Source organism: Mixta hanseatica (genome assembly GCF_023517775.1).
GTDB classification, from domain to species: Bacteria; Pseudomonadota; Gammaproteobacteria; order Enterobacterales; family Enterobacteriaceae; genus Mixta; species Mixta hanseatica.
Map to the genome: position 1 here is coordinate 3,430,501 of NZ_CP082904.1, position 57,671 is coordinate 3,488,171.

Genomic DNA, 57,671 nt, shown 5'->3' on the forward strand with positions numbered 1-57,671 from the left:
GCAGCTTTGGCGCTTGCCAGAGAAACGGCCAGAATCGCGTTAGCACCGAAGTTAGATTTGTTTTCGGTACCGTCCAGATCGATCATGATCTTGTCGATGTTCGCCTGATCTTTTGCATCTTTACCCAGGATGGCTTCAGCAATCGGGCCGTTAACGGCAGCCACTGCTTTGGTCACGCCTTTACCCAGGAAACGAGACTTGTCGCCGTCACGCAGTTCCAGTGCTTCACGAGAGCCGGTAGAAGCCCCTGACGGCGCGGCAGCCATACCTACAAAACCGCCTTCCAGATGAACTTCAGCTTCAACAGTCGGGTTACCACGTGAGTCGATGATTTCACGACCGATGACTTTAACGATTTTGGACATTAGTTTTTCCTCAGTACAAGTTAAGCTAAAACTCTGACAAACAATGCGCGAAAAGTTCGCGCATTGTTATAAAAATGCTTACTTCACTTGATGCTTCTGGTACTCGCTGGCGGCTTTGACAAAGCCGGCAAACAGCGGGTGACCATCGCGGGGCGTTGAGGTAAATTCCGGGTGGAACTGACACGCAACAAACCACGGGTGGTTCGGGTTTTCGATAATCTCAACCAGCTGATTGTCACCTGAACGGCCTGCAATACGCAGACCCGCCGCTTCGATAGGTTTCAACAGCATATTGTTGACTTCATAGCGGTGGCGATGACGCTCAACGATAGTGTCGGAGCCGTACAGCTGGCGCACCAGGCTATTTTCGGTCAGCTGGCACTGCTGGCTGCCGAGGCGCATGGTGCCGCCGAGATCGCTCTGCTCGCTGCGCACTTCAACGTTACCGTTTTCATCGCGCCATTCGGTAATCAACGCCACCACCGGATATTTACAGTCTGGCACAAATTCCGTTGAGTTGGCATCAGCCATACCCGCAACGTTACGAGCGAATTCCATCAGCGCAACCTGCATACCCAGGCAGATGCCCAGATAAGGAATATTGTTTTCACGCGCATACTGAGCGGTGAGAATTTTGCCTTCGATACCGCGCGGACCAAAGCCGCCCGGCACCAGAATCGCATCCAGACCTTTCAGCACTTCAACGCCGCGTGATTCCACATCCTGTGAATCGATCAGCTTGATGTTAACCGTGACGCGGTTTTTCAGGCCGCCATGCTTCAGCGCTTCAATCACGGATTTATAGGCATCCGGCAGTTCGACATATTTGCCGACCATGCCGATGGTCACTTCACCGCCCGGATTAGATTCTTCGTAAATCACCTGCTCCCATTCAGAGAGGTTAGCTTCCGGCACGTTCAGGCTGAATCGTTTACAAATATAATCGTCCAACCCCTGTGATTTCAACAGGCCAGGAATCTTATAAATGGAATCAACGTCTTTTAGCGAGATAACCGCTTTTTCCGGCACGTTACAGAACAGCGCGATTTTTGCGCGTTCGTTGGCCGGTACGGCGCGATCGGAACGGCAGATCAGCACGTCAGGCTGGATACCAATAGAGAGCAACTCTTTAACGGAGTGCTGAGTCGGCTTGGTTTTGACTTCACCCGCCGCGGCCATATAAGGCACTAACGTCAGGTGCATATAAAGGGTATGTTCGCGGCCGACATCCACCGCCATCTGACGGATAGCTTCCAGGAAAGGCAGCGATTCGATATCGCCGACGGTACCGCCGATTTCCACCAGCACCACGTCGTGGCCTTCGCCGCCTTCGATAATGCGCTCTTTGATAGCATTAGTGATATGCGGAATAACCTGGATGGTAGCGCCAAGATAATCACCGCGGCGCTCTTTGCGCAGCACCTCAGAATAGATGCGGCCAGTGGTAAAGTTATTGCGACGCGTCATCCGAGTGCGGATAAAGCGTTCATAGTGACCTAAATCGAGATCGGTTTCGGCGCCGTCGTCGGTAACAAATACCTCACCGTGCTGCGTCGGGCTCATGGTACCCGGATCCACGTTGATGTACGGGTCCAGCTTCATGATGGTCACGTTCAGGCCACGCGCCTCGAGAATGGCTGCGAGGGAGGCTGCGGCAATGCCTTTACCCAGAGAGGATACGACCCCGCCGGTCACAAAAATATAGTTCGTTGTCATGCTGAACCTGAGAGTTGAGGTTTAAAGACGGTGGAATAACCAGGACGGGAAAACAGTATACCGGATTCGCCCTTCAGCCACAATTGATCATTGCCGCCGTCGCCATACCTGATGACGGCCTACCTTAACCGGGTAAGGCGCCGCAAGGGTTGATTTGAGTCATGATGCGCCGACATTTTTCGCCAAAAGCTGAAACGAGTAAGCTAAAGCGCTTTCTCACCCGCTTTTACCTGCTGCCAGGCGGATTCCATCTGCTCCAGCGAGGCGTCGCTCATGCTCATGCCCTGCGCCGCGATAATCTGTTCGACCTGACGAAAACGACGCTCAAATTTCACATTGGCTTTTTGCAGCGCGGTCTCCGCTTTTGTGCCGAGATGACGCGCCAGATTCACGGTCGCGAACAGCAGATCGCCGACCTCTTCTTCCAGCTTCGCCTCATCCACCACCGCCTGCTGCGCTTCGTGCATGACCTCATCGATCTCTTCATGCACTTTATCAACTACCGGGCCTAACGAATGCCAGTCAAAGCCTACGCTGCGACAGCGCTTTTGTATTTTTTGCGCGCGCATCAGCGCCGGCAGCGCCTGCGGAATATCATCCAGCGCCGAATGCTGCGCTTTCTCTGCCCGCTCCTGCTGCTTAATCTGTTCCCAGTTATGCAGCACCTCGGCGCTATCCTTTACCTGCGCGTCGGCAAAAATATGGGGATGACGGCGCTCCAGCTTATCGGCTATGCCATGACAAATATCATCGAAGGTAAAACGCCCCTCTTCACGCGCCATCTGGGCATAAAAGACCACCTGAAACAGCAGATCGCCCAGCTCGCCGCGCAGATCCTCGTAATCTTCGCGCTGAATGGCGTCGATCACCTCATAGGTCTCTTCCAGCGTATAAGGGGCGATGGTGGCGTAAGTTTGCTGACGATCCCATGGGCAGCCGTGCTGCGGATCGCGCAGGGTCTGCATAATAGTCAGCAGACGATCAAGAGCAGTCATAGTAAAACCTTAATATCAGGAAGCGGGACCGGCATACCGCAACAGCGCGGCATGCCGGATGATTAATGCAGACGTCGGGCGTCGATGATGTCGGGAACCTGATTAAGGCGCGCCAGCACGCGTCCCAGCACCTGCTGATTATAAATCTCGATATCCATATCAATGGTTGCCAGCTGTTTACGCGTATCGCTGCGGCTGGATACGCCCAGCACGTTCACCTTCTCGTTGGCGAGAATGGTGGTGATATCACGCAGCAGCCCGCTGCGATCGTTGGCGGTTACGCGCACCACCAGCGAATAACCGCTGGAATAGCTTTCGCCCCACACCGCATCGACGATGCGCTCCGGCGCGTGCGACATCAGCTCCGCCAACTGATCGCAGTCGGCGCGGTGAATGGAAATCCCCCGCCCCTGCGTAATAAAGCCGACGATATCATCACCCGGAATCGGCTGACAGCAGCGGGCGATATGGTGCATCAGATTACCCACGCCCTCCACCACCACGCGGCCGCTCTCTTTCCCGGAGCGCTGCGGCGTATGGGTTTTCTGCGTCAGCTGGCGCAGCGCCTCACGGTCTTCCTCTTCCGCGCTCGGCTTATTCAGCTTCGCCTGCAGGAAATTAACCATCTGATTCAGGCGAATATCACCGCCGCCGATCGCCGCCAGTAATTCATCCAGCGTGCCGACGTTATAGCGCGGCAGCAGCAGCTTCTCCGCCTCTTTCAGGCTGATATCCAGCTGATTCAGCTCGTTATCCAGAATCTGACGGCCGGCCACGATATTCTTATCGCGATCCTGCTTGCGGAACCAGGCATGAATTTTGGAACGCCCACGGCTGGTAGTGACATAGCCGAGATTAGGGTTGAGCCAATCGCGGCTTGGGTTAGGCTGTTTTTGCGTGATGATTTCAATCTGATCGCCCATCTGCAGCTGATAGGTAAAGGGCACGATACGGCCGCCAATCTTGGCGCCGATGCAGCGATGTCCGATATCGCTGTGAATATGATAGGCGAAATCCAGCGGTGTCGAACCCGCCGGCAGATCGACCACGTCGCCCTTCGGCGTAAACACATACACGCGATCGTCGAATACCTGACTGCGCACCTCTTCCAGCAGCTCGCCGGTATCCGCCATCTCTTCCTGCCAGGCGATCAATTTACGCAGCCAGGCGATACGTTCCTCATGGCCATGTGCGCCGCGCGCCTGACCGCCGGAACCCTCTTTATATTTCCAGTGGGCGGCCACCCCCAGCTCGGCGTCTTCATGCATCTGACGGGTGCGGATCTGTATTTCGACCGTTTTGCCGCCGGGGCCGAGCACCACGGTATGAATCGATTGATAGCCGTTTGGTTTCGGGTTAGCCACGTAGTCATCAAACTCATCCGGCAGATGACGATACAGCGTATGCACAATCCCCAGCGCGCCGTAACAATCCTGCAGACGCTCGGCGACAATGCGCACTGCGCGCACGTCAAACAGTTCGTCAAACGCCAGCGACTTTTTCTGCATCTTGCGCCAGATGCTGTAGATATGTTTGGGGCGGCCGTAAACCTCCGCCTTTACGCCTTCGCGCGTCATTTCGGTGCGCAGGCTTTCGACAAAGGTCTCGATATACTGCTCGCGGTCGATACGGCGCTCATGCAGCAGCTTAGCGATACGTTTATATTCGTCAGGATGAAGATAGCGGAAGCAGAAATCTTCCAGCTCCCACTTAAGTTGCCCGATGCCGAGACGGTTGGCCAACGGGGCGTAGATGTTGGTACACTCTTTCGCCGCCAGCACGCGCTCATCTTCCGGCGCATCCTTCATTTCACGCAGATGGGCGATACGCTCGGCCAGCTTGATTACCACGCAGCGGAAATCTTCCACCATCGCCAGCAGCATGCGGCGTACGTTATCCACCTGCTCGGAAGCCATTGAATCGTTATGGATCGCTTTCAGCTGGCGAATCGCATCCATATCGCGCACGCCATGCACCAGCGACACGATCGCTTTGCCGAAGGTCTCTTCCAGCTTCTCTTCCGACACCACGTCGGCATCTGCCAGCGGGAAAACCAGCGCAGCGCGCAGCGTATCGTTGTCCATGCTCAGCATCGACAGGATTTCGACCATCTCGATGCCGCGCCACAGCAGCAAAGCCTGATCGGGATGCGCCTGGGTTACGGCCTCACAGTAGCGCCAGGTATCGGCCAGTCGTTCACTTGATTGCGGGTTAACGATCCCCAAACTGGTGATCCATTCATCGAGCGCGAACTCACCCGCCGTATTCAAATGTGCGCTTCTTACCGCAACCATAACCTCTCCTGGCAACCTGTAAAGATACTTATGTTTTACTGAATAGCACCATGGATTCAAGATGACCGGTATGAGGAAACATATCGAGCATCGCCACCCTTTCCAAACGGTAACCGGACGACAGCAGTACCTGGCTGTCGCGGGCAAGTGTAGTCGGGTTACAGGAAACGTAAACAATACGTTGTGGCGCAAGTTTAGCAATATGCTGCATTACGCCGCCTGCGCCCGCCCGGGCCGGATCCAGTAATACCTTGTCAAAACCGTGCGCCGCCCAGGGCTGACGCGTCACATCTTCTTCCAGGTTCTCATGAAAAAAGGTGATGTTTTCGAGACAATTCTGGCTGGCATTATACGCACCTTGCGTGGTTAAAGCTGCTACGCCCTCCACACCCACAACATTTTGTGCGAACTTTCCCAGCGGTAAGGTGAAATTTCCCATGCCGCAAAACAGATCTACTATGCGATCGCCTGGCCGGGGATCGAGCCACTCCAGCGCCTTTGCCACCATTTTTTGATTTACCGCGTCATTAACCTGAATAAAATCGCGCGGACTAAAGCTCAGCTTCAGTTGATGTGACATATAGTATGGCGCTTCGCCGCTCACCTGCTCCAGCTGTTCGCTATCCGGTGCCAAAAACAGCGCCAGCCGGTGTTCATGCGAAAAACGTTCCAGCTTTTGCCGATCGTCGGCGCTTAATGGATCAAGATGGCGCAACACCAGCACCGGACCATTATCCGCCTGCACCAGCTCGACATGCCCCAGACGCCGTACCGCCTGCAGCGAAGAGAGACACGCTTTGAGCGGCACCAGCAACGCCTCAAGTTCGGGCTTCAAAATGGGGCAACAATCAACTGAAACCAGCTCATTGGAAGCGGTTTTACGAAAGCCCATCGTGAGCGTCTGCGTTTTTGCCTGATATTGCAGCCCGAGGCGCGCGCGGCGGCGATAACCATAAGCGCTGTCGCCGATAATCTCATCCACTGCGGTGGGTTGCCCGGTTTCCCGCGTCAACAGATGGGCCAGCGCCCCGGCCTTGCTCTGCTGCTGCAGAGCCTGCGAGGCGTGCTGCTGCTGACAACCGCCGCAAACGGTAAAATAAGGGCAGCGCGGCGTAACGCGTTGCTCGCTGGGCTGTAAAATCCGCCGTGCGCGCCCGCGTGCGTACTGGCGCTTATCCTCCTGTAGCTCAACCTCAACCTGCTCGCCCGGCAGCGCGCCGCTGACAAACAGCGTTTTGCCCTGATGGCGAGCCACCCCCTGACCGAAGGCATCAAGATCGTGAATAGTGACCGTAATTGTTTGTCGGGTCGTCACACGTCGTTTTGCGGAGTAGAATTGCGCCATAGTGGAATCGAATCTCTGAATAATTGCTATGCGAAGTAACGCCAGTTGGATGGCGTTATTGCCCGGCATAATTGTCTCATACCGGACTACCATGACCAAATACAGCCTGCGGGCAAGGATGATGATTTTAATACTGGCGCCGACCTTAATGATTGGCCTGCTGCTCAGTACGTTTTTTGTGGTGCATCGCTATAACGAGCTGCAGCGTCAGTTAGTAGATGCCGGAGCTAATATTATCGAGCCGCTGGCGGTTTCCAGTGAATATGGCATGACGTTTCACAGCCGCGAATCGGTGCGCCAGCTGGTTAGCCTGCTGCATCGCCGCCACTCCGATATTGTGCGCGCCATTACGGTCTTTGATGATAAAAACCAGGTATTTGTCACCTCTAACTATCATCTGAACCAGGAACTGCTACGCCTGGCGGATGGCGCTAAGCTGCCCAATCTGACGGCGATTGAGCGCCGCGGCAATCTCATGGTGCTGCGTACGCCGGTGGTCTCGGAAAGTTATTATCCCGATGAGTCGCCAGGACAGGATGCCAAGCCCACCGGCAATCCGCTGGGCTACGTGGCGATTGAGCTGGATCTGCAATCGGTCAGGCTTCAGCAATATAAAGAGGTGTTTGTCTCTACGCTGCTGCTGCTGTTTTGCCTCTGTATCGCCATGATGTTCGCCTATCGTCTGATGCGCGACGTGACCGGGCCAATTCGCAATATGGTCAGCACGGTGGATCGCATTCGTCGCGGCCAGCTCGACAGCCGCGTTGAAGGCTATATGCTCGGCGAGCTGGATATGCTGAAAAACGGCATTAACGCCATGGCGATGTCGTTAACCGCCTACCATGAAGAGATGCAGCAGAATATCGATCAGGCGACATCCGACCTGCGCGAAACGCTGGAGCAGATGGAGATTCAGAACGTCGAACTGGATCTGGCCAAGCGCCGGGCGCAGGAGGCCGCGCGCATTAAGTCGGAATTCCTTGCCAATATGTCGCACGAACTGCGCACGCCGCTAAATGGCGTGATCGGCTTTACGCGCCAGACCTTAAAAACCCCGCTCACCTCTACCCAGCGCGATTACCTGCTTACCATCGAGCGATCGGCGAATAATCTGCTTAGCATCATTAACGATGTGCTGGATTTTTCGAAGCTGGAAGCCGGCAAGCTGGTGCTGGAATCTATTCCGTTCCCGCTGCGCGCCACGCTGGATGAAACGCTGGTGCTGCTGGCACCCTCTGCCCATGATAAAGGGCTGGAGCTAACGATTAATGTTCAGGGCGAGGTACCGGATAATGTGATCGGCGATCCGCTGCGTCTGCAGCAGATCTTAACCAACCTGATAGGCAACGCGGTGAAGTTTACCGAGCGTGGCAATATCGATATTCGGGTGGAAAAGCGCGGCCTGAGCAACAGCAGCGTCGAGCTGGAAGTGCAGGTGCACGATAGCGGAATCGGCATCGCCGAAAAGCAGCAGTCGCAGCTGTTTGAGGCTTTTCGCCAGGCCGACGCCAGTATTTCCCGGCGTCATGGCGGCACCGGGCTTGGGCTGGTCATTACGCAGAAGCTGGTAAAAGAGATGGGCGGCGATATCGCATTTCATAGCCGCCTTGGTCAGGGGTCAACCTTCTGGTTCCATGTCAGCCTGGCGTTGAATCCGAACGCCGCCAGCGATCCCCGAGCGTTGGATGGGTTGCGCGGCAAGCACATTGCCTATGTGGAGGCGAATCCGGCCGCAGCGCAGGCGGCGCTGGATATCCTGAGCTCCATGCCGCTTAGCGTCAGCTATAGCCTGACGCTCGAAGGGCTAACCGAGGCGCGTTACGATATGCTGCTGGTGAGTTTGCCGGTAAGCCAAAGTACCGACAGCGTGCTGTCGCAGGCGTTTATTAACAGCCTGAAGGCGCGCGCCGACTGCGTCATTATGGCGATGCCCAGCCAGATGCTGTTACAGGCGGAGCTGTTAAAAACGCGCGGAATTGATGCCTGTTTATGTAAGCCGGTGACCCGCACGCGGCTACTGCCGATTATGCTCGATCTGCATGCGCGCAAACTCTATGATTTGCCCGCTCGCGCCCGACTGCCGCTGGCGGTCATGGCGGTAGATGATAATCCGGCGAACCTGAAGCTAATTGGCGCGCTGCTGGAGGAGCAGGTAGAAAATATCGTGCTATGCGACAGTGGCGAAAAAGCGATTGAGGTCGCCCGACAGCAGGCGCTGGATATTATTCTGATGGATATTCAGATGCCGGAAATCGATGGCATTCGCGCCAGCGAGCTGATTAGGGAACTGCCTCAGCATGCCAATACGCCGATTATCGCGGTGACCGCCCATGCCATTGATGGCGAGCGCGAACACCTTATTAAAGCGGGCATGAACGATTATCTTGCCAAGCCGATTGATGAGGTGAAACTGAGTCACCTGCTGGCGCGTTACTCTCCCACCCTGCTGCCGGGCACCCCGGAAGCACCCGCCGTTTCGCCTTCGCTGGACTGGCAGCTGGCGCTGCGTCAGGCGGCGAACAAGCCCGATCTGGCGCGCGATCTGCTGCGCATGCTACTGGATTTTCTGCCGGAGGTGCAGGCGAAAGTGGAACTGAGCCTGGCGGAAAATCGTCAAAACGGGCTACGGGAAATTATTCATAAGCTGCACGGCAGCGCCAGCTACAGCGGGGTGCCGCGCATGAAACAGCTGTGTCGGCAGATTGAGCATAGCCTACGGCTGGATGGCGATGTCATGGCGCTAGAGCCTGAATTGCTGGAGCTGCTGGATGAGATGGAAAATGTGGCGCAGGCGGCGCGCCACATTCTGAGTCAGTCCTGAGTATCATCCTGACCGATTTTCAGGGTCGCGGCGATATTGCGTGCCGTCATGCGCACGTTTTGCGCCGCGTTATCCAGCGCCTCTTCCAGCGTACAGATGGAATAGATCACGCTGTATACCGCATCCAGCCCGTGTTGATGAACTACGCCGACATCCGCCGTCAGGCTGCCGGCAATACCGATCACCGGCTTGTTATAACGTTTTGCCACTTTCGCCACGCCAATCGGCACTTTGCCGTGCACGGTCTGGCTGTCGATACGCCCTTCGCCGGTGATCACCAGCGTGGCATCCTTCACTAACGCATCAAGGCCTAACGCTTCGGTGACAATTTCAATACCGCGCCGCAGTTCCGCCTGGCAAAAAGCGTGCAAGGCGGCGCCCATGCCCCCCGCCGCGCCGCCACCGGGAATATGCAGTACGTCGATATCCAGATCGCGTTGAATAATCTTCGCATAGTGCGCCAGCGCGTTATCAAGCTGGGTCACTAGCGCCGGCGTCGCTCCTTTTTGCGGGCCAAAAATCGCCGAGGCGCCCTCATCGCCCGTCAGGGGATTGGTCACATCGCAGGCCACCTCGAAGCGACACTGACGCAGACGCGGATCGAGCTGGCTGATATCAATGCGCGCCAGCTGCGGCAGCGCGCCGCCGCCGTAGCCGATCTGCTCATCCTGAGCGTTAAGCAGCCTGGCGCCCAGTGCCTGTACCATTCCGGCGCCGCCATCGTTGGTCGCGCTGCCGCCGATGCCGATAATAAAATGCTGTACGCCGCGATCCAGCGCGTTAGCGATAAGCTCCCCGGTTCCCCAGGAGGTGGTCACCAGCGGATCGCGGCGCGCAGGCGGCACCAGCTCCAGGCCGCTGGCGGCCGCCATCTCAATAAACGCGCAGCTTTCATCGCCAGACAAGCCATAAAAAGCCTCCACCGGCTCGCCCAGGGGACCGGTGACCCGTAACCTGACGATTTTACCCTGCGTCGCCGCGACCATCGCCTCTACGGTGCCTTCACCGCCATCCGCAACCGGCAGCTTGACATATTCAGCATCGGGAAAGATTGCACGAAAGCCGTTTTCAATCTCCGAAGCGACCTGCAGGGCGGATAAACTCTCTTTGTACGAATCCGGTGCAATAACGATTTTCATAAATAGTCCGAGCGCTGTTGAGCTGGCCGCAGCCAGAGAACGAAGCCGGTCAGCCTGACCGGCTCTGTAACCGGTGCGGATGGCTAGCGTGAAATTTCAACCTTCGCTAACTTCTCATAATAGCAGGCCAGCGCACTGTGGTCGGAGGTGCCCATGCCATCCGCTTTCAACGCCTGCATCATTTCCATAACGGTGGCGGTTAGCGGCAGCTGTGCGCCAATGCCGTGTGAGGTATCCAGCGCATTGCTCAAATCTTTAATATGCAGATCGATACGGAAGCCCGGCTTGAAGTTGCGATCCATCACCATCGGTGCTTTAGCGTCCAGCACCGTGCTGCCCGCCAGCCCGCCGCGGATAGCCTGATAGACCAGATCCGGGTTGACGCCCGCTTTTGTCGCCAGGGTTAACGCCTCGGACATTGCGGCAATGTTCAGCGCGACAATCACCTGGTTCGCCAGTTTGGTGACGTTGCCTGCGCCGATATCGCCGGTATGCACCACCGAGCCGGCCATCGCTTTCATCAGATCGTAATAACGGTCGAAAATCGCTTTATCGCCGCCTACCATTACCGACAGCGTGCCGTCGATCGCTTTGGGCTCGCCGCCGCTTACCGGCGCGTCCAGCATGTTGATGCCCTTTTCCGTCAGCGCCTGATGGATTTCACGGCTGGCCAGCGGCGCGATAGAGCTCATATCAATCAGTACCGTGCCGGGTTTCGCCCCCTCAATGATGCCGTTTTCGCCCAGCGCTACCTCTTTGACATGCGGCGAGTTCGGCAGCATGGTAATGATGACGTCGCACTGTTCGGCCACCTCTTTCGGCGTTTTCGCCGTGGTGGCGCCCAGTTCAACCAGCTCTGCCTCGTTTTGCGTATTGGAATCACGAACCACCAGCGTATAACCCGCTTTCACCAGGTTTTTGCTCATCGGTTTGCCCATGATGCCCAGGCCAATAAATCCAACTTTCATTGTTATTCCCCTTGTTAAGCTATTTTTTAAAACGATCGCAAAGCGCCTGCGTGGCATTACGGAAGACGCCCAGATCGCTTCCCACGGCGACAAAGGTTGCTCCCCATTCAAGATAACGGCGTGCGTCAGCCTCGACCGGCGCCAGAATGCCGCTCGGTTTGCCGGCGGCTTTCGCCCGCGCAAAAATATGCTGAATGACTTTTAACACTTCTGGATGGGCGGGCTGCCCAAGATAGCCAAGCGCGGCGGAGAGGTCGCCTGGGCCGACAAAAATGCCGTCCACGCCCTCTACCCTGGCGATGCTGTCAAGATTGTCCACGCCCTGCTGACTTTCAATTTGCACCAGCACGCTGACATTACTGTTGATATCGAGGTTGTAGTCCGGCAGCGTACCGTACATGTTGCTGCGATGCGAAACCGAGACGCCGCGAATCCCGGCGGGCGGATAGCGTGTCGAAGCAACGGCCAGCGTCGCCTCCTCTTCGCTTTCAACGAACGGAATTAAAAAGTTATAAAAACCGATATCCAGCAGACGCTTGATAATCACCGGCTCATTGCTGGGTGGGCGCACCACCGCCGCGCTGGGGCTGCCTTTCAGCGCCATCAACTGCGGCACAAAGGTGGTGATATCGTTCGGCGCATGTTCGCCATCCAGCACCAGCCAGTCAAAACCCGCCAGGCCGAGAACTTCCGTAGTAATAGGGTTCGCCAGCGAACACCAACTGCCGATCAGCGTTTCACCGCTCAGAAGACGCTGACGAAAACGGTTAGGATAAGACATTCTGTTTCCTCTCGGTTAAGCGCGCTTAGCGCACCAGGCACGGACGTTTGTTATTAAAGCTCCAGTTAGGCACCAGGAATTGCATCGCCTGCGCATCATCGCGCGCGCCCAGCCCGTGCTTCTGATAAAGTTCATGCGCCTTCATCACCTGATCCATATCCAGCTCGACGCCCAGGCCCGGCTTCTGCGGCACCTGCACCATGCCGCCTTTGATCTCCAGCGGCTGCTTCGTCAGGCGCTGGTTGCCTTCCTGCCAGATCCAGTGCGTATCAATGGCGGTAATATTGCCCGGCGCGGCGGCGGCGACATGGGTAAACATCGCCAGCGAAATATCGAAGTGGTTATTGGAGTGGGAACCCCAGGTCAGGCCGAACTCATGACACATTTGCGCCACGCGCACCGAACCTTGCATGGTCCAGAAATGCGGGTCGGCCAGAGGAATATCGACCGATTGCAGCGACAGGGTATGTCCCATCTGACGCCAGTCGGTGGCGATCATATTGGTGGCGGTGGGCAGGCCAGTGGCGCGGCGGAACTCCGCCATCACTTCACGTCCGGAATAGCCCTGCTCGGTGCCGCACGGGTCCTCTGCGTAGGCCAGCACGTTGCGCAACTGTTTGCCCAGCTTAATCGCCTCTTCCAGCGACCAAGCGCCGTTGGGATCAAGCGTAATGCGCGCCTGCGGAAAACGCTGCGCCAACGCGGTTACCGCTTCCGCCTCTTCGCTGCCAGCCAGCACGCCGCCCTTCAGTTTGAAATCGTTAAAACCATATTTCTCATACGCTGCCTCAGCCAGCCTGACCACCGTTTCCGGCGTCAGTGCCTCTTCGTGACGCAGGCGATACCAGTCGCAGCGGGCCGATGGCTCGCTCTGATAGGGCAGCGTGGTTTTGCGGCGATCGCCCACGTAGAACAGATAGCCCAGCATTTCAACCCGATCGCGTTGCTGCCCTTCGCCCAACAGGCTGGCGACGTTAACGCCCAGAAACTGCCCCAGCAGATCAAGCAGCGCCGCTTCAATGCCGGTCACCACGTGGATGGTAGTGCGCAGGTCAAAGGTTTGCGTGCCGCGCCCGCTGGCGTCGCGATCGGCAAAGGTAGTACGCACCTGGCTGAGCAGGTTTTTATATTCGCCCAGCGTATGGCCGACCAGTAGCGCCGCTGCCTCTTCCAGCGTCTGGCGGATTTTCTCGCCGCCGGGAATTTCACCCACGCCGGTATGGCCTGCGTTATCTTTGATGATCACAATATTACGGGTGAAGAAAGGCGCATGCGCCCCGCTCAAATTGAGCAGCATACTGTCGTAGCCGGCAACCGGGATGACCTGCATAGCGGTAATTTTCGGCGTGGCGTTCTGTTGGCTCATGGTCGATTCCTTATGCTTTGCTGCGCCCGAACGCCGGGCGCTTGCGATCAAATGTCCAGCCGGGAATGAGGTACTGCATCGCGGTCGCGTCGTTACGCGCGCCGCCCGGCAACGTTTTGTACAGCTCATGCGCCTGCTGCAGGCGTGCCCAGTCCAGTTCAATTCCCAGGCCGGGCTTATCGGGAACGGCAATTTTGCCGTTACGGATCTGCAAAGGCGCTTTGGTGAGATGCTGCTCGCCCTCCTGCCAGATCCAGTGCGTATCGATGGCGGTGGGCTTACCCGGCGCAGCCGCGCCGACGTGGGTAAACATCGCTAAAGAGATATCGAAATGGTTATTGGAATGGCAGCCCCAGGTCAGGCCCCAGTCGTCACACAGCTGCGCAACGCGCACTGCGCCGCTTAAGGTCCAGAAGTGCGGATCGGCCAGCGGAATATCGACCGCATTCAGCATTACCGCGTGCTGCATTTCACGCCAGTTAGTGGCGATCATATTGGTGGCGACCGGCAGGCCGGTGGCGCGGCGGAACTCCGCCATCACTTCGCGCCCGGAGTAGCCCTGCTCGGCGCCGCACGGATCTTCCGCATAGCTGAGCACATCCTGCAGCCCTTTACAGAGGGCGATCGCCTCATCCAGCATCCAGGCGCCGTTAGGGTCAACGGTGATGCGCGCCTCCGGAAACCGTTTTTTCAGCGCGCGCGCGGCCTCTATTTCATCCTCGCCCGGCAGCACGCCGCCTTTTAATTTAAAGTCTTTAAAGCCGTAGCGATCCTGGGCAGCCTCTGCCAATCGCACCACCGCCGCGCTATCCAGCGCCTGCTGATGGCGCAGGTGATACCAGTCGTGCGTCGCCTGCTCGCCACTCAGATAAGGCAGATCCGTTTTTTCCCGATCGCCGATATAAAACAGATAGCCCAGCACGGTAACTTCATCACGCTGTTTACCCGGCCCCAGCAGCTCAGCGACCGGCACATTCAGGCACTGGCCCAGCAGGTCGAGCAGGGCGGCTTCCAGCGCGGCCACCGCATTCACCCGCAGTTCAAATGTCCAGGCGCCTTTGCCGAACGTATCGAAATCAGCGTGCTGGTTACCCTGGTGCACCTGCTGCACCAGCCGATTCATGCGGCCGACTTCATGCCCCACCACCTGCGGGATCGCCGCGCTCAGCGTCTGGAAGATGGTTTCACCGCCCGGCGCCTCTCCCAGGCCGGTATGCCCGGCGCTGTCGGTCAACACCACGATGTTGCGGGTAAAGTAAGCGTTATGCGCGCCGCCGATATTAAGCAGCATGCTGTCATGACCGGCGACCGGAATAACCTTCATATCGGTAATCACGGGCGTGCTTTGCGTATTCATCGCCTCTCCTTACGCTACTTTATTCAGTTCGATACGTTTGATATCGCCCACCAGCACCAGGTAGCTCAGCACCGCGACGAAGGCGTGAATGCCGACGTAGATCAGCGCGCCGTTATACGAACCGGTGGAGGCGATGATGTAGCCGATAGCGATAGGGGTAATGATGCCGGAGATATTGCCGAACATGTTGAACAGGCCGCCGCTAAGCCCGCTGATCTCTTTGGGCGCGGTATCCGCCATCACCGCCCAGCCGAGCGCGCCGATGCCTTTACCGAAGAAGGCGGTCGCCATAAAGAACACCACCACCCATTCCGTATCGACGTAGTTACAGGTGACCATCGAAATGGAAAGCAGCATGCCGAGAACGATAGGCGTTTTACGGGCGATATTCAGCGAGCCGGTTTTACGCATCAGCCAGTCGGAAATCACGCCGCCGAGCACGCCGCCAAGGAACCCGCAGATGGCCGGAATAGAGGCGATAAACCCTGCCTTCAGAATCGACATACCGCGCGCCTGTACCAGGTAAACCGGGAACCAGGTAATAAAAAAGTAGGTCAGCGCATTAATGCAGTACTGCCCGAGATAGATACCGATCATCATCCGTGAGGTAATCAGCTGGCGAATCTGGCCCCATTTTTCACGTCCGCTGATTTTCTGCTGCGCTTTCTTCGCATCCATATTAATCAGCGCACCGCCCTGCTCCATATACTCCAGCTCGGCCTTATTCACCCCGGGATGATCGTTGGGATCGTGGATCACTTTTAGCCAGATAAAGCTGATGATGATGCCCAGCCCGCCCATAAACCAGAAGACGTGCGCCCAGCCAACCTGAGCGGTCAGCCAGCCCATAATCGGGGCGAAAATAACGGTAGCGAAATATTGCGCCGAGTTAAAAATCGCGACCGCGGTTCCACGCTCCTGCGCCGGAAACCAGGCGGCGACGATGCGGCTGTTGCCGGGGAAAGAAGGCGCTTCCGCCAGCCCGACCAGAAAGCGCAGCATAAACAGCGCGACGATAACCGTGAAGCCTTCAAAAATATCCACGAAGCCCTGTAACAGGGTAAACAGCGACCAGATAAAGATGCTCCAGAAATAGACGCGCTTCGAGCCGAAACGGTCAAGTAGCCAGCCGCCGGGGATTTGGCCAATCACATAGGCCCATGAGAATGCCGAAAAGATGTAGCCCATGCCGACCGGATCGAGACCGATATCTTTCGCCATCTCGGAACCGGCAATGGAAAGCGTGGCACGGCCGCCATAGTTAAAGGACGTCACGATAAACAACATCACGACGATCCAGTATCGTGCGTTAGTTCTTTTTTCTACGGCGCTTTCCGCCTGGCTGAATGAATTCATGATGCACTCCTGAAATATAGCGTTACGCTACTTTCCACTCTGACTGCATACACATTTTGTTGAGTATCAGAATGAGGTTGGGTTAAACATGGCGATGATTATTTGTTAGCAAAAACATCTACTACGCGGCTCAGCTGTCTCAACCATTGTCAAACCTGGGGAAAAGTATATGGAGCGCACCGGGGCAATTCATTGGAATAAAGCCCGATATTTTGTGTTGAAAAACGGTTATTTTATGGCTTTTGCCTAATTCGCTGCGGCCCGGCTCACGGAATCGTTTTTTTCAGGCCGATCGGCTGCGGGCCACGCACAGTGCGGATGGGGTTTGTGAGCCTCTTCACTTGCATTTGTTCTAAAGCCTGAAAATGAAGTGAACGGAAAACATAAACCAGGTCATTTGCATAATGCTCACACCATTGCCGCTTCTTATACTTTTCACAGCAAAAACATAAGACGCGGTTTTCACCGACGCCATCCCGCTTTCCAAGCTTTTCCATTTACTGGATACCAAAGCAATGAAAATATTCGAAGAGACGCCGCGCTATATTCGGGTACACGCAGACGATAACGTCGCTATCGTAGTGAATGACAACGGACTGCCTGCCGGCAGCGTATTTCCCTGCGGGCTGCGCCTTACGGAACATGTTCCCCAGGGGCATAAGGTCGCGCTTAGCGCCATTGCGCGCGGCGAAACCATTCGCCGTTACGGCGAAGTGATTGGCTACGCGCTGCGGGATATCGCCCAGGGCAGCTGGATTGAAGAGTCGCTGGTGGCGCTGCCCGAAGCGCCGCCGCTGGAAAGCCTGCCGTTGGCGACGCGCGTACCGGAATCATTGCCGCCGCTGGAAGGTTACACCTTTGAAGGCTACCGCAACGCCGACGGCAGCGTCGGCACGCGTAATCTGCTGGGGATTACCACCAGCGTACACTGTGTGGCCGGCGTAGTGGATTATGTGGTCGGCATCATTGAACGCGAACTGCTGCCGCGTTACCCCAACGTCGATGGCGTGGTGGCGCTTAACCATCTTTACGGCTGCGGCGTGGCGATCAACGCGCCGGCGGCCATTATTCCCATCCGCACTATTCATAACCTGGCGCTGAATGCCAACTTTGGCGGCGAGGTAATGGTGGTGAGCCTTGGCTGTGAAAAGCTGCAGCCGGAGCGGCTGTTAGCCGCTAACGGCGATGATGTGCAGGCAATTTCTCTTGGCGACGAGGATATTGTACGTTTGCAGGATGAACGCCATGTCGGCTTCGAGGCGATGGTGCAGGCGATCCTGCGCGTAGCAGATCGGCACCTGCAGCGCCTGAACCAGCGTCAACGTGAAACCTGCCCCGCGTCCGAACTGGTTGTCGGCATGCAGTGCGGCGGCAGCGATGCTTTCTCCGGCGTGACGGCGAATCCGGCGGTGGGCTACGCCTCTGACCTGCTGGTGCGCTGCGGCGCCACGGTAATGTTTTCCGAAGTAACTGAAGTGCGCGATGCGATCCATCTGTTAACGCCGCGGGCGGTAGATGAGGCAACCGGTAAACGTCTGCTGGAAGAGATGGCCTGGTATGATGAGTATCTGCGTCAGGGGCAAACCGATCGTAGTGCCAACCCTTCCCCGGGCAACAAAAAAGGCGGACTGGCAAACGTGGTGGAAAAAGCGCTGGGCTCGATTGCGAAATCAGGACGCAGCGCCATCGTTGAAGTGCTGTCGCCCGGCCAGCGTCCAACGAAGCGCGGGCTCATTTACGCCGCCACGCCCGCCAGCGATTTTGTCTGCGGCACGCAGCAGATGGCCTCCGGTATTACGCTGCAGGTTTTCACCACCGGACGCGGCACACCGTATGGCCTCGCCGCCATTCCGGTAATCAAAATGGCGACGCGCACCGCGTTAGCCAACCGCTGGCATGATTTAATGGATATTAATGCCGGCACCATCGCTACTGGCGAAGAAACTATTGAACAGGTGGGCTGGCGCTTATTTACTTTAATACTGGATATCGCCAGCGGCCGACAGCAAACCTGGTCCGATCGCTGGGGCATTCGCAATGCGCTGGCGGTGTTTAATCCGGCTCCGGTTACCTGATGGCCGACGGAGCCGGAAGCATTACAGCAGCTTGCCCCAGCTTTCAACCCAGGGTGAGCTGACACTTTCCGGCTCTGGCGATTCCATCGCATCCACCAGCAGCATATCGCCGATGCGCGTTGCTTGCTGCTCCTGTAGCAGCGCGTCAAAGGTTTTCCCCGCGCCGCAGAAGTGATCGTAGCTGCTGTCTCCCAGCGCGATCACGCCATAGCGCAGCTGCGGCTGATGGCCCAGCTTATCTTTTACGTCGTGATAGAGCCCGGCGATGCTGTCGGGAAAATTGCCCTGACCGGTAGTCGAGGTAACAATCAGCGCAACCTTATCGCCGTACTGCTGCCAGTCGCTAAAGCTGGGATCTTCAAAGATCTGCACCTGATGACCTTGCTCTTGCAGGATCGGCTCGGCCTCTTCCGCAACCAGCAACGCGTTGCCGTAAACCGTTCCGACGAAAATACCTATCTGCGCCATAAACTTCTCCCTTATTGTGTGTCTCTATCCTGGCCTGGCGACTGTGCAAACTCAACCCTGGGAATATCAGGGAGATGATGCTGCCAGCCAAACTGCTGCATCAGGCGTTGCCAGTCATGATCGAGCCCGGCCCGCAGAGTAAGCAGCTCGCCGGTGACCGGATGGCTCAGCGCCAGGCAGCTGGCGTGCAGCATCAAGCGATCGCAGCCGAAATGCTGCGCTACGCCGCGGTTCTGACGTAAATCGCCATGCGTGGTATCGCCAATAATCGGATGGCGCAGATGGGAAAGATGACGACGCAGCTGATGTTTGCGGCCCGTCGCCGGCTGCAGCTCCATCAGGCTGTAACGGGCGGTGGGATAACGGCCGATAGCCACCGGCTGTTCCGTGATCGCCACCCCGCGCCAGTCGGTTACCGCCGGCTGCGGCCCTTTATCCGCCGAGGCATATTTATCAGCGATTTTATCCAGCTCTTCGGTCAGCGGATAATCGAGCCGCTCCGCGCCCTGCAGCCAGCCACGCACCACGGCATGGTAGGTTTTCGTCATTTGATGCTGCTCAAACTGCTGCGACAGCAGGCGGCCGACTTCACTGGAAAGTCCCATTAGCAGCACGCCGGAGGTAGGCCGATCGAGCCGATGAGCGGTAAAGACGTGCTGGCCGATTTGATCGCGCACCGTCTGCATCACAAACACTTTTTCTTTACGATCCAGCCAGCTGCGATGCACCAGCCAACCAGCGGGTTTATTGACTGCCACCAGCCATTCGTCTTGATAAATAATTTCCAGCATCAGCGATCCGGGACAATAAATAGCGCATCAAGCGCGCTCAGGTGAACCAGCAGCTCGCGGCGTGCGGGAATTTCCGCTTCCAGCGCCATTTCATAATAGGGTGCGATAGCAAAATTTTGCGGCAGCTCCGCCTCAGCGTCGAGCAAGGCGTGCATACGCGGGATCAACACCCACTGCAACCACTCCAGCGGCCGCATAGTATCGAGGAAAAACGGCTGCGTGCTGTTGAACGCTGCCGACTCAGGCGCTTCGCTCTGCCATAGCGCATGCGCTTTCAGTAATGCTTCGACCGCCAGCAACCCCTGGCGAACCTGATGTTCACGGTGCATGGGCATCCTCACAACGGGTGTAATTTTAAGGGCGGCAAGCATAGCACCGGTGGGCCGATGGGAAAACGCGCAGCATAAAAAAAGGGGCACTGTATTAACAGTGCCCCCGGTTCGTTTGCAGCAATCCAGCTACTTTATTGCTCCCTGCTCATCCATGAAAACTTTTCCCTGCTGTCATCCTGACAAACTCGCCTTCATGGCGGTACTCCATCGGCTTTCCTGGCCCACCAGACATCCTGTCTGGCTCTCATTCTCCGTCCTGGAGGTGTCCTTTTATTCCAGCCTGGAATGTTCGGCTTCATCCTGAAGCTATCCGTTAACGCCTCTCCCTGTGCGACGCATCATCCTGATGTACGCCTTCCCTGACGTTATCCATTCCACGGATTTCCTTTCCGATAATTTGCAGTTTGCCTTAGCCAGAAAAGGAAACAAGCTACCTTTTCCGTTAATCATTTAACCTGGCAAAAATCTTAAAAGACAGATTTCACTAAGTTTATGATTTACATTATTTTCACAAAAAAAGTTTTCATTTCCTGATGATTTATTCTGGCGATCTCTCACAGTCCATGTAAGAGATCTCCTACAACATTACGGGCGAATCACTTAAGCAAGCTCAGTAACCGGTTGTAATGACTTAAGAAAAATCCTAAGATCCGGCGCCAGTTTTTCGCGGCGCGGCGTTCCTAAGGTTTCACAAATCACTTCCCCGGTTAAGTTGCACACGGATATAACCTCTGAATCAGAAGCGGTGGTGGCAATAAATAATGTCGGAGTTTGTTTTAAACGCCTTTTCATTACTAAGTGCCCAATCAGGTTTTCCTGCACTCGCACAAAATCGGCTTCGCTCCATACCTGAAGTAAAGTGATCGGCTGCTGTTCGAACGTCGCCTGCATATCGCCAGCGTATTGCGTTGTATAATAGCTCACCACCGCAGGCTGCAACTGAAGCTCCAGCGCCCGTTCTACCGCTGCGAGATGCGGCTCGGCACTAAAAGGCTGCGGCTGCCAAAGCACGCGCTCGCCACGGTTTTCTACCGCACAGGGTGAAGGAACCGCATATAGCTCTGCACTGGCAGGCGGATGCCCATAGCGCTGCTGCCATTGCTGACAGTAATACTGAGTGAAGTCACGCAACGCGGCGGCAATAAGATCATTCATCTTTTTTTACTCCAGGCTGAGTGAGTTACACTTACAGCCTTATTTACCGTTTCTTTATCACAGGAAAAGACACTGCTCGTCATTCCCGACGGGCGTGAGGTTACGTTATGTCTTCTTATGAACAACATCAGTCGCTTGCCAACCTGACTTTGGGCAAGCCGACCGCTTGGCAGGATCGCTACGAGCCAGCCTTGCTACAGGCGGTACCGCGTTCGCTTAACCGTGAGCCTTTAGGCCTTTATCCCACCAATCTGCCCTTTCACGGCGCCGATATCTGGACATTGTATGAACTCTCTTGGCTGAATGCCAAAGGTGTTCCTCAGGTCGCCGTGGGCGAGGTGGTGTTACAGGCGGATAGCCTTAATCTGATCGAGTCAAAGAGCTTTAAGCTTTATCTTAACAGCTTTAACCAGACGCGCTTTGCCGACTGGGGCGAGGTGCGCCAGACGCTGGAACGTGATTTGCGCGCCTGCGCGCAGGGCGATGTTAGCGTAGCGCTGTTCCGCCTGCAGGAAATAGAAGGACAGCCGATTGGTCAGTTCGACGGTTTCTGTATTGATGAGCAGGATATCAGCATTGATGAGTATCAGTTCAATGCCGATTATCTGGCCGATGCCGCAGGTGACGAAATCGTTGAAGAAACGCTGGTTAGCCATCTGCTGAAATCGAACTGTCTGATTACCCATCAGCCTGACTGGGGTTCGGTACAAATTCGCTATCGCGGGCCGCGCATCAAGCGCGAGGCACTGCTACGCTACCTGGTCTCGTTTCGTCATCACAATGAGTTTCACGAGCAATGTGTAGAACGTATCTTTAACGATCTGCTGCGCTTCTGTCGGCCGGAAATGCTGTCGGTTTATGCTCGCTATACGCGACGCGGCGGACTGGATATTAATCCGTGGCGCAGCAATACTGATTTTTCGCCCAGCCATTCACGCCTGGTGCGCCAGTAAACTGCGGAGCTCCTCGCAGGACTACGTTCTGTTACAGGAATCGGTTGAGGAACTTCAGCACAGAAGGCTACTCTGAGAAGCAGCGGTGGCGATATACCACCGCTCAGGGATTTTCTCGTCACCGTGCAGTTGCCGTAACGACACGGTGTCATTTATCACCCTGGCGGGTGTAAAGGAGTTCACTTGATTACACATATCAGCCCACTTGGCTCGATGGATTTGCTTTCGCAGTTAGAAGTCGACATGCTGAAGCGTACGGCCAGCAGCGATCTCTATCAGCTGTTTCGCAACTGCTCTCTCGCCGTGCTTAATTCCGGTAGCCAGACCGACAGCAGCCATGAACTGCTCTCCCGCTTTGAAAACTTCGATATTAATGTGCTGCGCCGCGAGCGTGGCGTAAAGCTGGAACTGATTAATCCGCCGGAAGAAGCCTTTGTTGATGGGCGCATTATCCGTTCTTTGCAGGCTAACCTGTTTGCCGTACTGCGCGACATTCTGTTTGTTACCGGTCAGTTTGAGACAGTTGGCCGTTTTCAGCAGCGCGACCTGGATAATTCCGCGCATATCACCAATCTGGTTTTCTCTATTTTGCGTAACGCGCGCGCGCTGCACGTCGGCGAATATCCTAATATGGTGGTTTGCTGGGGCGGCCACTCAATTAACGCGACCGAATATCAATATTGCCGCAACGTCGGCACTCAGCTGGGCCTGCGTGAACTGAATATCTGTACCGGCTGCGGGCCGGGCGTGATGGAAGCGCCGATGAAAGGCGCCGCCGTGGGTCATGCGCAGCAGCGCTACCGCGAAGGACGTTTTATCGGCCTGACCGAGCCATCGATTATTGCCGCAGAGCCGCCGAATCCGCTGGTTAACGAACTGATTATCATGCCGGATATTGAAAAACGTCTGGAAGCGTTTGTGCGCATTGCGCATGGCATTATCATTTTCCCGGGCGGCGTCGGTACCGCAGAAGAGCTGCTTTATCTGCTGGGTATTCTGATGAATCCAGAGAATAATGATCAGGTGCTGCCTTTGATCCTGACCGGGCCGAAAGAGAGCGCCGATTATTTCCGCGTGCTGGATGAGTTTATCGTGAATACCGTCGGCGAGCAGGCGCGTCGTTATTACACCATCATTATTGACGATGCAGCCGAAGTGGCGCGTCAGATGAAAAAAGCGATGCCGCAGGTTAAAGAGAACCGTCGTGAAAGCGGCGATGCCTACAGCTTTAACTGGTCGCTGCGCATTGAACCCGATTTACAGGTTCCCTTCCTGCCAACGCATGAGAATATGGCGAACCTCAATCTCTATCCCAATCAGCCGCCGGAAAAACTGGCCGCCGCCTTGCGTCGCGCCTTCTCCGGCATTGTTGCTGGTAACGTGAAAGAGATGGGCATCCGCGAGATTCGGCAGAGAGGACCGTATAAACTGCATGGCGATCCGGCCATTATGCGCCGCATGGACGATCTGCTGCAGGGCTTCGTGGCTCAGCACCGCATGAAGCTACCGGGTACGGCCTATATTCCGTGCTACGAAATCATCAAATAATCGTAAACGGGCGGCATCATGCTGCCCGTCATTAACCATGACTATTCATTTATTAATTGTTGATGCGCTGAATCTTATTCGCCGTATTCATGCGGTACAGGGAACACCTTGTCAGGATCGCTGCGTCGCGGCTTTGCAGCAGCTATTGGGCCATACACAGCCTACTCATGCCGTTGCGGTATTTGACGATGAGCTGCGTCGTGAAGGCTGGCGGCATCAGCTGCTGCCTGACTATAAGGCGGGACGTCCGCCGATGCCGGAAGATTTGCAGCGGGAAATGCCCCTGTTGCAGGCGGCGTTTCGTCAGGCTGGCGTGCCCTGCTGGTCCGCAGAAGGCGATGAGGCGGACGATCTGGCCGCTACGCTGGCGGTGAAAGTAGCGCAGAGCGGCCATCAGGCGACCATTGTCTCAACGGATAAAGGCTATTGTCAGCTGCTGGCGCCTGAAATCCGCATTCGCGATTATTTTCAGAAGCGATGGCTGGATCTACCGTTTATTGAGCAAGAGTTTGGCGTCGCGCCAGAGCGGCTGCCTGATTTCTGGGGGTTGGCCGGCATCGGCAGCAGCAAGATACCCGGCGTGGCGGGAATTGGTGCTAAAAGCGCCAGCCAGTTATTACAGCAGTTCGGTTCGCTGGAAGTATTGTATCAGCAACTTGATGCGGTGCCGGATAAGTGGCGCAAGAAGCTAATTGAACAGCGCGAGATGGCATTTATTAGTCAGCGCGTCGCAACGCTGCGCACCGATCTCCATCTTAACGGCAATCTGAAAGATTTACGGCTACAGGGAAATTAGCCTGTTTCAGTTTTATACCCATCAGACATTAAATTGCCGGCGCGTTGGCTTTCTTCAAATTAAAAATGCTGGTCAATTCAGACCAGCATTGAGCGCTATAACAAAACCGTTATTATTTTGCTGTTGGGCCACAGCCGCCAATGATCTTAGAAACAGAGATGGCCGGGTGCAGCAAATAATCATAATCACAGTTTTTTTCTTTATTATAAACGCTACCGGTACAGCCGGTAAGTGTCGCTAAAAAAGCGCCCAAAATGGCGATTTTGCATGCCTTTTTCATTGTAATTTCCTTTTGAATTAAACGTTCCTTTTAATACAGAGCGATACCATGCGAATGGTATCGGATCTAATACAACCCTAAATATAAAAAGCTGTCAATAAAAACGAATATTGCTCAATAGCTAATGTTAGCGGGTCTTATATTTTATTTGATAAAAGTAGATTGCGATAATTATGCAACGCTGTTTATAACGCTATCCGTGGCAATTATCATTCTCCAGCTAAAAAGGAATATTTAATAAATAGCTTTATACCGATGCGGTTGTCTGATTAGCGGACCTCAGAAAACCCAATCTGATTGGCAAGCCGGCAGCTCAGCAATCTGGGAAGCTGCGTGCAGACAATCCAGCGCCCAGGGAAGCGGCAGGCGGAGCGAGGAGTAAAACGTCCCGCGGCCGGGGATGGCGCGGGACAGGCTGTCAGGGATGACATTTTTGTGTCTTTACGGAAAGGCCACCAGCCGCTGACAACTCAGTAAACAGCCAGACCACACCAACCCGCCGCTGACAACACTCAACAATGACCTCGCCGACTTTATCGCTCGTCGCGGCGGCCCGGCGTCGCGCCCCAAATACGGCGGATATGCACCGTCACTTCTTCACGATCGTGGTAAAGCTGGCGCGCCTGAATTTGCGCGTTAATACCATTTTCCTGCAGCTTCTCCTGAATCATCGCCAGATTCTGCGATACCTCTTCATAACGCTTCTTCATCGGCAACTTAAGATTGAAAATCGCCTCACGACACCAGCCGTTAATCAGCCACTCCGCCATCAGGTTAGCCACGCGCACCGGTTTCTCCACCATATCGCATACCACCCAGCTGATATTGCTGCGCGTCGGCCGATACTTAAAACCATCCTCACGATGATGCATCACCTGCCCGGTATCCATCAAAGAGGGCGCCATCGGACCATTATCCACCGCATGCACCATCATGCTGCGTTTCACCAGCTGATATGTCCAGCCGCCGGGACAGGCGCCAAGATCCACTGCATACATTCCGCTTGCCAGACGCTCATCCCACTCATCGGCCGGAATAAACACGTGAAACGCCTCCTCCAGCTTCAGCGTAGAGCGGCTCGGCGCGTCGGCAGGAAACTTAAGGCGCGGAATACCCATAAAAAACGGCGAATTATTACCAGGATATGAATACCCCACATAACAGTGGCCAGAGGCGATAAAAAAGACATGGATCACCGGCCGGCTGGCGCTCTCATAATTCAGTAAACTCTTCTGCTGACGCAGCGCCGCACGCAACGGAACGGTAAACTTACGGCAAAACTTCAGCAGCTCCTTCGCTTCGTTGGTATCCGGCACCTCAACCCTTAAGTCACCGCCCTTCTCTACCACGCCGTTCAGCATGCCGGCCACCGGAGAGATACGATCCTCCGGCGGCAAATCGCGCAGCAGCTCCCCCACAACCACCATCTGACGAGCAAAAATCAGCTCGCTAAAAGGCAGCTCGCGCGCCAGCTTATCGGCATCGGCGGCTTCATAACACTCAAACAGCACATAGCCCGAGTTCTCTTTTACCCGTGCGAAGCCATAGACTTCACGCTGCGCCGCCTTATCCGTAATCTCTGCCGCACACTCTTTCTCAAAACCGGAACGGCAATACAACAACACTTTATTCATGGCGATCTGCCTTTCTCTTCAGACGCAGCGCGCCGATTAACATTAAAACCCAACCAATCAGAAAACAGGTGCCGCCCACTGGCGTAATAAACACCCACATCTTCAAATGCGACAGCGCCAGACAATAAAGACTGCCGCTAAACAGCACCACGCCCAGCGCTAAAAACGCGCTGCTCCAGTAAAACCAGATATTGGCGCGACGCAGCATCGCCGCAGCCAGACCAATAATGGTCAGCGTATGCCAGGCCTGATAATCCAGCCCGGTATGAATCCAGGCCATTTCCGTCGGCCCCAGAGACTGACTCAGGACGTGCGCACCAAATGCGCCAAAAGCGACAAAGAAAAAGCCGCTGATGGCAGAAAAAATTAACATTGCACGACTGGACATCGAACGATCCTCGTAACATAACGCGCCGGGTCACTCCGTCGCGGATAAATAGGTTAATTGGCGTAGCGGAAACGGAACTTCTCTTGCTCGCTTGCGGCTTTTGCCAGAATCCAGTGTCGAAAGGCGGCTATTTTACCCAGTTCTGCCTGGCTGTCATGACAAACCAGATAAAAAGCGTTCTTACTGACCAACACATCATTAAACGGGCAAACCAGGCGGCCTGCCTCAATCTCGCTTTGCGCCATAACATTATTCGCCAGCGCCACGCCCTGGCCATGAATCGCCGCCTGCAGCACCATCGCGCTGTGGCTGAAAATAGGGCCCTGCTGCACATTGATATGCTGCAAGCCTAACTGGCGCGTATAGGATTGCCAGTCACGGCGCGAAGCGTCATGCAACAGCGTCATATGTTCTAAATCGGCAGGCATTTTTAACGGCTTATCGCCGGTAAGCAGCAACGGCGAGCAAACCGGCAATAAATATTCAGCGTACAGTTTTTCAACGCGCAGCCCCGGCCAGTTGCCGCGTCCATAAAAAATCGCCACGTCGACATCGTCGGCCAGTTTCTCTTCTTCACGGTCCACCGCCTGGATACGCACATCAATTCCCGGATAAGCTGAGTTAAAGCTGGAAAGGCGCGGCACCAGCCACTGAATCGCGAAGCTCGGCAGCAGGCTAACCGTCAACGCCCCTTTGGCGCTGCGCGCCTGCAGCTTACGCGTCGCATCATTGAGCGCTGAAAAAATCTCCTTAATATCCAAATAGTAGCTTTGACCTTCCTCGGTTAATAATAGCGAACGATTACGCCGCCGAAACAGCTTCAGACCGAGAAAATCCTCCAGAGATTTAATCTGATGGCTTACAGCCGCCTGGGTAACAAATAACTCTTCAGCCGCTTTGGTAAAGCTGAGATGACGCGCTGCTGCATCAAAAACGCGCAGAGCATTCAGTGGTGGAAGACGTTTTGACATGGTATCCAAATCTTGGCTGAAACACTTTGACGCAACCCGACAGTAGCGCGTTACGTATTAGATTTTTTTATCCGAGACATTATAAATTGTCCGTTGAGGAAGCTCCAGCAAATACCTATAGTTGCCGCACTTCCTGAGCCGGAACGAAAAGTTTTTCAGAATAAGTGGGAAACTACTGATTTCAGGGGAGCTTTTGGCTTGTGGTCGTGATGTTGTGTTTGCAATTTGATCTGACGCTTTTCAGATCGGGTAGCTCAGCTACCGTTTATTCCTGTAGATTTACCCTGTCTGTCCATAGTGATTTTAATAGCACCGCAAAAAGCGGTGCTTTTTTTTGCCTGAAATTACTGGCCCATCTCTACCATCTCTTTTACATCAGAGCGGTTGATCTGCTGCTCGTTGCCCTGAGCATCTTTATAGCTGATCATACCGGTATCATCGTCTACCATAGGCTTACCGTCGGTAACAATGGTGCGGCCGTCATTGGTATGCATGACATAATTGCTGGAACAAGCGGCTAAAGTAAAAGTCATGGCACAGGCGGCCAATACTGCGGCGAGTTTTTTCATTTTCTATCTCCTTGCAGATGAAATGCGATAAACCAACCGTCGCGGTCAGCCAGCATCAAGGGTGCTGAATAACAACATCCAGCCGGATAAGCCGACGGTAAACAGTTTAAACCTTGCCTTTTCAGCATAACGCGGATTTGCTGCTTCGCCAGTGGCTTAGGAGATTTTCAACCTGTTCCTGGCCCTGGAGGCTAAACCTTTATTGTAATGAGAACCGCATGACCCTATTTAATCCCGCCCAGTTCCGTCAGCAGTTTCCGGCGCTGGCAAACGCGGGCGTTTATCTGGACAGCGCCGCCACGGCGTTAAAGCCGCAGGCGGTAATTGAGGCCACTGAGCACTATTACAGCCTGAGCGCCGGAACCGTTCATCGCAGCCAGTATGCCGCAGCGCGCAAGCTCACCGAGCGTTATGAAAGCGCGCGCGCGCAGGTGGCCAGCCTGATTAATGCGCCACGGCCGCAGACGATTATCTGGACGCGCGGCACTACCGAAGCGATCAACCTGGTGGCGCAGAGCGCATTTCGCCCTACCCTGAAGCCCGGCGATGAAATTATTGTCAGCGAAGCAGAACACCATGCCAATCTGGTGCCGTGGCTAATGGTGGCCGAGCAGACCGGCGCCCGGATAGTGAAATGGCCGCTGGGTCCGAATCATCTGCCGGATATGGCGCTGTTGCCCACGCTCCTGAACGGTAAAACGCGCCTGCTGGCGCTGGGGCAGATGTCCAACGTTACCGGCGGCTGCCCCGATTTGGCGCAGGCGATCCAGCTGGCGCATGCCGCCGGTGCACTGGTAATGGTCGATGGCGCGCAGGGCGTGGTGCATTGCCCGCCCGACGTTCAGGCGCTGGATATCGATTTTTATGCCTTTTCCGGTCACAAACTTTACGGGCCGATGGGCATCGGCGCGCTGTATGGCAAACCGGCGTTGCTGGAGGCGATGCCCGCCTGGCAGGGCGGCGGCAAAATGCTTAGCCATGTTGATTTTAATGGCTTTACCCCGCAGCCGGTGCCCTGGCGCTTTGAGGCGGGCACGCCAAACGTTGCAGGCGTAATCGGCCTGAGCGCGGCGCTGGAATGGCTGGAAACGGTTGATATCGACGCGGCGGAACGCTGGAGCTGCAGCCTGGCGACGCTGGCGGAAGAGCAGCTACAGGCGATTCCCGGTTTTCGCAGCTTCCGCAGCGGCGAATCCAGCCTGCTCTCTTTTGATATCGCCGGCATTCATCACAGCGATGTGGTAACGCTGCTGGCGGAAAGCGGCGTGGCGGTACGCGCCGGTCAGCACTGCGCTCAACCGCTAATGGCGGCGCTGGGCGTCAGCGGTACGCTGCGCGCCTCATTTGCGCCTTATAATAGCCTGCAGGATGTCGATGCGCTGGTGCGCGCCATCCATAACGCCATCACTTTACTGGCCGAGTAACAACTATGACGCTTATCGCCCCACATCCTTTTGCGGAACTGATTACCGTTGCATCATTAAAAGAAAAGTTTGCCGCCTGCCCCGGCTGGGAAGAACGCTATCGTCAGCTGATCATGCTGGGCAAACAGCTGCCACCGCTGCCGGAGGCGCTGAAAAGCACGGATATTGAGCTGAGCGGCTGTGAGAACCGCGTCTGGCTGGGACATCAGCGCTTACATGATGGATCGCTGCACTTTTATGGCGACAGCGAAGGCAGGATCGTTCGTGGGCTGCTGGCGGTACTGCTGACCGCCGTAGAGCGACAGCAGCCGGAAATATTGCTGCAGCAGGATCCGCTGCAGCTATTTGATGAACTGGGCCTGCGCGAACAGCTGAGCGCCTCACGCAGCAGCGGGCTGGATGCGCTGGCGCAAGCAGTACGCGCAGCGGCGGCTAACCCTGACGCGCCGCCTTCGCCAATATTTTCTTAAGCACGTGTGAGACGGCGACAAAGCCGAAGGTGGCCGTGACCATGGTAGCGGCGCCGAAACCGGAGGCGCAATCCATCCGCTTCGGCCCTTCCGCCGTGCTGCGTGAAGCGCAAACGCTGCCGTCCGGCTGCGGATAAACCAACGCTTCGGTAGAGAACACACAATCAATACCCAGCTTGCCTTTGCTGTTCTTCACCACGCCAAAATCGTGCTTTAACCGCTCGCGCAGCTTGGCCGCCAGCGGATCCTGAATGGTCTTCGCCAGATCGCTAACCTGGATCTGCGTGGGATCGATTTGGCCGCCGGCGCCGCCGGTAGTCACCAACGGGATCTTATTGCGTCGACACCAGGCAATCAGCGCCGCCTTTGGCCGCACGCTATCGATCGCATCGATCACATAGCTGTAGCCTGCGCCCATTAGCTCGGCGGTATTATCAGGCGTAATAAAGTCATCTACGCAATTAACCGTACACTCCGAATTAATTGCCAGAATGCGTTCGGCCATCACTTCCGTTTTCGCCTTGCCAACATTGCCCTGCAGGGCATGAATTTGACGGTTGGTGTTAGTAATGCAAACGTCATCCATATCGATCAGCGTAATGGTGCCGATGCCGGTACGCGCCAGCGCTTCCGCCGCCCACGAGCCGACGCCGCCGATACCGATCACACAGACATGCGCATCGGCGAACAACTGAAGTGCGTCCTGACCATAGAGACGCGCCGTGCCGCCAAAGCGCTGCCGCCAGGCGTCAGAGAGAACTCTCATGAAATAACCTTTGTTGATAGTCGATAGCGAACCAGAACGGTCCGCCATCCGCTAGTTTACTGACTGGCGCTGACCAGCATTGAACCATTCTGGTTGTTTTGCGCGTTGCTGAACAGCGTGGTGCCGGTGCCCGGCGCGCTCTTCAGCACCCAAACGCGGCCATAGTGGTTAAAGAAGCCGGCCATATGCCCCGCTTCCGGCCCGATGCCCTGGTAAATATCAAAGTGCTGGCCTTTGATCGCGCCGCCGACATCCAGCGCCACCATCAAACGCATCTCATACTTGCCGGTAAATTTGCCGTCGTTATTTAACAGCGGCACTTCAGCCAGCAATACCGTTCCCGGCGGGATCAGCGAACGGTCCGCCGCTACCGACGCCTTCGCGATCAGCGGCACCGCGCTGGCGCCGCGCACCGGCGTAAAATCTTCCGGCTTAAAGAATACGAAAGAGTTATTGGTTTCCAGCAGCGCGCGCACCTCTTCCGGGCTGTGCTCATCGGCCCACTTGCGGATCGCCTGCATTGACATCTCTTCGCGTTTCACCTCACCGCGATCGATCAGCTCTTTGCCGACGCTGTGGTAGGCCCAGCCGTTCTTACCGGCATAGCCAAAGAACATCAGCGGGCGCCCATCGCCGTAATCGACGTAGCCGCTGCCCTGCACGTCCATAATAAAGTTATCCATCAGCGAATTGCTGTAGCCAATCACATAGCGCTCATCCAGCGCGCCGCTGTAAATCTGCGCCCGACTCGGCAATTTACGGCCTTTACTGCGCGGCGGCATGCGGTATAGCGGATACTGGAATTCGCCCTGGCGCGTATAGCGTGCATGGATAACCGGCGTGTAATAACCGGTAAACTGGACGTTGCCGTAATTATCCACGCCTTCCATCTGGTACGCATCCAGACCAAACAGCCTTAGCTGGCGCGTATCGCCCCCCGCCAACAGCCAGTTTTCAATAGCGCTATAGGTGTTATTTTGACGTGCATATAAAGAAGAAGAGGCGAAGCGGATTTCGCTAACCTGATCGCCAAAGTCTTTACCATTAACCGGACGCCCTTTGGCATTCGGCTGATTCACCAGCGTCAGAGGCTGTTCAATTTTGCCATCTTTATATTGCTGACCGCGATCGGTCGGCTTAGAGGAACATCCCGCCAGCAGCGCTAGCAGCGCGCCCGTTACCCAATACTTTGTCCAACGTCCGTTCATTGTATTCTCACCTCAGCTGCTTGCAGGGCAAGATAGCAAAGGGGTTATAAGAATGAAATGCGTTACCGGAAAAAGAGTCGCGTGCTTTGTTTAATAAATCATCATAGCGCGGAGATATTCAACAACCGGCGCGGTTATCCCAATTAATTTTCAAAAAGGGGTTGCATCAAAATCCGGTAAGAGTATAGTGCGCTTCCACGGACGCGGGATGGAGCAGCCTGGTAGCTCGTCGGGCTCATAACCCGAAGGTCGTCGGTTCAAATCCGGCTCCCGCAACCAATTAAGCAGTACGCAATAGATTGTCGTGACGGAAGCGACAACATCCGGACGCGGGATGGAGCAGCCTGGTAGCTCGTCGGGCTCATAACCCGAAGGTCGTCGGTTCAAATCCGGCTCCCGCAACCAATCATTAAAACACCCTCAAGGGTGTTTTTTTGTATCTGGCGTTTAACAAACCGGTTCGCCCGCCAGCGCGCGCTCCCCGGTTCCCGCATTATTTATGGTGCGCCAGCGCCGCCCCTTTTGAAAAATAGGCTTTGATGCCGCCCAGAATCGCTTCAGCCACCTGCTGTTGATAGCGCGCGGTACGCAGCTTGCGCTCCTCCGCTGGGTTACTGATAAACGCCGTTTCCACCAGAATCGAGGGAATGTCGGGCGCCTTGAGCACCGCGAACCCCGCCTGATCCACGCTGCGTTTATGCAGGTGGTTAATCTTGCCGATGCGCGTCAGCACTTCCTTGCCAAACTTCAGGCTATCGGTGATGGTCTGGCTTTGCAGCATATCGAACATGGTATGGTCGAGATAACGATCGCCGCTTTTGCTCACACCACCAATTAAATCCGATTCATTCTGCGTTTGGGCGAGAAAGCGCGCCGCCGCCGAGGTTGCGCCTTTGGTAGAGAGTGCAAACACTGAAGAACCGCGCGCCGCCCGGCTGGTAAACGCATCGGCATGAATAGAAACAAACAGATCGGCTCGCTGCTTACGCGCCTTCGCTACGCGCACCTTTAGCGGAATAAAGACATCTTCATTGCGCGTCATATAAGCGCGCATATTCGGCTCCTTATCAATCAGCGCTTTCAGACGGCGGCCGATTTTCAGCACGATATCTTTTTCACGAGTCTTATGCAGGCCGTGCGCGCCGGGATCTTCGCCGCCGTGTCCCGGATCGATCATGATAACAATCGGGCGGTCGCGCCCTGCTTTGCCAGGCAGCGGCGCCTCGGCGGGCTGCGTACGCTCCAGATCCCCCTGGTTATAATCTTTCAGCAACGCCAGCAGCGGATCATCCTGCGTGTCGTGCGCCGAATAGAGATCGACCACCAAACGGTGTTTAAAACCAGCAACCGGCGTCAGGGTAAACAGGCGCGGCGCGACATTCTGTTTTAGCTCCAGCACGATGCGCACGGTGTTTTTATCAAACTGGCCCACGCGCGCCGTTTTGATATAGGGATCGTTTTTTTGTACCAGCTGCCCTACCCCTTTCAGCACCCGATTCAGGTGCAAATTTTCAATATCGATCACCACACGCTCGGGATGACTCAGGGCAAACTGTTTATATTTCAGGGCCACGCTTGATTCAATGGTCAGGCGGGAATAGCTGGAAGAAGGCCAGATGCGCACCGCAACAATATGGCTGTTGGCCGCCAGCCCAACCCGGCTAACGCTCAGTAACCATAGTGCTCCAGCGCCCTGTAACAGCCGACGACGGCTGATGACGGGATGAGATTCGGACATGCCGCTCCAGATACTGTGTTGTGTCTAAAAAAAAGCCAGAAAAAAATGTGGCGAAAACTTTAACCCAATCGCTTTTATGCTGTCATCCGGAAAAAACCATTAAATGCAGCCTGTTAAGCTTATTAAACGATTGTGAAAAATGATAAGCGATGATAAAAGCCGCTTGCACTTCAGGCAACAAAAGAATAAAAATACACAAAAACCGAATATTCATGCAAAAGAGGGTTTGCCGTGAAGGAACGTAGCACCGCACTGGTTCAGGGGTTTCGCCATTCCGTGCCCTATATCAACGCCCACCGAGGTAAGACTTTTGTCATTATGCTCAGCGGCGAGGCGATTGAGCATGATAACTTTTCCAGCATAGTTAACGATATCGGTCTGCTGCATAGTCTCGGCATTCGGCTGGTTGTGGTGTATGGCGCCCGTCCGCAGATTGACGCCAGCCTGGCGGAACATCAGCTGGAGCCAATTTATCACAAGCATACCCGCGTAACCGATGCGCAATCTCTTGAGCTGGTCAAACAGGCCGCCGGACGTTTACAGCTGGATATCACCGCTCGCCTGTCGATGAGCCTGAGCAATACGCCGCTGCAGGGCGCGCATATTAACGTTGTCAGCGGTAACTTTATTATTTCTCAGCCGCTGGGCGTGGATGATGGCATCGACTATTGCCATAGCGGACGCATTCGCCGCATTGATGAAGAGGCGATTCACCGCCAGCTCGATAGTGACGCGATTGTTTTGATTGGTCCGGTGGCGGTATCGGTGACGGGCGAAAGTTTTAACCTGACGTCGGAAGAGGTTGCTACCCAGTTGGCGATCAAGCTGCGGGCGGAAAAGATGATCGGCTTCTGCTCTGAGCAGGGCGCGACGGACGATGAAGGCAATATTATTTCCGAACTGTTCCCCAACGATGCGCAGGCGCGCATTGAAACGTTGGAGCAGCGCGGTGACTACCTCTCCGGGACGGTGCGCTTTCTGCGCGGCGCCGTAAAGGCCTGCCGCAGCGGCGTGCGGCGCAGCCACCTGATCAGCTATCAGGAAGATGGCGCGCTGTTACAGGAGCTCTTCTCCCGTGATGGCATCGGTACGCAAATCGTGATGGAATCCGCTGAGCAAATCCGCCGCGCCACCATTAATGATATCGGCGGGATTCTGGAGCTGATCCGTCCGCTGGAACAGCAGGGCATTCTGGTGCGCCGCTCGCGCGAGCAGCTGGAGATGGAGATTGATAAATTCACTATTATTGAGCGCGATAACCTGACTATCGCCTGCGCGGCACTCTATCCCTTTCCGGATGAGCAGATCGGCGAAATGGCCTGCGTCGCGGTTCACCCTGACTATCGCAGCTCTTCACGCGGCGAAATGCTGCTGCAGCGTGTCGCGTTACAGGCGCGTCAGCTGGGACTGAAAAAGCTGTTCGTGTTAACCACCCGCAGCATTCACTGGTTCCAGGAACGCGGCTTTACGCCGGTAGATATAGAACTGCTGCCGGAAAGCAAAAAGCAGATGTATAACTACCAGCGCCGCTCTAAAGTGCTGATGGCGGACTTGACCTGATCTTAAAAGTCTATTTCCTGATGCGGCGCGCTCAGGCGCTCCACCAACCCGCTGCGCCGCTGGGTACGCACGGCGACCGCGCGCGCAAAGATTTGCCGATCGGTATAGAGCGTTAACTGGCTGCGTGCGCGGGTAATGGCGGTATAGACCAGCTCCCGCGTCAGCACCGGCAAATAGTGATTCGGCAGCACCAGCGCCGTATGCTCGAACTCCGAGCCCTGCGATTTATGCACCGTCATCGCCCAGGCAGTATCGTGCGGCGGCAAGCGGCTTGGCTGTACTGCTTTAATCGAGCCATCCGGCAGCGGGAAAAACACCTTCAATGCCCCGCTGGCGTCGTTCATCGCGACCCCGATATCACCATTAAACAGCCCCAGCGCGCTGTCGTTGCGCGCAATCATTACCGGTCGACCAACATACCAGCGGCTTTGCGCCTGCGGCCGCCGGATTCGGCGCTGCTTCAGCAGCTGACGTTCGATACGCTCATTCAACCCCGCCACGCCAAACGGCCCTTCGCGCAGCGCGCACAGCAGCCGATAACGGGCAAAGGCCGCCAACACCTCCTGCGCATCCGCATTGCGCTGCAACAGCGTCAAATACTCTTCATAGCCGGCAATGCCCTGCTCTAACAGCTGCTGGTAATGCTCGGCGCTGCTTAGCTCGCTGCGGCAAATATCATCAAAGCCCGCGCCAAATACCTTCTCCGCCGCTTTGGCGTCGCCAGCGTTTACCGCCTGCGCCAGCTGACCGATGCCGGAGCGGGCATCGAAACGGTAGCTCTTGCGCAACAGGCAAATGCTGTCGCGCACGTTGGGCATCTCCTCGCCGTCCGCGCCATCCAGCTGACAGCCGGTCAGCTGCGCCAGTTGCCGGGCGCGCGCCGAGCTATAGCCCGCTTCGGCGCAGCGGCAAATATCGCCCAGCACCGCGCCCGCTTCGACCGAAGCCAGTTGATCGCGATCGCCAAGAAAAATCACCCGCGCCTGCTTCGGCAGAGCGGCAATCAGGTTGGCCATCATCGGCAAATCCACCATTGAGGCTTCATCCACCACCAGCACATCAAGATGCAGCGGGTTACCCGCATGGTAACGCAGGCGCTGGCTGTTGGGCTGAGCGCCCAGTAAACGGTGCAGCGTAGTCGCCTCTTCCGGAAAGGCGTTGCGCTCTGTATCGCTGAGCGTCAGCGCCTGCAGCGCTTTGCCCAACGATTCGGTTAAGCGCGCCGCGGCTTTACCGGTGGGCGCCGCCAGGCGAATACGCAGCTTCTGTGGAGAAAGGCGAATCAGCGCCGCCAGTAGTTTCGCCACGGTGGTAGTTTTGCCGGTGCCGGGACCGCCGGAAATTACTGAAATGTGACGGGTAATCGCCACGGCTGCAGCAATTTTCTGCCAGTCATCAGGGCGATCGCCGAACAACTCATTTAATATCTGTTGTAAATCGGCGTCGTTAAAAGCGGGTACGGCCTGCTCGGTAGCGATAAAGCGCGCCACATGACCTTCTCCGCGCCACATGCGATGCAGATAGAGCCGCTGCTGCGCCACCACCAGCGGCGTCGGTTTTGAGCCATCGCTTACCGCGTGGCTTTGCAGCAGCAAACGCTGCCAGTCTTCCGGCTGCCCTATTGTCTGCCAGATTTCGGCCGCCAGCTCCGGCTGACGTCCGGCAAACAGCTGGCCGTCACGAAAATGATCAAGCGGCAGGCAAACGTGCCCTTCTCCCGCCTCGGCGCTGACGCAGGCCGCAGCCAGCATCAGCGCGGGTTGTTCATCATCCGCCAGCATATGGGCGAACTGCAGATCCAGCGCGCGTATCAGGCGTTTATCCACCGCCTCGCGCAGCAACTCGCTCATTTTTCTCATTCCGCTTCCACCTTGTCTCCGGTAAACAGGCGATCCAGCGCCATGACAAAATCTGCAGACGGACGGTGATGAAACACGCCATTTTCACTGGCGCTGCCGTCCATTCCGCGCAAAAACAGGTAAAACACGCCGCCGAAGTGGCGCTGATAATCGTAATCCGCTACACGATGACGCAAATAGCGATGCAGCGCCAGCGTATAAAGCTGATACTGCAGATCGTAGCGGTGGCTAATCATCGCCTCCGCCATCGCCTGCGGCGTATAGGCTGCGCTCTCTTCGCCCAGCCAGTTAGATTTGTAATCCAGCAGGTAATATTTTCCCTGCCAGCAAAACACCAAATCGATAAAGCCTTTCAGCATCCCCTGCACCTGCTGAAAGTTCAGCTCTGGCGCCCGAGCCGACAAGCTATCGTGCTGACGCATAACCGCATCCAGCGCCGGTGCGGTCAGCAGCTGATGCATCGGCAGATAAAACTCCAGCTCCACCAGATAGCGGCCCGGCGTTAGCCCTGCCAGGTGGATGCCTTCCTGATTCAGCGGCGTTTGCAATACCCGGCTAATCCAGTCGGAAAGCATCGGCAGCCACTGTTCGCCAAAGCCGGCCAACTGCAGCTGTTCCGCCAGCCACGCTTCATCCGGCGGCTGGTTAAAATCCAGCGTTTCAAACAGGCCATGCAGAAAAGTGCCCGGCGAAGCGCCGCGCGGAAAGGTATGCGGCGTTAGCGCCGGCGCGGCAACCTCAGCGGTTTCGCCCGCCGCATCAATATCAAAACGCGGCGCCAGATCGATGGCCACCGTCGGGCCGTGCTGCTGCAGGCCAGAGTAGCTGGTCACGCGCCAGTGATCCTGCAGCGGACGGGAAATCACCGGGCTATCCAGCTCCGGCATACGATCGCCCTCCGGCTGCCAGCGCCCTTCCGGGGCCTCATCCGGCATCACTACCTCTACCGCGTCGTTGCTTAAGCTATGCAGCGCTTCCTGCAATCCGCTGGCGTTTAGCGCCTCGCCCCGCTGGACCAGGTAACCCACCGCGCTTTTATGCAGGTCGCTGTTACCCTCTTTTTTACGGTTGCCCTTAATCAGCGGCGCAATGCCGATGCTGCAATGATAAACCGAGCGGGTCAGCGCGACATACAGCAGACGTAGGTCCTCCGCCAACCGCTCCTGCTCCGCCAGCGCCAGGCTCTCTTCGTCGTCGCTCAAATCGAGCAGCGCCTGAAATGTCTCGCGATCGTGATAAAGCCCCTGCGCTGCTTCACGGAAGTTAGCGGCAAATGGCAACCAGACCAGCGGATATTCCAGCCCTTTGGATTTGTGGATTGTGACAATCTGCACCAGATGGCGGTCGCTTTCCAGACGCAGCTGCTGGCTGGCGGACTGATGGTTAGGCTGCGCGATTTGCTGCGCCAGCCAGCGCACCAACGCATGTTCGCTATCCAGCTGCGCGGCTGCTTCCTGCAACAGCTCGCCAAGATGCAGCAGATCGGTCAAACGCCGTTCGCCGCTTTCGGAAGCCAGCAGATTTTCGGCGATATTGCGCCGGGTCATCAGCTCACGCAGCATCGGCAATACGCCGCGCTGTTGCCAGCGCTGACGATAGGCGGCGAACTCTTCCACCAGCGCATCCCAGCGCTCTTCATCCTGACTCATAGCATCGATAGTGACCGCATCCAGTCCTAAAATACTGGTAGCCAGCGCGCTGCGCAGGGTGCGCTCCAGCTCCGGGGCCAGCACCGCCTGCAGCAGCCACAGCAGCTCGCGCGCTTCCGGCGTGGTAAATACGCTGTCGCGGTTGGATAAATAGACCGAGGGAATATTCAGGCTTTCCAGCGCATCGCGAATTACCGCCGCCTCGCTGCGGCTACGCACCAGCACGGTAATGTCTGAGGCTCTGACCGCGCGCTGGGCGCCCTGCTTGCCCACCTGCGCCTCGCCGCGCAGGCCGGCCTGCAGCCAGTGCAGTATCTCCGCCGCGCACTGGCGCGCCATCCACTGCTGGTATTCGCTCACGCCAACGCCTTCACCGGGCTGCAGCCAGAAGCGCAGCGCTGGCTGCTCTGCGCCGTCCAGCTGAAAACCGCGCGTTTCGTTAGGCGGCGCGGCGTTAACCTCAATAAAAGGGATCTGGCTGAACAGAAAAGGATTTTCCAGCCGGGAAAACAGCTGGTTGACGCTGGCAACCATCGCTGGCGATGAACGCCAGTTAGTGTCCAGCGTGTAGTGAGCGCTAATTTCGCTACGGGCGCGCATATAGGTAAAAATATCCGCGCCGCGAAAGGCGTAAATCGCCTGTTTGGGATCGCCAATCAGCAGCAGCGCGTTTTCCGGCTGCGCAATATAAAGCCGCCGGAAGATACGATACTGCTGCGGGTCGGTATCCTGGAATTCATCGATCAGCGCTACCGGGTAACGGGCGCGAATAGCCTCCGCCAGCAGATCGCCACCAGGCTGCTGCAGCGCCTCATCCAGGCGGCTAAGCAGATCATCAAAGCCGAGCAGCGCCCGCAGCTTTTTCTCTCTACGGGTCGCCAGGCGGATCTCGTCCAGCGCCCGGGCAATAATCAGATCGCGCAGTGACAGCGGCTCGGCGAAAAAGTCATCTACCGCGACAAACAGCGGATGGCGTGGTGGCTCGCCCTTTTTGGTTTTTTCCAGCAGCACGCTCTGCCGAAAGCGCACCAGATCTTTCGGCACCGCGTAGCTTTGCGTCTCTTCGTCAACCCAGGCCGCAACGTTATTCAGCCAGGCAGGTAAATGCTTACTGCTGTAGCTTCGCTTATCGACGCCGGATTTTTCAATCAGCTCACGCAGTTCCGCCGCCGCCGCGCGCCACTGAGCCTTGAGGTTATCAATGCGCGCCACGATCTTCTCATGGCGCTGCGCCAGGGTTTCTTCGCCATCCGGCGCATATTTTAACGCGGGCGATTCGCCGTGTAGCCACGGCGTTAAGGTGCCAAGCAGTTGCTCCGGCCCGGTCCATTCCTGCGCAATCACCTTAGCGATGGTCAGCGGCAGCGGATAACAGTGGCGACGCCAGAAGTCTGCGGCCGCCTGACGGCGCAGCGCAGACTCATCCTCAATCAGCTGCTGTTCAAACAGCATGCCGGACTCAAAGGCGTTGAGATTCAGCATGCGCTGGCAAAAACCGTGGATAGTGAATATCGCCGCCTCATCCATTTGCCGCTCGGCGGCCAACAGCAGCGCGGCGGCATCGGCAGGGTCGTTAATTTCCTGCATCAGCGCCGCCAGCATCGGGTTAGCGCTGCTACCGCGCACGCAGGCCAGCCGCAGCTCGTGGATATTCTGCCGAATACGTCCCCGCAGTTCAGCGGTGGCCGCCTCGGTAAAGGTCACCACCAGGATCTCTTCAACCGATAGCGGACGGTGGAAAGCATTATCCCGCCCGAGGCCGAGTAATAGCCTCAGGTAGAGTATGCCGATAGTAAAGGTTTTTCCGGTTCCCGCTGACGCCTCGATAAGCCGCTCCCCATGGAGCGGCAGTGTTAGCGGATCGAGCCGCTGCGGATTGTTGTCACTCATTTCTTCTCGCTTGTTACCGGCAGCGATTGCTGCAGGCTGCTGACGTTTGGCCAGGTTTTCCAGCCTTGCGGTGCGGCATAGTCAGCTTTTCCATGCTGGCTGCCGGAGATTTGCGACAGCATAGCCAGGCCCTGCTTCGCGATCACCGCCCGGTGGAAGAAATCCGCCAGGCTCTGCGGCGTCAGCGTTTTAATTTGTTCAATGACTTTTTTTCGGGTATCAAAGGCGTAATTTTCCCGATAAAAATCTTTCACATAACGTCCCGCCTCTTCATCCAGCGTTTGCGGACGCTGTTGCAGTTCATTAATCAGCGCCGTCTGGTACTGTGCGAAATCCTGCTGGCTCATCGCCCGCAGGCGCTTTTCAGCCTCAGGATAGAAGGCTTCATAGCGCTGTAGCAGCAGCGCGGGCTGTTTGCTGTTGCTTTGCAGCAGGAAACCGATGCCCCACTGGCGGCCAACCGGCATCTGGAAAGTAAATACCGCATAGCCAAGCTGCTGCTGGGTACGTAACTGGTTATAAAACCAGGGTTGTATAATCTGACTCAACAGCGTGCTGTTGGCAATCCCCTGATCTTCGCTATAGCCAACGGGAACATAGATAGCGGCCAGCGCCGAGTCGCTGCTGCTGCCCGCTTTCTGAATATTGGCGCGCAGCGGCTGTTTGATAGTGACATATTCGTTGTGCCACCAGCTTTTACCCTGGCAGTTCAGCTGCTGTTTCACCTCATGCGCCAGCGATTCCACCGCCTGCGGCGACATATTCCCCACTACCAGCAGTTCCGGCGTCGCCTGTCCCACCAGCATACGGCGGTAGTCGTTCAGCTCTTTCAGGGTGATGGAATCCAGCAGTTCGCGGCGCTCGCTGCGTTCGGTATAGGGCAGCTGCGACAGCATCTGTACCGGCTGAATCGCCTGTTCAAAGGCTTTACCTTTCTCCGCCGCATCCAGCTGCTGTTTATACCAGGACTTCGCCTGCGCCAGCAGATCTTCCGTCGGAACATAGTTAACGTAGCCCTGCAGCAGGGTAATCAGCAGTTTCGGCAACCGCTGGGTAAAACCGCTGGCGCTCAGGGTAACGCCATCGTCGCCGCTGGTGGAAAAGCTGATGCCGCCCACCGACGCCTGCGAGCTCAGCTCATCCAGCGCCACGCCCGCCAGGTAATCATTCAGGGCGAACAGTACCTGATTGCGGGCGTTACCCATTGCCGCTTTATTACGCAACGCCAGCATAATATTGGCCTTCGGCTCGCTGGCGTAATAGCGGCTCGGCATATAAAAGGCGCGCAGCCCCGGCTCATTAATCAGCGGCTGCGGATGCGTTATCGGCTTTTCCGCGGCGGGGATCAGGCTAAAGTCATCGGGAATGTAGGGGTTCAGCTCAGGCAGAGCCAGCTTGATCCCAGCGGCCTCCTGCTGCCACTTGTCGAACTGCCCGGCATTGATCTTATCGACCTGATAAGGCGCATCGACAAAATAAGCGACTTTATTGTGCGGCTCGTCGGGGCTGATATACCAGATACGTGCGTTCTGCGGCGTCATGTCCTGCAGGCGTGCATTAATTTCCGCCGCATCGTAGCGGTCGGCAAGATAGGGCGCATCCAGCGTATGCTCGACCGGCACCCGCAGCATGGTATCCACCAGCCATTCGATATAGTCCATATCGCGCGTAATCGACGGATAGCGAAAATCCAGGTTCAGCACATGCGCCATTTCATCGAAATAGCGTTTATCGATGCCCTGGTCGCGCAGCATCGCCAGATAGTCAAAAATCGCCGCCACCACCCGATCGCGCTGCGCCAGGCCTTTATCGGTCAGCGAGACGTTAATCGCGAAAATGCCGCCGTTACGCGTGATCACCGGATCGGCCCCGGCATCAACCGAATCGGCCAGCCCCTGGCTTTGCAACCAGTCGGAAAGCGTATCTTTACTGCGATTGCCGATCAGATAGCTGATTAAAGTATCGGTTTTGCTGCGAAAGCGATCGGCATTGTTATCAATACGGAACTCTACCCGCAGCTGTTTACGCGGCTGGGCCGGCACATAATGGATAATAATGCCTTTTTGCTGTTCGGTGACCGCCGGGACATTGATGGCCGGTACGCTGGCCTGATGATTGCTCACCCGCCCAAAGGTCTGTGCGGCGATCGCAGCCAGTTCCGGCAGCGGCTTGTTGCTGTAGATCACCGCTTTCATCAGGTTAGCTGAGTAGTACTGCTGATAAAACTGGCGCAGCGCATCGTGCAGCTTGCTGTCCGGTTTGTCGCTCAGCGTCTCCAGGTTGCCGCCGGAGAAGCGCGCCGCCGGATGCGCCGGGTTCAGCGTTTCCGCGCCCACCTGCGCCATACGGTGCCCGTCACGAGAGCGCGCCATAGTTAGCTCAGCATTAACGGCATTGCGCTCGCGATCGGCGTTAACCGGATCGAGCAGCGGCTCGGCGATGGCGTCCGCCAGGCGATCGACAGCCGGAGCCAGCGCATCATTTTCCACTTCCAGGTAGTAAGCGGTGCGATAAGAGGCGGTGCTGGCGTTATGGCTGCCGCCATGCCTTTTCAGAAACTCCGCCAGATTATCCGGCTGCGGATAGCGCTTCGATCCCATCAGCACCATATGCTCAAGGTAGTGCGCCAGGCCCAGCTGCCGATCGGGATCGTCGAGCGAACCGATCGGCAGCGTCAGCGCGGCCAGCGATTTCGTTGCCTGCGGATCGGAAACCAGCAGTACCGTCATTCCGTTATCCAGACGAACCGCCTGATAATGTCGCGGATCTTTATCACTTTTTTGAATGACTCGATCGATCGGTTGCCAGCCTTTTTCAGCGCTGGCCGCATGAGCGAACATGGTAAATATCAGTAACAGACTGGCTGTCCAGACAGCGTACTTTCGCATTTAGTCCCCTTGAGTTTTATCCTTTTCTCCAACGCGGTGTCGCTGGTCAATACACATATCACTACAAACTGGCGGATCAATCCTCCGCCAGCCACTTCTGATGCGGGTCAAATCAGCTACTCATCATTTTTCTGCGTATCGCTGCGGTTAAAACGCAGCAGCGGCAACAGCCACTGCTCGGCAGCGGCGCAAATGGCATCCAGCTGCGCCGCTTCCAGCGTACGGAACAGGCGCTGCAGATAGGGATCGCTGCCTTCGCCCTCCAGCTGATAGTTGCCCTGCCAGGCGGTCAACAGCTTCGCTCGCGCTTTGGCCTGCGTAGCCTCATCCATCAGCATGACGTCGTTTTTGGCGTCGTAGCTCGCTTCCAGCCAGGCGCCGCCGGTTTTCGTCAGCAGCAGCAGCGGCGAACACATGCCGTCACGATAGCCTTCGACATAGCGCGTCAGCCACGTCTGCGCCTGCTGCGCATCGACCGCGTCAAAGCACCAACTACTCTCTTTGCGTCCCAGCATACGGCTCTGCCCTTTTCCACCCAGCGCGCACCAGGCCAGATGCTCCAGCCACAGCGCCAGCCCATCGGTAAAGTTCAGCACGCCAGGGCGCCAACGCAATAGGCCGCTTTCCTGCACCTGCGGCAGCCAGCCGTTCAGTTTAACGCCCGCGATAGTCAGGTCGATCTCCACGCTGCGGCTTTCAGCGCGCAGCTCTCTGACCTGTTCCGCCAGCGGCGTCATCTCTTCCTGCTGCGTTTGCCAGAATAGTTCGCCGAAGGCGCCGTACGGTAATACCCCCGCCGCACGATGATGATTGAATAAGCGCTGGGTATCTTCCTCTTCAATCAGCGCGTTGAGCAACTGAGCGTTGATTTGATAACGATCGAGCGCATCCAACACGAACGGCTCGGCATCAGGCAACTCGGTCTGCTCCAGCGCGAAACTCACGCCAAGGCGCATGGTAAAGAAAGCGCGTACCGGGTGACGCCAGAAACGCAGCAACTGCTCAAAGCTCAGCTCATCTATTTCCAGCGGCTGTAGCGGTTGTATAAATGGCGGATGCGGCTCGCCGCTGCCGCGCGCCGCGGGCAGCCACTCCTGCGCAAAGCTGCGGTATTCCGCCTGCGGCGCAAAGTTCTGCGGATCAAACGGCATCCGGCTATGCAGGCAGTGCAGGTGCGCCAGCACCCGCTGGGCGCTGCTGTCAACGTCCAGCGCTTCGTCACCCGGCAGATGAAAACTTTGCCCAATGTAATCCACCAGTTCAGTGACCAGCACCGAGGGATATCGTTCCGTATTATCCTGAATCGAGCGGCCAATATAGCTGATATAGAGTTTCTGCTGGGCCGAAAGCAGCGCTTCCAGAAACAGGAAGCGGTCATCATCGCGGCGGCTGCGGTCGCCTTTTTGCGGCTGCTGCGCCATCAAATCAAACCCCAGCGGCGGCAGCGTGCGCGGATAGACGCCATCATTCATGCCCAGCAGGCAAACCACGCGAAACGGCACCGAACGCATCGGCATCAGGGTACAGAAGTTAACCGGCCCCGCCAGAAAACGCTGGCTGATACGCTGTTGATCGAGGCGCGCGGCCAGCTCATCGCGCAGCAGCGTGGCCGGAACGCTATCGACATAGCGCGCCTGCAGGCCATAAGCCATTACCTGCTGCCACTGCTCTTCAATCAGCATCAGCGCGGCATCGGTATTTACATCGGCAGCGAAAAAGGTTTGCAGCATTTCACGGCACAGCGGCTGCCAGTCGCTAAGCGTACGCGGCTGGGCCAGGATCTGTCGCCAGTGGTTAAGCTGCATCAACAGTTCGGCCAGATTACCCGCCAGCTCGGCAATCAGCCCGCTTGATTCATCGTAAGGCAGGATGCCGTCCCAGTCGCCGTGGGCACTTTCCATCGCATAACCGAGCAGCATGCGGGTAATGCCGAAGCGCCAGGTGTGCTGGCCGGTCGGCGGTAGTTCCAGCTCACGCACATTATCATCATCCAACCCCCAGCGAATGCCGGACTCCTCTACCCACATGCGTAAGCGGCGCAGCCCCTCTTCATCAATCGCAAAGCGCGCCGCCAGCGCCGGTACCTCCAGCAGCGCCAGCACCTCTTCACAGGCGAAGCGGCTATCAGGTAACGCCAGCAGGTTGATAAAAGCCATGATCGCCGGATGGGCAAAGCTGGCGCGACGATCCGAAATGGCAAACGGCAGATAGCGATCTGACGATGCGTTGCCGAATACCGCCTGAATATAGGGCGTATAGGCATCGATATCGGCCACCATCACGATAATATCGCGCGCCGTTAACGAGGGGTCCGCCTCCATCATCGCCAACAGCTGATCCTGCAACACTTCCACTTCGCGCTGCGGACTGTGGCAAACATGCACCACTACGGAACGATCCTGCGGATCGAGACCGCGTTTTTTATGGCTGCTTTGCAGCTCTTCTGCGTCCAGCCCGATGACGGCGTTATCTTCCAGCTCTAACAGATCGTGCTGCAACGCCTGCAATAGCGTATCTTCCGGCACCTCAACGAAAGCATCGATTTCCCGCGCCTCCATTTGCGCCAGCAGATAAAGGTTATCGCGCCCCAGCTTGCCCCATGAAGCCAGCAGCGGGTTAGTGAGCTGCTGTTCGCCGGCATCGTTAAACAGAGAAGAGGCGGCCTCGGGATCGCGGAACAGGGCGATCTCCTGCTGTTGCTGATGATGACGACGGCGGCGGCTCTGGAGTTTCGCCAGAAAAGCGTAATCCTGAATATCGCCCCAATAGTGCCGACAGGGGTTAGTAAACAGCAGATGAATATCGATATGCTGGCCCAGCGCCTGCAATGCCTGCAGGTAGACCGGCGGCAGCGCGGAGATGCCGCAGATAAAGACGCGATCCGGCAGGCCCGCCGGCCGCGACTCGCTGCTTTCCAGCTTTTGAATAAAGCGCGCATAGAGGTTGGCGCGATGCCATTCCGGCTGTTCGAGGTCGCGGGTATACTCCACCAGCGCGGCCCACAGCGGCGCCTGCCACTGCTGCGCCTCGCCCAGCCCTTCGATCATTTTTCCCTGCTGCCAGCTGTTCAGCCATTCAGGACGGTAGACCAGATACTGGTCATAGAGATCGGCCACGCGCGAAGCCAGCTGAAATAGCTTACGCTTGTCGTCGTCGTCGTTGAGATAGTGCTGCAGCGGACGAAACGCCTCCTGCCGCAGCAGGTCAGGCAGCAGCGTCATGAGTTTCCAGCTCATGCTGGCTTTATTAAAGGCACTCTCTTTGGGGATGCCGGGCAGGACGCGCACAAACATATCCCAGATAAAAGAAGCGGGCAGCGGAAAAGCGATATTCGCCGCAATGCCGAACTGCTGGGCCAGCTGCATCTGTAGCCACTGCGCCATGCCCGGGCTTTGCACCAGCACCACTTCGGACTGAAAAGGATCGCGTAACGGTTCGTTTTCAATCAGATACGCCGCCAGCGATTTAAGAATATCGAGCTGGTTGGAGTGATAAACCGTAAACATGTTGGCTCCTGTTCAGTGCTGCTACTGCGCGTTAGCGCGGGGACACTCTACCCCTTAAATACGCTAATGCAACCGTCGCGCAAAAAAAGCGCAAAATTACGATTAATGAAAGGCGCCCGTCGGGAAATTTCGCACTGGGAAACCTTATTTATTACAGCGCAGCTCGCTCAGCGTAACAGGTAACAGGCCGGGCCGGGAAGCTGTAGCCTGCCATAACAGGCAGCCTTCCACCGCTGGCAGCGAGCGTAGCGTGGTTTGCCAGCCTACGCTCTCCTGCCCTTGCAGACGCCTTGCCGCAACGCGCCACGCTTCGCGCTGCTGCCACTGTTGATAAAAGCCTGCCGTCAGGCGCTGCTGATAATGAAGCAACGCCGTTAAACTGATGGCAAACAGCAGCAGCGCCAGCAGCGTTTCCACCAGGCTAAAGCCGCCTTCACTTTTCATCAGGAAAACAGTGTGCAGGCGGCGAGAGCGGACAATAGTCGAGCCAACCGTGTGCGCGTGTTTGCCAGCGCCCCGCTTCTCCCGGCGTCAGCCACTGCCATAGCGCCAGAGTTTCGCCGCCGGATGTGGTGCCGGCGCTGCGCAACAGCGCTTCATCGCGGCTCAGCCGCAGCAGGCAGGCGCGCCAGCCAAACTGCGGCTGCCGTTGGCAATGCCAGCCCTGATGGACCGGCCAGGCAAGCCGTGCGCCCCAGGCGAGCGCCGAAAGCGCCTGATGCTGCTCCAGCAGAAACTGGCGCTCATCCGCCACCAGCGACAGCGCTCCCGCCAGCTGTTGACGAGTGGCCTGCAGCAGGCCTGAGCCCAGCAGCAGGATCAGGAGCACCATCGCTATCGCTACGCCGCCATCCTGTTTTACGGCGCATTGTGGGCGCTGACCACGCTCTGCAGCCGAAGCGGGCTGGCGGGAAGAGCCGAGGATGCGCCGCCGAGCGTTATCCTTATCTGCCGTTCGTCGCGGGTAAAAACCAGTTGGTTGATGGTGAGCATGGCCGGTTCGGAAAGGCTCTCCCAGCCGCTGCCGTTGCAGCTGCTCACGCCGCGCTGCATCTCCAGCCTTTGATTGCGCAGTCGGTATCCGTACCATTCGCTCTCCTCATGCTCTGGCCCTTCCCAGCGGCCGTTGCTGTTTTCATCCCACCTGACCAGCAGGCAATGCTGTTGAATGATGAGCGGCGTTCCCTGACAAAGTCCGTGACAGTAGCCGGCACGCCGAATCGCCTTTTCCAGCAGGTTCATTATTTGCTGGAGATCTTCCTGTAACCTTACCTGGCTTTGCAGCTGCAGGTTTTGCCGCTGCAGATGCGGCAGCAGACGCAGCGCTCCCAACATTAAAATGCCGCTCAGCGCCATCGCGATCAGCATTTCCATCAGGCTAAACCCGGCGGCTTTTAGCGACATGGCGCGACCTGACAAAGACGGATGCGGCCCCGTGAGGAGATAATCACGCGCCAGCGCAGCGCGCCTTCGCCAAAGATAATGTGTCCCGCTTTCGCCACGTTGCGTTTGCCGTAAAAACCCGGATCGCCCTCGATGGCGATAATAGCCACCTGCGCATGCGGCGCCAGCAGCTGTAAACGGCGCCCGCGCTCGCAGCCTGCCGCAGGCACGGTTCCGCTGCCCAGGCACCAGCGCTCGCCCGTCAGCAGCCACAACGGCTGCTCCCGGTTGTGCCAGTTGGCCCACGCCCGTACGCCATGTAAAAAGCGCAGCAGCTGGTGGGCGGTCTCCTGCATGCGCTGACGCTGCTGCCAGCTTTGCCAACCCTGCAATGAAGCAAGGCTCAGCAGAGCGGCGATAGCCAGCACCAGCAGTAGTTCCACCAGAGTGTATCCATCCGTTCGCGTTTTTTTCATCACGCTATTGTGCCGCGCTGAAGACGAGCCGCCAGCGCGTTATCTGAGGATTGCAGCCGCGCTTCCCGTTTTTTTCATGTGGTTGCAGCGGCTTGCGCAGCGCTGCGAGACTTGCCGCATACCGTATTCCTGCGTATTCCCCGGCTACGGCTGCACCAAAAATGCGCCATGCTGCACATTTGTTGAGCTTTTGTTAAGACATAATCAACGTCATCGCGCGTTTTTCCTGCCACAGCGCGGCGTTGCCTGCCGCTTAAACCTGGCATGACTTCTGCTTTGTTAAACCAATAACAGCATGACCTACGCTGACAGCGTAATAACATTAAGGTGGCGAGAATGGATAAGCCGACGTTAATTGCCCGCATTGAGAACACTTTTGCGCAGCAAACGCCAAGCGGCAAACGCATTGCTGGCTGGCTGCTGGCCCATACGCCGCAAATCCCGTTCGAGACCGCCGACAGCATCGCCCGCGCTACCGGAACCAGCGGCATTACCGTTGGCCGCTATTTACGCCGGTTGGGCTACCGCAATCTTGATGAAGTTCGCCAAAGCCTGCGTGACACGCCGCAGATAATCTACAAGCCCTGGGGCGTGGTCGATCGCCTCGACTCGTGGCAGCAGCAGCAGCAGCAGCCCGATCGCTATCACCAGTCGCTGGCGCTGGAGCTGGATGCGATTACGCAGGTTTATCAGCTGGCGCAAAGCGAGGCGTTTAACCGTATCAGCCAGCGGCTGGCTCACGCCGAGGCGGTATTTGTGCTGGGCATCCAGTCCACGCGCGGCATCGCCAACGCCTTTTTTAGCCATCTGGAGTATTTGCGTCCGCACGTCAGCTATGTGGACGGGCTGTCAGGAAGCTGGATCGAGACGCTTAATTCCGCATTCGCCTCACCCTATGTGGTGGTGACCGATACGCGCGCCTATTCCGCCATTGCCCGACATTTTTGCCGCGTCGCCTGCGAACGTCAGATGTCGCTGGCGTTGGTCACCGACCTCTGGTGTCCGTGGGCGCGCGATTATCCGCTGGATTTACTGCAGGTTAAAACCGATACCGGCCATTTTTGGGATTCGCTGGCGCCGCTGAGCTGCCTGTTTAATCTGCTGCTTTCCGCCGTGGTTGAACAGCTTGGCGATCGGCTGGCTGACAGACTGGCGATTAATCGTCAGCTACAGCAGGAGTTTGGACAATTTGAACGCTAACCAGGGGATACGCATGACGCAGGAAGTAGAACTGGTCGATCTGGCCGAGACGTTTCCACAGCTGGAGATCGACCTGAAATATGCCACTCCGGACAACATTACCGGCTACGCCATCTATCAGCAGGCGCGCTGTTTGCTGCATCCCGACGCGGCGAAAGCGCTGGCCCGCAGCGTTGAGGCGGCGCGTCTGGCCGGTCTGACGCTGGTGGTCTATGACGCGTGGCGTCCGCAGCTGGCGCAGCAGCATCTCTGGCTGGCCTGCCCGGACCCGCAATATGTAATGGCCGTTTCGCTGGGCTCTCACCACAGCCGCGGCACTGCCATCGACGTTACGCTGCGCGACGAGGCGGGCCATCTGCTGGATATGGGCAGCGCCTTTGACGAGATGAATACGCGTTCGCATCTCTGGAGTCCCGATATCTCTGCCCCGGCGCACCGTAACCGTCTGCTGCTGAGCGCCATTATGCAGGCTGGCGGCTTTGTTGGCATCAACAGCGAGTGGTGGCATTTCGAGCTGCCTGATTCTGTTCGCTATCCGCTGCTCAGCGATCGTTTTAGCTGCCCCGCGCTTCCTTCTATAACAACAGCCCGTTCATTTTAACCAGGAGCCCGCCATGAAAAAATCTACTGCCTGTTACCTGCTGCGTCCGGCGCTGCTTGCCGTTGCCATTAGCGCCGCGACGATGCCTGCGCTGGCGGCGGTGCCTAAAGAGATGTTGGTTATCGGTAAGGCTGCCGATCCGCAAACGCTCGATCCGGCCGTCACTATTGATAATAACGATTGGGCGGTCACTTACCCGGCCTATCAACGACTGGTGCAGTATAAAACCGAGGGCGGAAAAGGCTCGACGGAGATTGTGGGGGATCTGGCTACCCACTGGCAGGCCTCGGAAGACCAAAAAGTGTGGACCTTTAAACTTAATCCGACAGCAAAATTTGCCGACGGCACGCCGGTGACCGCCGACGCGGTAAAAGTCTCTTTTGAGCGCCTGATAAAGGTGGCGCAGGGCCCGTCGGAAGCATTCCCCAAAGATATCCGCGTTGAAGCGCTGGATGCTCACAGCGTGCGCTTTACGCTCAGCATCCCTTTCGCGCCTTTTCTTTATACCCTGGCTAACGACGGCGCGGCCATTATTAATCCAGCGGTGTTGGCGCAGCACGCCGGCGATGATGCCCGTGGTTGGTTGGCGGAGCATACCGCCGGATCCGGCCCCTTTATGCTGCAGCGCTGGCAAAAAGGTCAGCAGCTGGTGCTGGTTCCCAACCCGCATTACAACGGCAAACGTCCGGCGTTTAAGCGCGTCACCATCAAAATCATCGGCGAAAGCGCCTCGCGCCGTCTGCAGCTGACGCGCGGCGATATCGACATTGCTGAATCGCTGCCCGTGGATCAGCTTAGCGCGCTGAAAAAAGAGGATAAGGTGAGCGTGGCGGAATATCCCTCACTACGCGTGACCTACCTCTATTTAAATAATGCGAAAGCGCCGCTGAATCAGGTGGAGCTGCGGCGCGCTATCTCCTGGTCAACCGACTATCAGGGCATAGTGAAAGGCATTCTGGCGGGCAACGGCAAACAGATGCGCGGGCCGATCCCGGAGGGCATGTGGGGCTTCGATGCGCAGGCCATGCAGTACAGTAACGATCCGTCTCAGGCGAAAGCCGCCTGGGACAAGGTAGCCGATAAGCCGAAATCGCTCTCTTTCCTCTATTCCGACAGCGATCCTAACTGGGAGCCGATTGCGCTCGCCACCCAGGCCAGCCTCGGCGCGCTGGGGATTAGCGTAAAACTGGAAAAGCTGGCGAACGCTACCATGCGCGATCGCGTCGGCAAAGGCGATTATGACATTGCCATCGGTAACTGGAGTCCCGATTTCGCCGATCCCTATATGTATATGAACTACTGGTTCCAGTCGGATAAAAAAGGTCTGCCGGGCAACCGCGCCTTTTACAGCAATCCGCAGGTGGATACCCTGTTGCAACAGGCGGTAGCGACGACCGATCAGGCGGCGCGCACCCGCGATTATCAGGCGGCGCAAAAGAAAGTGATTGATGACGCGGCTTACGTTTACCTGTTCCAGAAAAACTATCAGGTGGCGATGAATAAGGCGGTACAAGGCTTTGTTTATAACCCGATGCTGGAACAGGTTTATAACGTCGCCGCCATGAGCAAGTAACGGCGCTCTTTGTGCGTCGCCTGATATGAGGCCAGGACTATGACCCTGTGGAGCATTCTGCGGCAGCGCTGTTGGGGGCTGCTGCTGGTAATGACAGGCGTGTGCGTCATTACCTTTATTATTTCCCATCTTATCCCCGGCGATCCCGCGCGCCTGCTGGCAGGCGATCGCGCCAGCGATGAAATGGTACAGCATATTCGTCATCAACTGGGGCTGGATTTGCCGCTGTGGCAGCAGTTTATCCACTACGTCAGCGATCTATTGCATGGCAATCTTGGTACCTCGATTCGTACCGGCAGGCCGGTGCTGGCGGATATTCGCCTGTTCTTCCCGGCTACGCTGGAGCTGGCGCTGTGCGCGCTATTGCTGGCGCTGCTGATTGGCGTGCCGCTTGGCGTGTTGTCGGCGGTGTTCCGTAACCGCTGGCTTGATCACCTGGTACGCCTGCTGGCGATTACCGGCATCTCTACTCCCGCCTTCTGGCTGGGACTGGGGGTTATCGTGCTGTTTTACGGGCACCTTAACTTACTGCCCGGCGGCGGGCGGCTGGATGACTGGCTTGATCCGCCCGCCCACGTCACCGGTTTTTATCTGATTGATACCTTACTGGCCGGAGATAGCGACGCTTTCTTCAATAGCCTGCAGCACCTGATTCTGCCCGCCCTGACGCTGGCGTTTGTTCATCTCGGCATCGTGGCGCGCCAGATCCGTTCGGCGATGCTGGAACAGCTTAGCGAGGATTATATTCGTACCGCCCGCGCCAGCGGACTGCCCGGCTGGCGCATCGTTATGACGCATGCGCTGCCTAACGCGCTAATCCCTTCGATAACCGTGCTGGGCCTGGCGCTGGGCGATTTGCTGTATGGCGCGGTGCTGACGGAAACTGTCTTTTCCTGGCCCGGCATGGGCGCTTATGTAGTGGCCTCGATTCAGGCGCTCGATTTCCCGGCGGTGATGGGATTCGCAGTGGTGGTGTCATTTGCCTATGTGCTGGTAAACCTGTTGGTAGACCTGCTCTATTTGTGGATCGATCCGCGTATCGGTCGTGGAGGCAATGCATGATGCTAAGTGAAGCTCAACTGACTCAGCTAAAAACGCCCGTCGGGCGGCGCGTCAGTAAAGTATTCTGGCTGCTGAAGCAAAGCCCGCTGACCTTAATTGGCGGCGCGATTATGCTGCTGATGCTGCTGCTGATGCTGTTTTCTCCCTGGCTGACGCCGTTGGATCCCAACGCCGTTGATTTGACGACGCGTCTGCAGCCGCCCTCCTCCGCCCACTGGTTCGGCACCGACGAGGTGGGCCGCGATCTGTTCAGTCGGGTGCTGATTGGCAGCCAGCAGTCGATCGCCGCCGGGCTGGCTGTGGTGGTGCTGGCGGGCGGCATCGGCTCGCTGCTTGGCTGTTTTTCCGGCGTGCTGGGCGGCTGGGCGGACGCGCTGATTATGCGGGTGATGGATATTATGCTGTCGATCCCGTCACTGGTGCTGACCATGGCGCTGGCAGCCGCGCTTGGGCCAAGCCTGTTCAACGCCATGCTGGCTATCGCCATTGTGCGTATTCCTTTTTACGTGCGCCTGGCACGCGGGCAAACGCTGGTGGTGCGCCAGTTTGCCTACGTTCAGGCGGCGCGCACCTTCGGCGCATCGCGCTGGCATCTGATCGGTTGGCATGTGCTGCGTAACGCCCTGCCGCCGCTGGTGGTGCAGGCCTCGCTGGATATCGGCACCGCCATTTTAATGGCCGCCACGCTCGGCTTTATCGGTCTTGGCGCGCAACAGCCGACCGCTGAATGGGGCGCAATGGTGGCTAACGGCCGTAACTATGTGCTGGATCAATGGTGGTACTGCACCTTTCCCGGCGCGGCGATTCTGATCACCGCCGTCGGCTTTAATCTGTTTGGCGACGGACTGCGTGACCTGCTCGATCCTAAAAGCGGAGGACGGCACTGATGAATGACCCCCTGTTAGCCATTGAGGATTTACAGCTCAGTTTTCCCGTTTTTCAGGGCGAGGTCCATGCGCTTAACCGCGTATCGATGGCGATCCATCGCGGCGAGATCGTCGGCGTGGTGGGTGAATCGGGCTCCGGCAAATCGGTTACCGCGATGCTGGCGATGCGCCTGCTGCCCAACGATAGCTACCGTATTCACGGCGGCAGCGTACGGCTGCTGGGCGAGGACGCCCTTCACGCCAGTGAAAAGCAGATGCGCCAGCTGCGCGGCGCAAAGGTGGCGATGATTTTTCAGGAGCCAATGACCGCCCTGAATCCTACGCGCCGTATCGGTCAGCTGATGACCGAAGTGATCCGTCAGCATCAGTCTCTTTCCGCACGCGAGGCGCAGCAAAAGGCGATCGCATTACTAACGGAGATGCAAATTGCCGATGCGCCGCAGGTCATGCGCCGCTATCCCTTCGAGCTTTCCGGCGGTATGCGCCAGCGAGTGATGATTGCGTTAGCCTTCTCTTGCGAGCCGGAGCTGATTATTGCCGACGAGCCCACCACGGCGCTGGATGTGACCGTACAGCGTCAGGTCCTGCGTCTGCTAAAGCAAAAGGCGCGCGCCAGCGGCACCGCCGTGCTGTTTATCAGCCACGATATGGCAGTGGTCTCACAGCTATGCGATCGCCTGTATGTGATGTACGCCGGGACGGTAATCGAAAGCGGCGCCACGCAGCAGGTCATTGCCCAACCGGCGCATCCCTATTCCGTGGGGCTGTTGCGCTGCACGCCTGAGGCCAGCGAACCCCGCGCCGAACTGCCGGCAATTCCCGGCACGGTGCCGAATCTGACGCAGCTGCCCGTTGGCTGTGCCTTCCGCGAACGCTGCTTCGCCGCTGATGAACGCTGTCGGCAAACGCCCTCACTTAGCCCGTGCGGCGGCGGCGCTCGCCAGGCCGCCTGCTGGCATCCGCAACTGGAGCATCGCCATGTCTGAAATATTGCTTGAGCTGGAGAATGTTCACGTTAATTTCCCGGCGCGTACCAATTGGCGCGGCAAGGTTACCGAACGCGTGCATGCGCTAAACGGGCTGGATTTGCAGATTGCCCGCGGTGAAACGCTGGGCATCGTCGGTGAATCGGGCTGCGGTAAAAGCACGCTGGCGCAGCTGCTAATGGGCATGATCAAACCCGCCAGCGGTGCCTGTCATCACGCCCGCAGCCCTAACTCATGGCTGGGCAGCGGTATGCAGATGGTGTTTCAGGATCCGCTCTCCTCCCTCGATCCACGCCTGCCGGTATGGCGCATTATTACCGAGCCGGTGTGGATTCAAAAACATAACAACGAGGCGCAGCGGCGCGAGCTGGCGCAGTCGCTGGCCTTGCTGACCGGCATTCGTCCTGAATATCTTGACCGTTTGCCGCACGCTTTTTCCGGCGGGCAACGTCAGCGCATCGCCATCGCGCGCGCGCTGTCCGCACAGCCCGATATTATCGTGCTGGATGAGCCGACCTCGGCGCTGGATATCTCCGTACAGGCGCAAATTCTTAACCTGCTGGTTAAGCTGCAGCGTGAGCGTCAGCTGACCTATGTGCTGATTTCGCATAACGTCTCGGTGGTGCGCCATATGAGCGATCGGGTGGCGGTGATGTATCTGGGGCAGATTGTGGAGCTGGGCGCAACGGAACAGGTATTAACCCAGCCACGTCATCCCTATACCCGTCTGCTGCTGGATTCGGTGCCGCGCGTCGATCGTTCGCTGGAAGGAGAGCTGGAAGATAAAAAGGGCGAGCTGCCGGGAAATCGACAGCTGCCGCAGGGCTGCTATTTTCATGACCGTTGCCCGCTGGCAACAGAGGGCTGCCGTCAACCGCAGCCGTTAATAATGGACGCCAGCGGCGCGGGCGTGCGCTGCTGGCGTCCCGGGCTTATATCGCCACCGGTGCCTTAATGGCAGGATGCGGATCGTAGCCTTCGATTTCAAAATCTTCGAAGCGGTAATCAAACAGCGAGGCGGGCTTGCGTTTGATAACCAGCTTCGGCTGCGGACGCGGTTCACGGGTCAACTGCAGGCGCGCCTGCTCCAGATGGTTGCTGTAGAGATGCGTATCGCCGCCGGTCCAGACGAAATCGCCCGGCTCCAGGCCGCACTGCTGCGCCATCATATGCACCAGCAGCGCGTAGCTGGCGATATTAAACGGCAGGCCGAGGAATACGTCGCAGGAGCGCTGGTAAAGCTGGCAGGAAAGTTTGCCGTCCGCCACGTAGAACTGGAAAAAAGCGTGGCACGGCGCCAGCGCCATCTCATCCAGCTCGCCGACGTTCCAGGCGGAAACGATGATGCGACGCGAATCGGGATCGTTTTTCAGCTGCTCCAGTACCTTAGCCAGCTGGTCGATCTGACGGCCGTCAGCCGCTCCCCAGCTGCGCCACTGTTTGCCATACACCGGTCCCAGATCGCCATTTTCGTCGGCCCACTCATCCCAAATTGAGACGTTGTTTTCTTTCAGATAGGCGATATTGGTGTCACCGTTCAGGAACCACAGTAGCTCATGAATAATTGAGCGCAGATGGCAACGCTTGGTGGTGACCAGCGGAAAGCCTTCCTGCAGATTGAAACGCATCTGGTGGCCAAAAATCGACAGCGTGCCGGTTCCGGTGCGATCGTTTTTCGGCGTGCCCTCGTTCAGCACTTTTTCCATTAATGCCAGATACTGCTTCATTTCTGTTCACCTGTTTGTAGCTGCGGGCGACGACGGTACGCCCAAATCATCATGATGATGCCGGCCAGAATCATCGGTACCGACAAAATTTGCCCCATGCTGATGCCGCTAAACAGCCCCAGCTGGGCGTCCGGCTGACGGAAAAATTCCACAATAATGCGGAAGGCGCCGTAGCCAATCAGGAACAAGCCGGAAACGCTGCCCATCGGGCGCGGCTTGCGAATAAACAGGTTAAGAATGGCAAACAGCACGATGCCCTCCAGCGCCAGTTCATACAGCTGGGAGGGATGGCGCGGCAGCACGCCGTAGGTCGCCAGCAGCGATTGCCACTCAGGATGCGTGGCGACCAGCGCCA

The 57,671-nt window shown here is 56.9% G+C and carries 49 protein-coding genes and 2 tRNA genes (2 of these 51 only partly in view); 17 read left to right on the top strand and 34 right to left on the bottom strand.

The features are described 5' to 3' along the window. The 5 genes from eno to rlmD all read right to left on the bottom strand — a co-directional run. On the bottom strand, positions 1-365 hold the beginning of the coding sequence (gene eno, locus K6958_RS16365; RefSeq protein WP_249892097.1) for a phosphopyruvate hydratase. Its footprint begins 931 nt before the window's first position; the window shows 365 of its 1,296 coding nt (coding positions 1-365); the start codon lies at positions 363-365; the stop codon falls past the left edge of the window. Between the two features lie 78 nt (positions 366-443). Further along, on the bottom strand, positions 444-2,081 hold the full coding sequence (gene pyrG, locus K6958_RS16370; RefSeq protein WP_249892098.1) for a glutamine hydrolyzing CTP synthase: 1,638 nt from the start codon (positions 2,079-2,081) through the stop codon (positions 444-446). Between the two features lie 203 nt (positions 2,082-2,284). Further along, complete coding sequence (gene mazG, locus K6958_RS16375) at positions 2,285-3,076, bottom strand: nucleoside triphosphate pyrophosphohydrolase (RefSeq protein WP_249892099.1); 792 nt, start codon at positions 3,074-3,076, stop codon at positions 2,285-2,287. A 62-nt stretch (positions 3,077-3,138) separates the two neighbouring features. Continuing rightward, the gene (gene relA / locus K6958_RS16380) at positions 3,139-5,370 is read right to left on the bottom strand and encodes a GTP diphosphokinase (protein ID WP_249892100.1); all 2,232 of its coding nucleotides are present in this window, start codon (positions 5,368-5,370) and stop codon (positions 3,139-3,141) included. Positions 5,371-5,398: 28 nt separating this feature from the next. Continuing rightward, positions 5,399-6,715 carry a 23S rRNA (uracil(1939)-C(5))-methyltransferase RlmD gene (gene rlmD, locus K6958_RS16385; protein ID WP_249894716.1) on the bottom strand — a complete coding sequence of 439 codons (1,317 nt, stop codon included), beginning with the start codon at positions 6,713-6,715 and terminating at the stop codon, positions 5,399-5,401. Between the two features lie 91 nt (positions 6,716-6,806). Between rlmD and barA the strand changes: the two genes are divergently transcribed. Further along, on the top strand, positions 6,807-9,536 hold the full coding sequence (gene barA, locus K6958_RS16390) for a two-component sensor histidine kinase BarA (protein WP_249892101.1): 2,730 nt from the start codon (positions 6,807-6,809) through the stop codon (positions 9,534-9,536). Here barA and K6958_RS16395 read toward each other — a convergent pair. From K6958_RS16395 to K6958_RS16425, 7 genes are all read right to left on the bottom strand, one after another. Next, on the bottom strand, positions 9,527-10,675 hold the full coding sequence (locus K6958_RS16395) for a glycerate kinase (RefSeq protein WP_249892102.1): 1,149 nt from the start codon (positions 10,673-10,675) through the stop codon (positions 9,527-9,529). The genes barA and K6958_RS16395 overlap by 10 nt on opposite strands. Before the next feature lie 83 nt (positions 10,676-10,758). Further along, positions 10,759-11,649, bottom strand: a complete 891-nt coding sequence (garR, locus tag K6958_RS16400; RefSeq protein ID WP_249894717.1) for a 2-hydroxy-3-oxopropionate reductase — start codon at positions 11,647-11,649, stop codon at positions 10,759-10,761. 13 nt (positions 11,650-11,662) lie between these two features. Next, complete coding sequence (gene garL, locus K6958_RS16405; RefSeq protein WP_249892103.1) at positions 11,663-12,424, bottom strand: 2-dehydro-3-deoxyglucarate aldolase; 762 nt, start codon at positions 12,422-12,424, stop codon at positions 11,663-11,665. Positions 12,425-12,449: 25 nt separating this feature from the next. After that, positions 12,450-13,790 carry a glucarate dehydratase gene (gene gudD / locus K6958_RS16410; protein WP_249892104.1) on the bottom strand — a complete coding sequence of 447 codons (1,341 nt, stop codon included), beginning with the start codon at positions 13,788-13,790 and terminating at the stop codon, positions 12,450-12,452. A 10-nt stretch (positions 13,791-13,800) separates the two neighbouring features. Next, positions 13,801-15,147, bottom strand: coding sequence for a glucarate dehydratase family protein (locus K6958_RS16415; RefSeq protein WP_249892105.1), 1,347 nt, complete (start codon positions 15,145-15,147; stop codon positions 13,801-13,803). A 9-nt stretch (positions 15,148-15,156) separates the two neighbouring features. After that, positions 15,157-16,503, bottom strand: coding sequence for an MFS transporter (locus K6958_RS16420; protein WP_249892106.1), 1,347 nt, complete (start codon positions 16,501-16,503; stop codon positions 15,157-15,159). Between the two features lie 266 nt (positions 16,504-16,769). Then, entirely contained in the window at positions 16,770-17,000 is a 231-nt protein-coding gene (locus K6958_RS16425; protein ID WP_249892107.1) for a hypothetical protein, read from the bottom strand. A gap of 18 nt (positions 17,001-17,018) precedes the next feature. On the opposite strand from K6958_RS16425, the gene garD reads away from it, so the two are divergent. After that, positions 17,019-18,578, top strand: coding sequence for a galactarate dehydratase (gene garD / locus K6958_RS16430; RefSeq protein ID WP_249892108.1), 1,560 nt, complete (start codon positions 17,019-17,021; stop codon positions 18,576-18,578). Between the two features lie 21 nt (positions 18,579-18,599). Here garD and K6958_RS16435 read toward each other — a convergent pair whose 3' ends face one another. From K6958_RS16435 to syd, 4 genes are all read right to left on the bottom strand, one after another. Continuing rightward, positions 18,600-19,046, bottom strand: a complete 447-nt coding sequence (locus K6958_RS16435) for a flavodoxin (RefSeq protein WP_249892109.1) — start codon at positions 19,044-19,046, stop codon at positions 18,600-18,602. 11 nt (positions 19,047-19,057) lie between these two features. After that, entirely contained in the window at positions 19,058-19,837 is a 780-nt protein-coding gene (truC, locus tag K6958_RS16440; protein ID WP_249892110.1) for a tRNA pseudouridine(65) synthase TruC, read from the bottom strand. After that, positions 19,837-20,166, bottom strand: coding sequence for a YqcC family protein (locus K6958_RS16445; RefSeq protein ID WP_249892111.1), 330 nt, complete (start codon positions 20,164-20,166; stop codon positions 19,837-19,839). The genes truC and K6958_RS16445 overlap by 1 nt, the downstream gene beginning before the upstream one ends. A gap of 603 nt (positions 20,167-20,769) precedes the next feature. Continuing rightward, on the bottom strand, positions 20,770-21,324 hold the full coding sequence (gene syd / locus K6958_RS16450) for a SecY-interacting protein (RefSeq protein WP_249892112.1): 555 nt from the start codon (positions 21,322-21,324) through the stop codon (positions 20,770-20,772). A gap of 107 nt (positions 21,325-21,431) precedes the next feature. Here syd and queF point away from each other — a divergent pair, with 107 nt between their 5' ends. The 3 genes from queF to xni all read left to right on the top strand — a co-directional run bounded on the left by queF (position 21,432) and on the right by xni (position 24,621). Then, positions 21,432-22,277: an NADPH-dependent 7-cyano-7-deazaguanine reductase QueF gene (gene queF, locus K6958_RS16455; protein WP_249892113.1), complete on the top strand. Its 846-nt coding sequence runs from the start codon at positions 21,432-21,434 to the stop codon at positions 22,275-22,277. A 183-nt stretch (positions 22,278-22,460) separates the two neighbouring features. Beyond that, positions 22,461-23,825, top strand: a complete 1,365-nt coding sequence (gene ppnN, locus K6958_RS16460) for a nucleotide 5'-monophosphate nucleosidase PpnN (protein ID WP_249892114.1) — start codon at positions 22,461-22,463, stop codon at positions 23,823-23,825. A gap of 37 nt (positions 23,826-23,862) precedes the next feature. Then, positions 23,863-24,621 carry a flap endonuclease Xni gene (gene xni, locus K6958_RS16465; RefSeq protein ID WP_249892115.1) on the top strand — a complete coding sequence of 253 codons (759 nt, stop codon included), beginning with the start codon at positions 23,863-23,865 and terminating at the stop codon, positions 24,619-24,621. A gap of 112 nt (positions 24,622-24,733) precedes the next feature. Here xni and K6958_RS16470 read toward each other — a convergent pair whose 3' ends face one another. From K6958_RS16470 to K6958_RS16490, 5 genes are all read right to left on the bottom strand, one after another. Continuing rightward, positions 24,734-24,901, bottom strand: a complete 168-nt coding sequence (locus K6958_RS16470) for a YhfL family protein (protein ID WP_249892116.1) — start codon at positions 24,899-24,901, stop codon at positions 24,734-24,736. A 533-nt stretch (positions 24,902-25,434) separates the two neighbouring features. Beyond that, entirely contained in the window at positions 25,435-26,535 is a 1,101-nt protein-coding gene (rlmM, locus tag K6958_RS16475) for a 23S rRNA (cytidine(2498)-2'-O)-methyltransferase RlmM (RefSeq protein WP_249892117.1), read from the bottom strand. Beyond that, the gene (locus K6958_RS16480) at positions 26,528-26,923 is read right to left on the bottom strand and encodes a DUF423 domain-containing protein (protein ID WP_249892118.1); all 396 of its coding nucleotides are present in this window, start codon (positions 26,921-26,923) and stop codon (positions 26,528-26,530) included. Before K6958_RS16480 ends, rlmM begins: the two co-directional genes overlap by 8 nt. Positions 26,924-26,976: 53 nt before the next feature. Beyond that, a complete protein-coding gene (gene gcvA, locus K6958_RS16485; RefSeq protein WP_249892119.1) occupies positions 26,977-27,894 on the bottom strand; it encodes a glycine cleavage system transcriptional regulator GcvA in 918 nt (305 codons plus the stop codon). Between the two features lie 344 nt (positions 27,895-28,238). After that, a complete protein-coding gene (locus K6958_RS16490; protein WP_085070364.1) occupies positions 28,239-28,463 on the bottom strand; it encodes a YgdI/YgdR family lipoprotein in 225 nt (74 codons plus the stop codon). A 218-nt stretch (positions 28,464-28,681) separates the two neighbouring features. Between K6958_RS16490 and csdA the strand changes: the two genes are divergently transcribed. Together csdA and csdE are read left to right on the top strand one after the other, a co-directional pair. Continuing rightward, positions 28,682-29,887, top strand: a complete 1,206-nt coding sequence (gene csdA, locus K6958_RS16495; protein ID WP_249892120.1) for a cysteine desulfurase CsdA — start codon at positions 28,682-28,684, stop codon at positions 29,885-29,887. A 5-nt stretch (positions 29,888-29,892) separates the two neighbouring features. Further along, on the top strand, positions 29,893-30,357 hold the full coding sequence (gene csdE, locus K6958_RS16500; RefSeq protein ID WP_249892121.1) for a cysteine desulfurase sulfur acceptor subunit CsdE: 465 nt from the start codon (positions 29,893-29,895) through the stop codon (positions 30,355-30,357). On the opposite strand, the gene tcdA is transcribed toward csdE, so the two are convergent. Both tcdA and mltA read right to left on the bottom strand, forming a co-directional pair. After that, entirely contained in the window at positions 30,320-31,123 is an 804-nt protein-coding gene (tcdA, locus tag K6958_RS16505; protein ID WP_249892122.1) for a tRNA cyclic N6-threonylcarbamoyladenosine(37) synthase TcdA, read from the bottom strand. The two genes, csdE and tcdA, sit on opposite strands and share 38 nt — an antisense overlap. Positions 31,124-31,179: 56 nt before the next feature. Beyond that, positions 31,180-32,331, bottom strand: coding sequence for a murein transglycosylase A (mltA, locus tag K6958_RS16510; protein ID WP_249892123.1), 1,152 nt, complete (start codon positions 32,329-32,331; stop codon positions 31,180-31,182). A gap of 202 nt (positions 32,332-32,533) precedes the next feature. Here mltA and K6958_RS16515 point away from each other — a divergent pair. Together K6958_RS16515 and K6958_RS16520 are read left to right on the top strand one after the other, a co-directional pair. Next, positions 32,534-32,610: transfer RNA gene (locus K6958_RS16515), tRNA-Met, on the top strand. A gap of 49 nt (positions 32,611-32,659) precedes the next feature. After that, a tRNA-Met gene (locus K6958_RS16520) sits at positions 32,660-32,736 on the top strand. A gap of 88 nt (positions 32,737-32,824) precedes the next feature. Here K6958_RS16520 and amiC read toward each other — a convergent pair. After that, positions 32,825-34,069, bottom strand: coding sequence for an N-acetylmuramoyl-L-alanine amidase AmiC (gene amiC / locus K6958_RS16525; RefSeq protein WP_249892124.1), 1,245 nt, complete (start codon positions 34,067-34,069; stop codon positions 32,825-32,827). Positions 34,070-34,300: 231 nt separating this feature from the next. On the opposite strand from amiC, the gene argA reads away from it, so the two are divergent. Beyond that, on the top strand, positions 34,301-35,629 hold the full coding sequence (gene argA / locus K6958_RS16530; protein WP_249892125.1) for an amino-acid N-acetyltransferase: 1,329 nt from the start codon (positions 34,301-34,303) through the stop codon (positions 35,627-35,629). 2 nt (positions 35,630-35,631) lie between these two features. Here argA and recD read toward each other — a convergent pair whose 3' ends face one another. From recD to K6958_RS16570, 8 genes are all read right to left on the bottom strand, one after another. Continuing rightward, positions 35,632-37,488 (bottom strand): exodeoxyribonuclease V subunit alpha, encoded by a 1,857-nt coding sequence (recD, locus tag K6958_RS16535; protein ID WP_249892126.1) that lies wholly within the window; start codon positions 37,486-37,488, stop codon positions 35,632-35,634. Next, positions 37,485-41,027 (bottom strand): exodeoxyribonuclease V subunit beta, encoded by a 3,543-nt coding sequence (gene recB / locus K6958_RS16540; protein ID WP_249892127.1) that lies wholly within the window; start codon positions 41,025-41,027, stop codon positions 37,485-37,487. Before recB ends, recD begins: the two co-directional genes overlap by 4 nt. Next, the gene (ptrA, locus tag K6958_RS16545; protein ID WP_249892128.1) at positions 41,024-43,915 is read right to left on the bottom strand and encodes a pitrilysin; all 2,892 of its coding nucleotides are present in this window, start codon (positions 43,913-43,915) and stop codon (positions 41,024-41,026) included. Before ptrA ends, recB begins: the two co-directional genes overlap by 4 nt. Before the next feature lie 116 nt (positions 43,916-44,031). After that, the gene (gene recC / locus K6958_RS16550) at positions 44,032-47,421 is read right to left on the bottom strand and encodes an exodeoxyribonuclease V subunit gamma (RefSeq protein WP_249892129.1); all 3,390 of its coding nucleotides are present in this window, start codon (positions 47,419-47,421) and stop codon (positions 44,032-44,034) included. A gap of 144 nt (positions 47,422-47,565) precedes the next feature. Continuing rightward, positions 47,566-47,865: a prepilin-type N-terminal cleavage/methylation domain-containing protein gene (locus tag K6958_RS16555; RefSeq protein ID WP_249892130.1), complete on the bottom strand. Its 300-nt coding sequence runs from the start codon at positions 47,863-47,865 to the stop codon at positions 47,566-47,568. Further along, a complete protein-coding gene (locus tag K6958_RS16560; protein WP_249892131.1) occupies positions 47,855-48,253 on the bottom strand; it encodes a DUF2509 family protein in 399 nt (132 codons plus the stop codon). The genes K6958_RS16555 and K6958_RS16560 overlap by 11 nt, the downstream gene beginning before the upstream one ends. A 26-nt stretch (positions 48,254-48,279) precedes the next feature. Continuing rightward, positions 48,280-48,825 carry a prepilin peptidase-dependent protein gene (locus tag K6958_RS16565; RefSeq protein WP_249892132.1) on the bottom strand — a complete coding sequence of 182 codons (546 nt, stop codon included), beginning with the start codon at positions 48,823-48,825 and terminating at the stop codon, positions 48,280-48,282. Next, complete coding sequence (locus K6958_RS16570; RefSeq protein WP_249892133.1) at positions 48,816-49,280, bottom strand: prepilin-type N-terminal cleavage/methylation domain-containing protein; 465 nt, start codon at positions 49,278-49,280, stop codon at positions 48,816-48,818. Before K6958_RS16570 ends, K6958_RS16565 begins: the two co-directional genes overlap by 10 nt. Positions 49,281-49,616: 336 nt before the next feature. On the opposite strand from K6958_RS16570, the gene K6958_RS16575 reads away from it, so the two are divergent. From K6958_RS16575 to K6958_RS16605, 7 genes are read left to right on the top strand one after another with little or no spacing between them, the layout of a single operon-like run. After that, a complete protein-coding gene (locus K6958_RS16575; RefSeq protein ID WP_249892134.1) occupies positions 49,617-50,480 on the top strand; it encodes a MurR/RpiR family transcriptional regulator in 864 nt (287 codons plus the stop codon). A 13-nt stretch (positions 50,481-50,493) separates the two neighbouring features. Continuing rightward, entirely contained in the window at positions 50,494-51,081 is a 588-nt protein-coding gene (gene ddpX, locus K6958_RS16580) for a D-alanyl-D-alanine dipeptidase (protein WP_249892135.1), read from the top strand. A 13-nt stretch (positions 51,082-51,094) separates the two neighbouring features. Next, positions 51,095-52,654 (top strand): ABC transporter substrate-binding protein, encoded by a 1,560-nt coding sequence (locus K6958_RS16585; RefSeq protein WP_249892136.1) that lies wholly within the window; start codon positions 51,095-51,097, stop codon positions 52,652-52,654. A gap of 39 nt (positions 52,655-52,693) precedes the next feature. Next, complete coding sequence (locus tag K6958_RS16590; RefSeq protein WP_249892137.1) at positions 52,694-53,716, top strand: ABC transporter permease; 1,023 nt, start codon at positions 52,694-52,696, stop codon at positions 53,714-53,716. Further along, entirely contained in the window at positions 53,713-54,603 is an 891-nt protein-coding gene (gene ddpC, locus K6958_RS16595; RefSeq protein ID WP_249892138.1) for a D,D-dipeptide ABC transporter permease, read from the top strand. Before K6958_RS16590 ends, ddpC begins: the two co-directional genes overlap by 4 nt. Beyond that, positions 54,603-55,589 carry an ABC transporter ATP-binding protein gene (locus K6958_RS16600; RefSeq protein ID WP_249892139.1) on the top strand — a complete coding sequence of 329 codons (987 nt, stop codon included), beginning with the start codon at positions 54,603-54,605 and terminating at the stop codon, positions 55,587-55,589. Before ddpC ends, K6958_RS16600 begins: the two co-directional genes overlap by 1 nt. Then, a complete protein-coding gene (locus tag K6958_RS16605) occupies positions 55,582-56,544 on the top strand; it encodes an oligopeptide/dipeptide ABC transporter ATP-binding protein (protein ID WP_249892140.1) in 963 nt (320 codons plus the stop codon). Before K6958_RS16600 ends, K6958_RS16605 begins: the two co-directional genes overlap by 8 nt. Here the strand turns inward: K6958_RS16605 and thyA are convergent. Both thyA and lgt read right to left on the bottom strand, forming a co-directional pair. Continuing rightward, positions 56,522-57,316 carry a thymidylate synthase gene (thyA, locus tag K6958_RS16610; protein WP_249892141.1) on the bottom strand — a complete coding sequence of 265 codons (795 nt, stop codon included), beginning with the start codon at positions 57,314-57,316 and terminating at the stop codon, positions 56,522-56,524. The two genes, K6958_RS16605 and thyA, sit on opposite strands and share 23 nt — an antisense overlap. Further along, on the bottom strand, positions 57,313-57,671 hold the 3' portion of the coding sequence (lgt, locus tag K6958_RS16615; protein WP_249892142.1) for a prolipoprotein diacylglyceryl transferase. The gene runs 517 nt beyond the window's last position; the window shows 359 of its 876 coding nt (coding positions 518-876); its start codon lies off the right edge, out of view; its stop codon occupies positions 57,313-57,315. The genes thyA and lgt overlap by 4 nt, the downstream gene beginning before the upstream one ends.

What these genes read in the sequence shown, in the direction of transcription:
- pyrG (WP_249892098.1), bottom strand. Translation starts at nt 2,081, where the DNA reads ATGACAACGAACTATATTTTTGTGACCGGCGGGGTCGTATCCTCTCTG.
- mazG (WP_249892099.1), bottom strand. Translation starts at nt 3,076, where the DNA reads ATGACTGCTCTTGATCGTCTGCTGACTATTATGCAGACCCTGCGCGAT.
- relA (WP_249892100.1), bottom strand. Translation starts at nt 5,370, where the DNA reads ATGGTTGCGGTAAGAAGCGCACATTTGAATACGGCGGGTGAGTTCGCG.
- rlmD (WP_249894716.1), bottom strand. Translation starts at nt 6,715, where the DNA reads ATGGCGCAATTCTACTCCGCAAAACGACGTGTGACGACCCGACAAACA.
- barA (WP_249892101.1), top strand. Translation starts at nt 6,807, where the DNA reads ATGACCAAATACAGCCTGCGGGCAAGGATGATGATTTTAATACTGGCG.
- K6958_RS16395 (WP_249892102.1), bottom strand. Translation starts at nt 10,675, where the DNA reads ATGAAAATCGTTATTGCACCGGATTCGTACAAAGAGAGTTTATCCGCC.
- garL (WP_249892103.1), bottom strand. Translation starts at nt 12,424, where the DNA reads ATGTCTTATCCTAACCGTTTTCGTCAGCGTCTTCTGAGCGGTGAAACG.
- gudD (WP_249892104.1), bottom strand. Translation starts at nt 13,790, where the DNA reads ATGAGCCAACAGAACGCCACGCCGAAAATTACCGCTATGCAGGTCATC.
- K6958_RS16415 (WP_249892105.1), bottom strand. Translation starts at nt 15,147, where the DNA reads ATGAATACGCAAAGCACGCCCGTGATTACCGATATGAAGGTTATTCCG.
- K6958_RS16420 (WP_249892106.1), bottom strand. Translation starts at nt 16,503, where the DNA reads ATGAATTCATTCAGCCAGGCGGAAAGCGCCGTAGAAAAAAGAACTAAC.
- K6958_RS16425 (WP_249892107.1), bottom strand. Translation starts at nt 17,000, where the DNA reads ATGGAAAAGCTTGGAAAGCGGGATGGCGTCGGTGAAAACCGCGTCTTA.
- garD (WP_249892108.1), top strand. Translation starts at nt 17,019, where the DNA reads ATGAAAATATTCGAAGAGACGCCGCGCTATATTCGGGTACACGCAGAC.
- K6958_RS16435 (WP_249892109.1), bottom strand. Translation starts at nt 19,046, where the DNA reads ATGGCGCAGATAGGTATTTTCGTCGGAACGGTTTACGGCAACGCGTTG.
- truC (WP_249892110.1), bottom strand. Translation starts at nt 19,837, where the DNA reads ATGCTGGAAATTATTTATCAAGACGAATGGCTGGTGGCAGTCAATAAA.
- K6958_RS16445 (WP_249892111.1), bottom strand. Translation starts at nt 20,166, where the DNA reads ATGCACCGTGAACATCAGGTTCGCCAGGGGTTGCTGGCGGTCGAAGCA.
- syd (WP_249892112.1), bottom strand. Translation starts at nt 21,324, where the DNA reads ATGAATGATCTTATTGCCGCCGCGTTGCGTGACTTCACTCAGTATTAC.
- queF (WP_249892113.1), top strand. Translation starts at nt 21,432, where the DNA reads ATGTCTTCTTATGAACAACATCAGTCGCTTGCCAACCTGACTTTGGGC.
- xni (WP_249892115.1), top strand. Translation starts at nt 23,863, where the DNA reads ATGACTATTCATTTATTAATTGTTGATGCGCTGAATCTTATTCGCCGT.
- K6958_RS16470 (WP_249892116.1), bottom strand. Translation starts at nt 24,901, where the DNA reads ATGAAAAAGGCATGCAAAATCGCCATTTTGGGCGCTTTTTTAGCGACA.
- rlmM (WP_249892117.1), bottom strand. Translation starts at nt 26,535, where the DNA reads ATGAATAAAGTGTTGTTGTATTGCCGTTCCGGTTTTGAGAAAGAGTGT.
- K6958_RS16480 (WP_249892118.1), bottom strand. Translation starts at nt 26,923, where the DNA reads ATGTCCAGTCGTGCAATGTTAATTTTTTCTGCCATCAGCGGCTTTTTC.
- gcvA (WP_249892119.1), bottom strand. Translation starts at nt 27,894, where the DNA reads ATGTCAAAACGTCTTCCACCACTGAATGCTCTGCGCGTTTTTGATGCA.
- K6958_RS16490 (WP_085070364.1), bottom strand. Translation starts at nt 28,463, where the DNA reads ATGAAAAAACTCGCCGCAGTATTGGCCGCCTGTGCCATGACTTTTACT.
- csdA (WP_249892120.1), top strand. Translation starts at nt 28,682, where the DNA reads ATGACCCTATTTAATCCCGCCCAGTTCCGTCAGCAGTTTCCGGCGCTG.
- csdE (WP_249892121.1), top strand. Translation starts at nt 29,893, where the DNA reads ATGACGCTTATCGCCCCACATCCTTTTGCGGAACTGATTACCGTTGCA.
- tcdA (WP_249892122.1), bottom strand. Translation starts at nt 31,123, where the DNA reads ATGAGAGTTCTCTCTGACGCCTGGCGGCAGCGCTTTGGCGGCACGGCG.
- mltA (WP_249892123.1), bottom strand. Translation starts at nt 32,331, where the DNA reads ATGAACGGACGTTGGACAAAGTATTGGGTAACGGGCGCGCTGCTAGCG.
- amiC (WP_249892124.1), bottom strand. Translation starts at nt 34,069, where the DNA reads ATGTCCGAATCTCATCCCGTCATCAGCCGTCGTCGGCTGTTACAGGGC.
- recD (WP_249892126.1), bottom strand. Translation starts at nt 37,488, where the DNA reads ATGAGAAAAATGAGCGAGTTGCTGCGCGAGGCGGTGGATAAACGCCTG.
- recB (WP_249892127.1), bottom strand. Translation starts at nt 41,027, where the DNA reads ATGAGTGACAACAATCCGCAGCGGCTCGATCCGCTAACACTGCCGCTC.
- ptrA (WP_249892128.1), bottom strand. Translation starts at nt 43,915, where the DNA reads ATGCGAAAGTACGCTGTCTGGACAGCCAGTCTGTTACTGATATTTACC.
- recC (WP_249892129.1), bottom strand. Translation starts at nt 47,421, where the DNA reads ATGTTTACGGTTTATCACTCCAACCAGCTCGATATTCTTAAATCGCTG.
- K6958_RS16555 (WP_249892130.1), bottom strand. Translation starts at nt 47,865, where the DNA reads ATGAAAAGTGAAGGCGGCTTTAGCCTGGTGGAAACGCTGCTGGCGCTG.
- K6958_RS16560 (WP_249892131.1), bottom strand. Translation starts at nt 48,253, where the DNA reads ATGGTGCTCCTGATCCTGCTGCTGGGCTCAGGCCTGCTGCAGGCCACT.
- K6958_RS16565 (WP_249892132.1), bottom strand. Translation starts at nt 48,825, where the DNA reads ATGTCGCTAAAAGCCGCCGGGTTTAGCCTGATGGAAATGCTGATCGCG.
- K6958_RS16570 (WP_249892133.1), bottom strand. Translation starts at nt 49,280, where the DNA reads ATGAAAAAAACGCGAACGGATGGATACACTCTGGTGGAACTACTGCTG.
- K6958_RS16575 (WP_249892134.1), top strand. Translation starts at nt 49,617, where the DNA reads ATGGATAAGCCGACGTTAATTGCCCGCATTGAGAACACTTTTGCGCAG.
- ddpX (WP_249892135.1), top strand. Translation starts at nt 50,494, where the DNA reads ATGACGCAGGAAGTAGAACTGGTCGATCTGGCCGAGACGTTTCCACAG.
- K6958_RS16585 (WP_249892136.1), top strand. Translation starts at nt 51,095, where the DNA reads ATGAAAAAATCTACTGCCTGTTACCTGCTGCGTCCGGCGCTGCTTGCC.
- K6958_RS16590 (WP_249892137.1), top strand. Translation starts at nt 52,694, where the DNA reads ATGACCCTGTGGAGCATTCTGCGGCAGCGCTGTTGGGGGCTGCTGCTG.
- ddpC (WP_249892138.1), top strand. Translation starts at nt 53,713, where the DNA reads ATGATGCTAAGTGAAGCTCAACTGACTCAGCTAAAAACGCCCGTCGGG.
- K6958_RS16600 (WP_249892139.1), top strand. Translation starts at nt 54,603, where the DNA reads ATGAATGACCCCCTGTTAGCCATTGAGGATTTACAGCTCAGTTTTCCC.
- K6958_RS16605 (WP_249892140.1), top strand. Translation starts at nt 55,582, where the DNA reads ATGTCTGAAATATTGCTTGAGCTGGAGAATGTTCACGTTAATTTCCCG.
- thyA (WP_249892141.1), bottom strand. Translation starts at nt 57,316, where the DNA reads ATGAAGCAGTATCTGGCATTAATGGAAAAAGTGCTGAACGAGGGCACG.